General features: G+C 59.9%; 53 protein-coding genes and 1 pseudogene. 14 read left to right on the top strand and 40 right to left on the bottom strand.

Going from position 1 to position 56920, the window contains the following annotated elements; all coding sequences use genetic code 11:
* Both V7S54_RS30055 and V7S54_RS30060 read left to right on the top strand, forming a co-directional pair.
* Positions 1-105, top strand: a pseudogene (locus tag V7S54_RS30055) (hydrolase); the annotation flags it as partial.
* Positions 106-238: 133 nt separating this feature from the next.
* Positions 239-637 (top strand): DoxX family protein, encoded by a 399-nt coding sequence (locus V7S54_RS30060; protein ID WP_065377296.1) that lies wholly within the window; start codon positions 239-241, stop codon positions 635-637.
* 16 nt (positions 638-653) lie between these two features.
* Here V7S54_RS30060 and V7S54_RS30065 read toward each other — a convergent pair whose 3' ends face one another.
* From V7S54_RS30065 to V7S54_RS30080, 4 genes are all read right to left on the bottom strand, one after another.
* Complete coding sequence (locus V7S54_RS30065) at positions 654-944, bottom strand: GNAT family N-acetyltransferase (RefSeq protein ID WP_065377295.1); 291 nt, start codon at positions 942-944, stop codon at positions 654-656.
* A 378-nt stretch (positions 945-1322) separates the two neighbouring features.
* Positions 1323-2426: an NADH:flavin oxidoreductase/NADH oxidase gene (locus V7S54_RS30070; RefSeq protein WP_065377294.1), complete on the bottom strand. Its 1104-nt coding sequence runs from the start codon at positions 2424-2426 to the stop codon at positions 1323-1325.
* A gap of 210 nt (positions 2427-2636) precedes the next feature.
* Entirely contained in the window at positions 2637-2924 is a 288-nt protein-coding gene (locus tag V7S54_RS30075; RefSeq protein ID WP_065377293.1) for a XapX domain-containing protein, read from the bottom strand.
* A 147-nt stretch (positions 2925-3071) separates the two neighbouring features.
* The gene (locus V7S54_RS30080; protein WP_065377292.1) at positions 3072-4004 is read right to left on the bottom strand and encodes a VOC family protein; all 933 of its coding nucleotides are present in this window, start codon (positions 4002-4004) and stop codon (positions 3072-3074) included.
* A 118-nt stretch (positions 4005-4122) separates the two neighbouring features.
* On the opposite strand from V7S54_RS30080, the gene V7S54_RS30085 reads away from it, so the two are divergent.
* The 6 genes from V7S54_RS30085 to V7S54_RS30110 all read left to right on the top strand — a co-directional run bounded on the left by V7S54_RS30085 (position 4123) and on the right by V7S54_RS30110 (position 10459).
* A complete protein-coding gene (locus V7S54_RS30085) occupies positions 4123-5022 on the top strand; it encodes a LysR family transcriptional regulator (RefSeq protein WP_065377291.1) in 900 nt (299 codons plus the stop codon).
* A gap of 294 nt (positions 5023-5316) precedes the next feature.
* Complete coding sequence (locus V7S54_RS30090) at positions 5317-6264, top strand: hypothetical protein (RefSeq protein ID WP_141679596.1); 948 nt, start codon at positions 5317-5319, stop codon at positions 6262-6264.
* Positions 6261-7148, top strand: a complete 888-nt coding sequence (locus V7S54_RS30095) for a HesA/MoeB/ThiF family protein (RefSeq protein WP_065377290.1) — start codon at positions 6261-6263, stop codon at positions 7146-7148. Before V7S54_RS30090 ends, V7S54_RS30095 begins: the two co-directional genes overlap by 4 nt.
* On the top strand, positions 7145-8344 hold the full coding sequence (locus tag V7S54_RS30100) for a hypothetical protein (RefSeq protein ID WP_336409646.1): 1200 nt from the start codon (positions 7145-7147) through the stop codon (positions 8342-8344). Before V7S54_RS30095 ends, V7S54_RS30100 begins: the two co-directional genes overlap by 4 nt.
* A complete protein-coding gene (locus V7S54_RS30105) occupies positions 8337-9443 on the top strand; it encodes a GNAT family N-acetyltransferase (RefSeq protein WP_336409647.1) in 1107 nt (368 codons plus the stop codon). Before V7S54_RS30100 ends, V7S54_RS30105 begins: the two co-directional genes overlap by 8 nt.
* Entirely contained in the window at positions 9440-10459 is a 1020-nt protein-coding gene (locus V7S54_RS30110; RefSeq protein WP_336409648.1) for a hypothetical protein, read from the top strand. The genes V7S54_RS30105 and V7S54_RS30110 overlap by 4 nt, the downstream gene beginning before the upstream one ends.
* A 23-nt stretch (positions 10460-10482) precedes the next feature.
* Here V7S54_RS30110 and V7S54_RS30115 read toward each other — a convergent pair whose 3' ends face one another.
* The 3 genes from V7S54_RS30115 to V7S54_RS30125 form a co-directional block, all read right to left on the bottom strand.
* On the bottom strand, positions 10483-13881 hold the full coding sequence (locus tag V7S54_RS30115) for an acyl-[ACP]--phospholipid O-acyltransferase (RefSeq protein ID WP_336409649.1): 3399 nt from the start codon (positions 13879-13881) through the stop codon (positions 10483-10485).
* A 92-nt stretch (positions 13882-13973) separates the two neighbouring features.
* Positions 13974-14252 (bottom strand): YiaA/YiaB family inner membrane protein, encoded by a 279-nt coding sequence (locus V7S54_RS30120; RefSeq protein WP_065377285.1) that lies wholly within the window; start codon positions 14250-14252, stop codon positions 13974-13976.
* Between the two features lie 28 nt (positions 14253-14280).
* A complete protein-coding gene (locus tag V7S54_RS30125; protein WP_336409650.1) occupies positions 14281-14967 on the bottom strand; it encodes a PspA/IM30 family protein in 687 nt (228 codons plus the stop codon).
* 101 nt (positions 14968-15068) lie between these two features.
* On the opposite strand from V7S54_RS30125, the gene V7S54_RS30130 reads away from it, so the two are divergent.
* On the top strand, positions 15069-15665 hold the full coding sequence (locus V7S54_RS30130) for a TetR/AcrR family transcriptional regulator (RefSeq protein ID WP_065377302.1): 597 nt from the start codon (positions 15069-15071) through the stop codon (positions 15663-15665).
* Between the two features lie 564 nt (positions 15666-16229).
* On the opposite strand, the gene V7S54_RS30135 is transcribed toward V7S54_RS30130, so the two are convergent.
* The 11 genes from V7S54_RS30135 to V7S54_RS30185 all read right to left on the bottom strand — a co-directional run bounded on the left by V7S54_RS30135 (position 16230) and on the right by V7S54_RS30185 (position 26805).
* The gene (locus V7S54_RS30135; RefSeq protein WP_065377283.1) at positions 16230-16511 is read right to left on the bottom strand and encodes a MurR/RpiR family transcriptional regulator; all 282 of its coding nucleotides are present in this window, start codon (positions 16509-16511) and stop codon (positions 16230-16232) included.
* A 135-nt stretch (positions 16512-16646) separates the two neighbouring features.
* On the bottom strand, positions 16647-17459 hold the full coding sequence (locus tag V7S54_RS30140; RefSeq protein ID WP_336409651.1) for a TIM barrel protein: 813 nt from the start codon (positions 17457-17459) through the stop codon (positions 16647-16649).
* 71 nt (positions 17460-17530) lie between these two features.
* Positions 17531-18460 (bottom strand): TIM barrel protein, encoded by a 930-nt coding sequence (locus V7S54_RS30145; RefSeq protein ID WP_336409652.1) that lies wholly within the window; start codon positions 18458-18460, stop codon positions 17531-17533.
* Positions 18461-18507: 47 nt separating this feature from the next.
* Positions 18508-19449 (bottom strand): sugar phosphate isomerase/epimerase family protein, encoded by a 942-nt coding sequence (locus tag V7S54_RS30150; RefSeq protein WP_336409653.1) that lies wholly within the window; start codon positions 19447-19449, stop codon positions 18508-18510.
* Between the two features lie 57 nt (positions 19450-19506).
* Positions 19507-20679 (bottom strand): Gfo/Idh/MocA family protein, encoded by a 1173-nt coding sequence (locus V7S54_RS30155; protein ID WP_065377280.1) that lies wholly within the window; start codon positions 20677-20679, stop codon positions 19507-19509.
* 30 nt (positions 20680-20709) lie between these two features.
* Positions 20710-21735, bottom strand: coding sequence for a Gfo/Idh/MocA family oxidoreductase (locus V7S54_RS30160; protein ID WP_336409654.1), 1026 nt, complete (start codon positions 21733-21735; stop codon positions 20710-20712).
* Positions 21732-22637 (bottom strand): sugar phosphate isomerase/epimerase family protein, encoded by a 906-nt coding sequence (locus V7S54_RS30165; protein ID WP_065377278.1) that lies wholly within the window; start codon positions 22635-22637, stop codon positions 21732-21734. The genes V7S54_RS30160 and V7S54_RS30165 overlap by 4 nt, the downstream gene beginning before the upstream one ends.
* A 99-nt stretch (positions 22638-22736) precedes the next feature.
* Entirely contained in the window at positions 22737-23561 is an 825-nt protein-coding gene (locus V7S54_RS30170; RefSeq protein ID WP_336409655.1) for an ATP-binding cassette domain-containing protein, read from the bottom strand.
* Between the two features lie 9 nt (positions 23562-23570).
* A complete protein-coding gene (locus V7S54_RS30175) occupies positions 23571-24569 on the bottom strand; it encodes an ABC transporter permease (RefSeq protein ID WP_336409656.1) in 999 nt (332 codons plus the stop codon).
* Positions 24570-24579: 10 nt separating this feature from the next.
* Positions 24580-25626, bottom strand: a complete 1047-nt coding sequence (locus tag V7S54_RS30180; RefSeq protein ID WP_083203874.1) for an ABC transporter permease — start codon at positions 25624-25626, stop codon at positions 24580-24582.
* Between the two features lie 204 nt (positions 25627-25830).
* A complete protein-coding gene (locus tag V7S54_RS30185; RefSeq protein ID WP_065377275.1) occupies positions 25831-26805 on the bottom strand; it encodes a sugar ABC transporter substrate-binding protein in 975 nt (324 codons plus the stop codon).
* Positions 26806-26963: 158 nt separating this feature from the next.
* On the opposite strand from V7S54_RS30185, the gene V7S54_RS30190 reads away from it, so the two are divergent.
* Positions 26964-27998: a LacI family DNA-binding transcriptional regulator gene (locus V7S54_RS30190; protein WP_065377274.1), complete on the top strand. Its 1035-nt coding sequence runs from the start codon at positions 26964-26966 to the stop codon at positions 27996-27998.
* A 230-nt stretch (positions 27999-28228) separates the two neighbouring features.
* Here the strand turns inward: V7S54_RS30190 and kduD are convergent, their stop codons facing one another.
* The 7 genes from kduD to V7S54_RS30225 form a co-directional block, all read right to left on the bottom strand.
* Positions 28229-28993, bottom strand: coding sequence for a 2-dehydro-3-deoxy-D-gluconate 5-dehydrogenase KduD (gene kduD, locus V7S54_RS30195; RefSeq protein ID WP_336409657.1), 765 nt, complete (start codon positions 28991-28993; stop codon positions 28229-28231).
* A complete protein-coding gene (gene kduI / locus V7S54_RS30200) occupies positions 28990-29826 on the bottom strand; it encodes a 5-dehydro-4-deoxy-D-glucuronate isomerase (protein WP_336409658.1) in 837 nt (278 codons plus the stop codon). Before kduI ends, kduD begins: the two co-directional genes overlap by 4 nt.
* Before the next feature lie 38 nt (positions 29827-29864).
* Positions 29865-31730, bottom strand: coding sequence for a DUF2264 domain-containing protein (locus tag V7S54_RS30205; RefSeq protein ID WP_336409659.1), 1866 nt, complete (start codon positions 31728-31730; stop codon positions 29865-29867).
* Positions 31731-31806: 76 nt separating this feature from the next.
* On the bottom strand, positions 31807-33090 hold the full coding sequence (locus tag V7S54_RS30210) for an ABC transporter substrate-binding protein (protein ID WP_336409660.1): 1284 nt from the start codon (positions 33088-33090) through the stop codon (positions 31807-31809).
* A gap of 46 nt (positions 33091-33136) precedes the next feature.
* Positions 33137-34216 carry an ABC transporter ATP-binding protein gene (locus V7S54_RS30215; RefSeq protein WP_336409661.1) on the bottom strand — a complete coding sequence of 360 codons (1080 nt, stop codon included), beginning with the start codon at positions 34214-34216 and terminating at the stop codon, positions 33137-33139.
* 34 nt (positions 34217-34250) lie between these two features.
* Complete coding sequence (locus V7S54_RS30220; RefSeq protein WP_442892632.1) at positions 34251-35144, bottom strand: carbohydrate ABC transporter permease; 894 nt, start codon at positions 35142-35144, stop codon at positions 34251-34253.
* Complete coding sequence (locus V7S54_RS30225; RefSeq protein WP_336409662.1) at positions 35137-36063, bottom strand: carbohydrate ABC transporter permease; 927 nt, start codon at positions 36061-36063, stop codon at positions 35137-35139. Before V7S54_RS30225 ends, V7S54_RS30220 begins: the two co-directional genes overlap by 8 nt.
* Positions 36064-36206: 143 nt before the next feature.
* Between V7S54_RS30225 and V7S54_RS30230 the strand changes: the two genes are divergently transcribed.
* From V7S54_RS30230 to V7S54_RS30240, 3 genes are all read left to right on the top strand, one after another.
* Positions 36207-37397, top strand: coding sequence for a glucoronyl hydrolase (locus V7S54_RS30230; protein WP_336409663.1), 1191 nt, complete (start codon positions 36207-36209; stop codon positions 37395-37397).
* A gap of 67 nt (positions 37398-37464) precedes the next feature.
* Positions 37465-38520: a LacI family DNA-binding transcriptional regulator gene (locus tag V7S54_RS30235; protein WP_336409664.1), complete on the top strand. Its 1056-nt coding sequence runs from the start codon at positions 37465-37467 to the stop codon at positions 38518-38520.
* The gene (locus tag V7S54_RS30240; RefSeq protein ID WP_336409665.1) at positions 38510-38698 is read left to right on the top strand and encodes a hypothetical protein; all 189 of its coding nucleotides are present in this window, start codon (positions 38510-38512) and stop codon (positions 38696-38698) included. Before V7S54_RS30235 ends, V7S54_RS30240 begins: the two co-directional genes overlap by 11 nt.
* Positions 38699-38907: 209 nt before the next feature.
* Here V7S54_RS30240 and V7S54_RS30245 read toward each other — a convergent pair whose 3' ends face one another.
* The 6 genes from V7S54_RS30245 to V7S54_RS30270 all read right to left on the bottom strand — a co-directional run bounded on the left by V7S54_RS30245 (position 38908) and on the right by V7S54_RS30270 (position 44811).
* Complete coding sequence (locus V7S54_RS30245; protein WP_336409666.1) at positions 38908-39585, bottom strand: dioxygenase family protein; 678 nt, start codon at positions 39583-39585, stop codon at positions 38908-38910.
* A gap of 350 nt (positions 39586-39935) precedes the next feature.
* Positions 39936-40358, bottom strand: a complete 423-nt coding sequence (locus tag V7S54_RS30250; RefSeq protein ID WP_336409695.1) for a hypothetical protein — start codon at positions 40356-40358, stop codon at positions 39936-39938.
* Positions 40359-40888: 530 nt separating this feature from the next.
* Positions 40889-42049 (bottom strand): DegT/DnrJ/EryC1/StrS family aminotransferase, encoded by a 1161-nt coding sequence (locus V7S54_RS30255; protein ID WP_336409696.1) that lies wholly within the window; start codon positions 42047-42049, stop codon positions 40889-40891.
* A gap of 32 nt (positions 42050-42081) precedes the next feature.
* A complete protein-coding gene (locus V7S54_RS30260; RefSeq protein WP_336409667.1) occupies positions 42082-42804 on the bottom strand; it encodes a PIG-L deacetylase family protein in 723 nt (240 codons plus the stop codon).
* The gene (locus tag V7S54_RS30265) at positions 42801-43493 is read right to left on the bottom strand and encodes a sugar transferase (RefSeq protein WP_234793224.1); all 693 of its coding nucleotides are present in this window, start codon (positions 43491-43493) and stop codon (positions 42801-42803) included. Before V7S54_RS30265 ends, V7S54_RS30260 begins: the two co-directional genes overlap by 4 nt.
* A 70-nt stretch (positions 43494-43563) precedes the next feature.
* The gene (locus tag V7S54_RS30270) at positions 43564-44811 is read right to left on the bottom strand and encodes a polysaccharide biosynthesis/export family protein (protein ID WP_065377222.1); all 1248 of its coding nucleotides are present in this window, start codon (positions 44809-44811) and stop codon (positions 43564-43566) included.
* Positions 44812-45046: 235 nt separating this feature from the next.
* Here V7S54_RS30270 and V7S54_RS30275 point away from each other — a divergent pair, with 235 nt between their 5' ends.
* Positions 45047-46387: a lipopolysaccharide biosynthesis protein gene (locus tag V7S54_RS30275; RefSeq protein WP_442892633.1), complete on the top strand. Its 1341-nt coding sequence runs from the start codon at positions 45047-45049 to the stop codon at positions 46385-46387.
* 15 nt (positions 46388-46402) lie between these two features.
* Here the strand turns inward: V7S54_RS30275 and V7S54_RS30280 are convergent, their stop codons facing one another.
* From V7S54_RS30280 to V7S54_RS30320, 9 genes are all read right to left on the bottom strand, one after another.
* Complete coding sequence (locus tag V7S54_RS30280) at positions 46403-47821, bottom strand: pectate lyase family protein (RefSeq protein ID WP_336409668.1); 1419 nt, start codon at positions 47819-47821, stop codon at positions 46403-46405.
* A gap of 249 nt (positions 47822-48070) precedes the next feature.
* Positions 48071-49045, bottom strand: a complete 975-nt coding sequence (locus V7S54_RS30285; protein ID WP_336409669.1) for a sulfotransferase — start codon at positions 49043-49045, stop codon at positions 48071-48073.
* Complete coding sequence (locus V7S54_RS30290) at positions 49023-50168, bottom strand: glycosyltransferase family 4 protein (protein WP_336409670.1); 1146 nt, start codon at positions 50166-50168, stop codon at positions 49023-49025. Before V7S54_RS30290 ends, V7S54_RS30285 begins: the two co-directional genes overlap by 23 nt.
* A 137-nt stretch (positions 50169-50305) precedes the next feature.
* Complete coding sequence (locus tag V7S54_RS30295) at positions 50306-52138, bottom strand: carbamoyltransferase family protein (protein ID WP_336409671.1); 1833 nt, start codon at positions 52136-52138, stop codon at positions 50306-50308.
* 14 nt (positions 52139-52152) lie between these two features.
* Entirely contained in the window at positions 52153-52302 is a 150-nt protein-coding gene (locus V7S54_RS30300; protein ID WP_234793223.1) for a DUF5989 family protein, read from the bottom strand.
* Positions 52303-52347: 45 nt separating this feature from the next.
* Entirely contained in the window at positions 52348-52779 is a 432-nt protein-coding gene (locus tag V7S54_RS30305; protein ID WP_336409672.1) for a hypothetical protein, read from the bottom strand.
* A 144-nt stretch (positions 52780-52923) separates the two neighbouring features.
* Positions 52924-54255 (bottom strand): GDSL-type esterase/lipase family protein, encoded by a 1332-nt coding sequence (locus V7S54_RS30310; RefSeq protein WP_336409673.1) that lies wholly within the window; start codon positions 54253-54255, stop codon positions 52924-52926.
* Positions 54256-54319: 64 nt separating this feature from the next.
* Positions 54320-55006 (bottom strand): response regulator transcription factor, encoded by a 687-nt coding sequence (locus V7S54_RS30315; RefSeq protein ID WP_336409674.1) that lies wholly within the window; start codon positions 55004-55006, stop codon positions 54320-54322.
* Positions 54967-56745, bottom strand: a complete 1779-nt coding sequence (locus tag V7S54_RS30320) for a sensor histidine kinase (protein WP_065377214.1) — start codon at positions 56743-56745, stop codon at positions 54967-54969. Before V7S54_RS30320 ends, V7S54_RS30315 begins: the two co-directional genes overlap by 40 nt.
* Between the last annotated feature and the right edge of the window lie 175 nt (positions 56746-56920).

The following is a 56920-nucleotide window of genomic DNA, read 5'->3' on the forward strand; positions in this document are numbered from 1 at the left end:
TCCGGCGCCTACGGCATGGGCATCGATTACGCCGTCACCATGGTTCACAAGGGTGACGAACGCGTCCGCCACGGCAAGACGATCGGCCCCAACCCGGCGAAATAGAGGAGCGATTTGCCCACCGCGCAACACCCCAGACCCACGATACGACCGGCTTTGCACGAAGCCGGTCGATATTTTGAATGTTTCGGATCACGTCCACATTGACCTCGCCGGGTCGCTTGCGAAGGAAACATGCATGCACACTTTGTCCAACCAGCTGGCCCCTTATCTGCTCAGCCTTTTGCGCATCGTCTCCGCCCTCGTCCTCTTTAGCTACGGAACGCAGAAGGTCGTCGGTTTTCCCGCAAGTGACGGCGGCGGACCGCCCGTCGGCTCCCTGCCCTGGATTGCCGGATTATTCGAACTCGTCCTCGGCTTCACGCTGTTGGTCGGCTTCAAGAGCCGGCTTTCCGCCTTCATTCTGTCCGGCGTCATGGCGTCGGCCTATTTTCTGCGCCATGCGCCGCAGGGCTTCTATCCGGCTCAGAACGGCGGTACGGCCGCCATCATCTTCTGTTTCGTGTTCCTCTACCTCGCTGCCGCAGGTGGCGGACCCGTCGGTCTTGATGCGGCGCGCGGTGACGCCAAGCTTTGACGGTCGGTCGCGCCGGTCAACCGTCGACGACGTCGCCATAGTCCAGATGGCGGGCGTACCAGGCGGCCACGAAGGGGCAACGGATGACGACCTTCCGATTGCTCGCTCTCACAAGGTCGAAAACGCCGGTCACCAGCCGCGACCCGATCCCGCGGCCGGACAATTCCTCAGGAACCTCCGTATGGATCAACACTAGACGCCCATCCTCCTGACGGTAGTAGACGGCGGCGATGCGCCCGTCGACCGCCAGTTCGAAGCGGCGCAACTCCGGGCGCTCGATAACCACATTGTTTTCGGATTGGTTCATGGGACGCTTTCCCTTCTCCGGCCGGGCTTCAAACGGCCTGTTGCAGAAACTGATGGATAGGAGGCGACGATCCGTTTGCGCTCCTGCCGTTTTCGCCGGACAAATCAAGCTTCTTGTCCAGGCGCACCGATACCTAAGTGTAGTTACGTGGCACACCGCGCAGGTCTACCTTTCAACCATCGCCTCGCTTCAGAGGGCAGACAGCATCTTCCAGTCCCGGCTTCGGTATCCCCTCCCCGAAGCCTCGGGCCGCCCCGGCCCGCTGAGACCGTCTCCTGCCGCAGGAGACGGTCTTCTTTCTGCGTTGCGGTCAGCGTCGGAAAGAACCAGGGCGCGATCCGAAGTCGGTGTGGCGGGCGGGCCGACCCCTACGTCTGCCTAGCGGTCGAAGAGATGACGGAGCTGTCGGGGTTGCGACCGCAGATACTGATCGGGCGCCCACACCCGCTCGCCGAAATGCGCGGCGGCATGCCAGGGCCAGCGGGGGTCGTAGAGAATGGCGCGGGCAATCGCGATGAGGTCGGCATCGCCCGTCGTCAGGATTGCTTCGGCCTGTTCGAACTCGGTAATGAGGCCAACGGCGATGACCGGTATCGCCACATTCTCTTTGACGGCGCGCGCAAAGGGTACCTGATAGCTCGGGCCGATCGCAATTTTCTGGTGGGACGCAAGGCCGCCCGACGAGACATGAATGGCCGAGCAGCCACGCGCTTCAAGCGCCTGGCAAAAGGTGATGGTTTGCTCGAGATCCCAGCCGTTCTGCGCCCAGTCGGTCGCCGAGACCCGCATCGTCACCGGCCGGTCCGCCGGAAATGCCGCGCGAACGGCCTCGAAGACTTCAAGGGGGAAGCGCATGCGGTTTTCCAGCGTTCCGCCATAGTCGTCCGTGCGGCGGTTGGAGAGGAGCGACAGGAACTGATGCAGGAGATAGCCGTGGGCTCCATGAATCTGGACAGCGTCCAGCCCGAGAGCGGCGGCGCGCCTTGTGGCATCGGCGAAGGCCGAGCGGACCTGCGCAAGGCCGGCGCGATCGAGTGCCACCGGATGGTCATAGTCATCGTGGAAAGGGACAGGGCTCGGTGCGACGGTTTTCCAGCCGCCTTCGTCCTTCGGGTTGATCTGGCGCCCGCCTTTCCATGGGACTTCGCTGGAAGCTTTCCGTCCGGCATGACCGAGCTGGATGGCGATGGGCATGTCGGACCACCGTCGCACCCCGTCCAGAACGCGGCCCATCGCGCGCTCGCAGGCATCGGAATAAAGCCCGACATCGCCATAGGAAATACGGCCCTCCGGCAGGACTGCGGTCGCCTCGATGGTGAGCACAGCCGCACCCGACAGGGCCAGATTACCGAGATGGATAAGATGCCAGTCAGTCATCTGCCCGTCCGTGGCCGAATATTGGCACATTGGCGCGATGACGATGCGGTTTCGCAGATTAAGCGATCCCATTTCTAAGGGCGAGAAAAGCCTGGTTCCGCTCATGATCGTTCTCCAGAGGTCGACAGGGCCAGTCGGATCGGCCCTGCCAATGTTTCGCCGTTTGGCAGCGAGGTTGCAATCTCTCGGAGTCGAAGGGGCTTCAGAACTTGCCGTTCCGGCTCTGCCATTTCGATTGGGCAGGAATGGCCTCGATCGGATCCCTGTGTTCGACGATCTTGCCGTGCCGGACGCGGAAAGGCTCTCGGCGCGGGCTCAGCTATCAGACTTGATCCGAACCTGCTGGGCTGCGGCGACATCGCTCCGGTTTTCTCCCTTCGGCATGTGACCGAACATGTGGGGCTTGATCTGGTTGATCCAGGAAATCACCGCCGGCTCCTTGCCCCACAGAGTTTTGGCAAAAGGAACGATCTGTTCGCCGACGAGAATTCCAAGAAGACCGACCAGGGCGATAACCGGCGGTGCCGGCGAGCGGACATTGAGGAGGCTGTAGACAATGCCGACGAGGAGTCCGGCGCCGAGTGACAGGAGATAGAGTTTCATGACGGTGATCCTTGATTGGTTTAGCTGCCACTCCGAGCGGTTTGACCCAGAGTGGCTTTGCCTATCGCGTCGCTGGCCGGGGTTCGGGCCGATGCGTTTTCCACGGTGGACGCGCTGCTTGCGAATGGCACCGATCAGGCGCCGGTCCTATGCAGCAAGCGGAACCAGATTTGCCTCGATCTTGTTGCGGAAAGGCTCGTATCGGTTCGGCAGCTTCAGCGCCTCGCCGAGATGAGCGGTATCCTCGTCGCGATCGAAGCCGGGTTCGTTCGTTGCGATCTCGAACAGAATCCCGCCCGGTGTCCGGAAGTAGATCGCCCAGAAATAGTCGCGATCGATGACGGGGGTTATCTGGTAGCCGGTGTCCATCAGTGCCTTGCGCACTTCGAGCTGCTTTTCGCGGTTCTCGACCGCGAAGGCGATGTGATGGACCGAACCTGCCCCCTGGCGGGCAAACGGTGTCTTCGGGAGCGCCGCCAGGTCGATCGTGTCTGCACCGTTGCCGCCGGGAATGATGAACCGCGTGACGTCCCCTTCGATTTCAGAACGCTCATAGCCCATGAAACGGAGGAGTTCTTCAGTCGCCGCCGTGTCGTGGAGGTTGAAGCGCGCGCCGCTGAAGCCGCGGATGGCGTTGGCTTCGGAAATGCCCTCAGCAAGCCAGGGAGCGCGGACGTCGTCGGCCGCTTCGACCAGGGCCAGGCCGTCACCATCGGGGCCCGTGAAACGCAGGCGATTGGCGCCAAAGACCGTGTCGGTTTGAATACCACCCACACCTTGCGCAATAAGACGGTCTTTCCAGAAGGCCAGCGCCCCCTTTGGAATGGAGAACTGGGTTTCGCCGACTTCGCCGACGCCCGGCCGCCCGATCATCATGTGCGGGAACGGAAAGTACGTCATGACAGTACCTGGCGTACCGTTCTCATCGCCATAATAAAGGTGATACACACTCGGATCATCGAAATTGACCGTCTTCTTCACGCGGCGAAGGCCAAGCGTGTCGGTGAAAAATCTGTTGTTCTGCTGCGCATCCGACGCCATGGAGGTGACGTGATGCAGTCCCTTGATATCCTTGATCATGGCCCGTGCCTTTCTTCGTTGAGGGTATTCGTCGATGCGAAGAGATGTACTCGGGTTGATTACGTCGCAGAATTGCAATATTTCTTTCGAGTGAGTTGCGATTTTTGAAACAATAGAGATGAACGATCACAAAGCCCTGAAAATCTTCCTGATGGCCGCCGAGAAGCGCAACTTCGCTCAGGTTGCCCGCGAGCTCGATATGACCCCCGCTGCGGTCACGCGGGCCATTGCCGCGCTTGAAGATGATCTCGGCGTCCAGTTGTTTGTTCGCACGACCCGCCAGGTATCGCTGACGACGGACGGCGCCGTCTTTGCCGCCCAGATTCAACCGGCGGTCGAGGCGCTCGAAAACGCGCGGCGCGATGTCAAGAACGCCCACAAGGCTGACCAGGGACGCTTAAGGATCAGCGCGCCGACTTGGCTCGGCAAGACGGTGCTGCCGCCGATCCTTTCCGGCTTCCGGGAGCTCTACCCGAAGATGTGCTTCGAGATCTCGCTGTCGGACGGTTTGATAGACATCGTAGATGACGACTACGATCTCGCGATCCGCATTTCGTCGGCCCCTTCGGACAAGTTTACGATATGGCGCAAGATCAAGGTGGTGCCGAGGATTCTGGTGGCCGCGCCAGGCAGTCGGTTCGCTGAGATGGAACACCCGAGTGAACTGACTCCGGACGATTGTCTCGCCTATAGCGGCGAAAGCCGACGTGAGAACTGGCTGCTTTCGGACGGAGGCTCGAGCATCACCATCGTCGCCGGAAGGGCATTCAGCGCCAACAACGGCGAGGTCCTTGCCAACATGGCCGCAGACGGCGCGGGCGTGGCGATGCTGCCGGGCTTCGATATCGCCGAGCATATTCGCAGCGGCCGGCTCGTCCACGTCCTGCGTGGCTGGTCGCCACCGGACCTTTGGTTGACACTCTACTACCCGCCCTACCAGGCCCTACCGCCCCGCATCGCGACGTTCTCGAAATTCTTCGAGGAACAACTGACCGCTCATATGGTCATGCTCGACTAGAGCATCGCGCTCCTAAGCGGAATCGCTCGAAGCGCAAAGATGCTCTAGAATCAAAGTACTGGAGCGTACTTTTGTGCGTTCACTTGAACGCACGGCGCTTGTCTTATGACGATCTGCGCTTCTTGTGAGAAAAAGGGCGCCGGCAAGGGCAGCCACGCCATTATTGCCTGACACCAAAACGCTGGCGCTTGCTCTCAGCCCAAAATTAAACCAAATGTTTGCTCTCTCCCGCGAAGATGCGACCCAAGCTTGCACAAACCTCCATTCTAGAATTGAAGCTGCCGGGCCGGGCCATTGTACAATCTGATATCGGTCGTGCTGAAGAAGCGCCTCGACCTCTCATTCAAGACTTCACCAGATTTCCGCGCGCGGATCGTGGAAGCTCCCGGGCTGTGGATGAGCGAGCGGGAAGTCGCCAGACTGCGGCACGATCTGCGCAAGGTCGCGCAGCGATCGGTTGCCGATGGAGAGCTGGACTACGGCGTCTTCTCCGAGCGTGAAGACGCCCTGGCCCGGACGATCGTGACGGTCGTCTATCGGGTTTCCGACGGTGAGCCGGTCGCCTTCAACGCCTTGCCGGTCATCCAGGTCTCTCTCTCCGGCAAACCCGTCGACGTTCTCCACCTGGGGCTGGTGATGATCGATCCCGCAGTTCGCAGCCAGGGGCTTTCCTGGGTGCTCTACGGCCTCACCTGCTTTCTTCTTTTCCTGCGCAACCAGCTTCGTCCGCTCTGGATTTCAAATGTCACCCAGGTCCCGGCCGTTGCCGGTATGGTCGCCGAGACCTTCAGCGGCGTCTTCCCTGCGCCCACGCGCGGCGCGCGCCGATCGTTGCATCAGCAACTGATCGCCACGGCGATCATGGGCTCCCATCGTCATGTCTTCGGCGTTGGTCCTGATGCCGGTTTCGACGGCGATCGCTTCGTGATCACCAACGCCTATACGGGCGGTTCCGACAACCTGAAAAAGACCTTCGAGGCGGCGCCGAAGCACCGCAAGGCTGAGTACAACGACTTCTGCGCCGCCGAACTCGACTACGATCGCGGCGACGATCTGCTTCAAATCGGACAGCTCGACCTCAACGCGGCGCAGCGTTACCTCATGGAAAGCGTGCCGCGCAACGCGCTCGGTCGTCTTGCCGTCGCAAGTTTCGTCATCCTCGTCCAAAGGCTGGCTCTGCCGGTTTTGCATTGGGCGGACAGCCGTCGGCAGTGGGGCATATTGAGGCCTTCAAACCAATGAGCCGCGTCTTCTCCTATGAGGCCTTCACCACGCGCAACATCGGCTTCGTCACAGAGGCGGAGCAACGACGCTTGAGACTGGCGACCGTCTTCGTCTGCGGAACCGGCGGCATGGGCGGCGCCTGCATCCAGGCGCTGGCGCGGGCCGGCATCGGTCGTCTCATCCTCGCCGATATCGACCGCTTCGAGCTGTCGAACCTCAATCGCCAGGTCTTCTGTTTTGCTGACACTATTGGCACGCCCAAGGCGGAAGCGACCCGAGACCTCTGCCTAAAGATCAATCCCGACTTGGACGTGACCGTCTTCGGCCCGGATTGGACCGATTATGCCGAGACGCTCATTGCCGACGCGGACGTCGTCATCAACGGGACGGACGATCTCGGCGCCAGCCTCCTGCTCTATCGCGTCTCGCGAAACCTCGGCCGGACGGTGATCGACGCCTATGCGTCTCCCTTGCCCTCCGTCTACGTGACGCGACCGCAAGATCCGATGCCGGAAGAGCGGCTCGGCTATCCGACCGCCGGAACCGCCTGGAACGCGCTTACGGCCGACCAGCGTGCGGAAGCTTTCCTGCGCGAGGCGGAATACGTGATGGTCCATTCGTCGTCACGCCACCATGTCGATCTTTCGCTCGCCGGCGAAGTGATTGCCGGCACCCGCAGTCGCATGTCCTTCGCGCCAATGGTGATCTCCACCGGCACATTGATGGCCTACGAGGCGATCCACGTGGTCCTCGGTCGTCCACAGTCCGCCGATTGCCGCGGCTGGTTCTTCAACCTCCACGCCGGGCGCATCGAACGGCCCCGCAATGCGATCGTCGCGGCGTTGCTGCGTCCACTGGTACGTCGCTACCTCAAGCGCCTTGCGGCTCCGGCAGCGCCATGAACACGCCGCTCGTTGCCGATAGTTTCGTTTCGCTGGCAGCACTTGGCGGCCTCCTTGTGCTGATCGGCACCATCCGTAGCTTCGATACGGAAAGCCCGCTGAACCGCCGCTTCCTCTTTGGATTGCAGGTGCTGGCGGCATTGATGGCGAGCCGGGTGCTCGCCTGGTGGACGGACCTCTTCATCTTCAAAGCCGCAACGATCATAACTGCGGGCCTCGTTCCGCTCTCGACAGTTCTCCTCGCCGAGGGCCTGTTGCGCCGCCATGCACCGAGGACGACGAAATGGATCGCAGCCGGGGGTGCGGCCGCCTTCATTGCGCTCGCGTTCCTTCCCGCATCGATCGCCGAGCCGTGGCGTGTCACGCTGCTGTTCCTCTATCAGTTGGTCACCTTCGCTCTCGCCGGGCATATGACGGTAACGCGCGACCGGGCGAGCCTGTCGAAGGCGGAGAACCAGGCGGTTGACCGCGTGGCCCTCTCGCTGCTTCTGATCCTGCCGCTCCTCGTCACCGATTTCCGCTCGGCCTACATCGACCAGCCGGTGCGGCTCGGCGGGGTCGCGATCCTGTTCCTGTGCTGGCTGCTGATCAGCCTTGGCCAGCGCGCGGTCATGCATCGTGACACGGTCGTCTCCTTCGCCATCCTGCTTTCGGTTGCCCTGCTTGCAGCGCTTGTCATCGGCTTCGAAAACGAGCTCGAACCCGCGGCGCTGGTGCGGGCGGCCAGCGTCATTCTCAGCGCCGCCTTGCTTGGCGTGATCTGGAAAGACAGCCTCAGCCTGCGCACGGAGCAAAGGCGCCAGAGCTTGATCCGGCATCTGGCCGAGGACCGCATCGACGACACGCTCGGCTTCCTCAAGGAATTACAGAACCATCCGTTGGTGGATGGCGCACTTCTGCTTGGCGAGAATGAACTTTCCGACCTCGACTTGCCGGTGATCAAGGCGCTCTTTGCTGGGCGGCCGTTGATGCGCGCTGCCGAAACGGGCAGCCTTTCCCAAGTGGACGCCGAGCAGCTTGCCTGGCTGCTCGAAAAATACGAGGCGACCCATGTCATGCTGGTGTCGAACCGGCCGTTCCGGCTGATTGCGCTCAATATGCCCTCCGTCACCGCCACACCGGGCGCCGAGACGGAGTTGAAGGTCGTCCAGCGCATGGCCATGCTGATCTCCGAGAGGAACCCGCTCCATGATTGAGATCCGCGACGGGGATATCGACGCCTTCTTCACCGCACCCTTTCAGATCTACGGTGCACGCGCGCCCTACGTCTCGCCGATGCTCAGCGACCTCAAGCGCTTCCTTTCAGCTGAAAAGAACCCTCTCTTCGACACGGCAGAAGACTTCGCCATCTTCACGGCCCATGAAGACGGCGCCGTGCGCGGGCGCATAACAGCCCACGTGCACCGCGCATCGAACGCGAAGTTTGGCCTTGATCGCGGCTATTTCGGTTACTTCGACTGTGCCGACGACGAGCGCGTCGCCGCCGCCCTGTTGGAGCGGGCAGAGGATTGGGCGCGCGCGAAGGGTTTTGGGGAAATCCTCGGAAACTTCAACCTGACTGCCATGCAGCAGGTCGGCATCATGACCGGCGGTTTCGAAAATGCGCCCTATACGGATCAGGTCTGGGGGCCACCGCATCTGCCCCGCCTGCTGGAAAAACGGGGATACGCCCCCTGCTTCCCGATGACCACCTTCGAAATCGACGTCCGCACCGTGGCTATCGATGGCCTGCTCGCCAGCGCACAGATGCGTGCGCTTTTCGACGACGGCTTCCGCTTTTCACCGATCCGGCGAGCAACGCTCGAACGGAGGCTGGAAGACTCCCGGCTGATCCTCAACGAGAGTTTTGCCGACAATCCGATGTTCGTGCCCGTCAGCCGCGCGGAATACGAATTTCAGGCCAAGGAAATGAAGTGGATCATGGATCCACGCATCTCGGCGGTTGCCGAGAAAGACGGCACGCCAGCCAGCGCGGTGATCGCCGTTCCCGACGTCAACCCGATGCTGAAGGCGATGGGCTCGCGACTGAGGTTGAGCGCGCCCTGGCATCTGCTCAAGCACCGCCTCCAGCGCCGGCGCGCCGTGGTCATATTCCAGGGCGTGAAACCGGAGCATCAGGGACGTGGTCTCAATCCACTCCTGCTCGCCCATGTGCTCAAAGAAATGCGCCGCGCCGGCTACGAGACTGCCGGCGGCACCTGGATCGCGGACGTCAATGCGGCGAGCCTGAGGCAGGCGGAAAAAGCCGGCGCAAGGCCTCTGCATCGTCTGCATCTCTTCGGAAAGACATTATGAGCCGCATCGACGTCGCCACGCTCGCCGATCTGGCGGAGGAGGCCAATCTCGCTCCCTCCGTCCACAATACCCAGCCGGCCCGCTGGATGCTGGACGAAGACGGATGCATTCTGCTTGCTGCCGACCTCTCCCGGCACCTCGGCATCGGCGATCCGACCGGTCGCGATATGGGGCTTTCCTGTGGAGCGGCGCTTGAGGGCATGGTGATGGCGCTCGCCGCGGGCGGGATCGGTGTGGCCATCGAAGATCTCTGGGCCGACAACATCCTCGACTGGAGGCCCGGCTACCGATTGGCCGCGCGACTGACCCTTGCGGGCGACACAAAGCCGCACGAACTTGCCGGCTGGATCACCAGGCGCTTTACATGGCGTGCTCGCTTTTTGCCCGCGGCGCCGGAAGAGATCACCAGGCTTGAGCACTGGGTGGCTGAGTCGGACGATGTAAAACTCGCCAGCGGCCACGAGGATCTCGCCTTCTTCGCAGCGGTTAACGACCGCGCAAGCCTGTCGATCATGCGCGAGCGCGCGTTCCGCGATGAACTCGTGGCGTGGATGCGGCTTTCTCCCACCCATCCGACCTATGCCTTGGACGGGCTCAATCTTGCCGCGCTTCAGATGGGGCGGCTGGAGGGCGCGCTGGCGGAGCATGTGCTCGCTTCACCGATTTTCGACATTGCCGACCGGCTGGGCCTCGGCAGAACTCTCGTTGCCGAAGCGGGAAAGACGATGACCGCTGCGGCTTGCCTCCTGTTCCATCGGCCGGAAGGCGAGAGCCCAATCGTCTCCGGACAAGCCTTCTATCGTTTCTGGCTGGGGTTCACGCGTCTCGGCTTCGCAGGTTGGCCTATGGCGGTGCTGGCCGATCTGCCCGAAGCTGCAGAGGCGCTGCAGCAGCGCTTCCCATTGCCGCCCGGCCACCGGCTGATCAATGTGCTGCGTGTGGGCCCAGCGCCGTCCACCGTTCCGAAATTTCGCCTTCCGGCACGGGATCTCGTGCTGGATGGAAAGCCGGCCTGAGGTCGGCTTTCCGGTTTTCTATCTCAGGCAGCGTCCACGGTCCTTGCAGTCTCGGCGAGAAGTCTCTGAGCACTGACGAAGTCCACCTTTCCAGTTCCAAGCACAGGCACGGCGCCCACCCTCACATCCGCGGGAACCATCATGTCCATCGCCCCCTTTTCCTTGGCGAAGCGAAGGAATGCGGCACGTGTCGCACCCGGAGCATCGGTGAGCATGACCAGGCGCTCGCCCTTTTTGGCATCAGGCAGCGACACGACGACCGTCAGATGACCCGGCCACAATTCTCCTGCCAGCGCCTCCACGGCGCCGAGCGAAACCATCTCGCCGCCGATCTTGGCAAACCGTTTGGCGCGACCCCGGATGACGATGAAACCATCCTCGTCGACGGTGACGATATCACCGGTGTCATGCCAGCCGTCCGGCGTCAGCTCGATCACGCCGGGAGCTTCGACGCGGAGATATCCGGCCATGACGTTTGCGCCGCGGATGAACAGCCGTCCGCCCTCCAGGACGCCGGGCACGGCTTCGAGCCTGTACTCCATGCCCGGCATGATCTTGCCGACGCTGCCGGCTTTGTTGAACATCGGCGTGTTCAGCGCGATCACTGGCGCGGCCTCGGTCACGCCGTAACCCTCGAGGATGCGGACACCGAACTTCTCCATGTAGAGCGCTCGGGTTGCGGCCCTGACCGGCTCGGCGCCGGCGAAGCAGTAGCGGATCGAGCGGAAGTCATAGGGATGGGCCGTCCGCGCATAACCGTTCAGGAAGGTGTCGGTGCCGAAGATGATCGTTGCGTTGGAAGCGTAGATCAGTTCCGGGATGATCCGGTAGTGCAGCGGCGACGGATAGAAATAAACGGGCACGCCGGAGATGAGTGGCAGCACAGTACCAGCGGTGAGCCCGAAGGAATGGAACACCGGCAGGATGTTGAACACCTTGTCGCCCGAGTGGAAATCGATGCGGGACGCGGCTTGAGCCGCATTGGAGAGGATGTTTCGGTGTGTCAGCACGACGCCCTTCGGCGTTCCCTCCGAGCCGGAGGTGTAGAGAATGACGGCCGGTTCGTCGGCCGTGCGTCGGACAAGCGGCCGCGCCTTTTGCAGGAGACCTCGCAGCTTGTCGGCAAGGCCGATCGTCTGGCGCAGATCATCGAGCCAGACGATTTCCACCGTCTTCGACAACTCCTCGACGACGGGGCCAAGTTTCGCTTGGGTAACGAAGGCACGCGACGTCAGCACGTAGCGGACCTCCGCGGCCTTGCACGCCGAAATGATGTTGGCCGCGCCCGCCGTGAAGTTCAGCATTGCCGGCACCTTGCCTGCAGACATTACGCCAAGGATGGTTGCGACCGCACCGTTGGCGTTGGGCAGGAGAACGCCAAGCGCCTTTTCGTCCGGGAAGAGCGCCTTGAACTTCGCGCCAAGCACGGCCGCACCCGTCAGCAGCTTGCCATAGGACAGGGAACCGGTAACGGGGTCCTGCACAGCGAGCCGGTTGAACCCACGCTCCTTGGCCGTCTTGATCACCTTTTCCAGCACGGTGGTGTTGGTATCCGTGGTGCGGAACATCAGCATCGACATGACCTGGTAGAGAGCCGCACCCGCGGCCATGCGGCGCTTGCGACCTTTCAGCTCTTCCGGAACAGAGAGGCGAACGGGCTCCAGAATGGTGACCTTCACCTTCGGAAACAGGCGGCGGCGAACGTGCAAGGAACTGAGGCGCGAGAAGTAGCTCTTCTCCAGCCCGTCGATACGGACCGGCACGACCATGGAGCCGGTCTTGTCGGCCACCATCGCGGCGCCGTCATAGACCTTCATCAGCGCGCCGGTGACCGTGATGCGGCCCTCGGGGAAGATCACGAGCGGTTCGCCATTGTTGACCGTCTTGATGAGCGTGCGTGTTGCCATCGGCTTTGAGGGATCGAGCGGCAGGAAATTGCACATCTTGAGGAACGGCTTCACCCACCAGGCCTTAGCGATCGTGTAGTCGACAGCGAAGGTCGGTTCCTCGTCGGTGAGCGCCAGCGCCAGCGCGCCATCAAGAAAGGAAACATGGTTGAGCGCGATGATCGGCGCGCGACCCGCCTTTTTCAGGTTGTCGAGGCCTTCCACTTCCAGCCGCAGGAAGGCGCGGAAGAGGATGGAGACGAAATCACGGAAAGCATTGGTCGGCAGCGTGCGCAGCATGACCCAGGCCGCCACGGCATTGGCGAGTGCAAGGCCGGCGAAAAGTACTGATGTCGACACGCCGGACGCCTGCAAGACGGCGACAAGGCCGCCACCGGCGGTGATGAAGGCTGCGGACAGCACGTTCGACGCACCGATGACGCGCGATCGCTGGTCCTCTTGCGCCCAGGCCTGAAGGGCCGCGAGTGTGGGTACGGCCAGGAAGGCGCCGGCAATTGCCATGCCGGCAAGATCGATGGCGATCCGCACCGTATAGGGACCGTCGAAGAAAGCAGAGAGCGTCTCGGTCGGAGCAACCGCGCCGGCATGCCCCACGCACCAGGCGAGATCGAGGCCGAAGAGCGCCATGATCAGGGTACCGACGGGCGCCGGCAGGAGCACGATACGTCCTGCGGACATCCAGGCGGCGATCGCCGAGCCAACGCCGACCGCTACGGCGAAAACGGCGAGATAGGCGGTGATCGCAGTCTCGTCGCCGCCAAGATAGATCTTCACCATGGGTGGCAGCAGCGACAGCACGATAGCGCCCGCCAGCCAGAACCAGGCGGCCATCAGCGCCGTGCGCCAGAGCCGCCGATCGCCGCGCAGCGAAGCAACGAGCCGGCCGGTGGCGCGCAGGACGTTGCGATCGACGACGATGTCCGGAGCCTTGGCGCCAAGGCGGGGAATGTAGCGGCTCGAAAGCCAGCAGGCGAGTGCAAGGCCGAGCATCATGGGACCAAACAGCCAGGGGTCGACGCCATCGGCTGCGGCAAGCCCCGCGACGACAGTGCCGCTGAGGATGGCGATGAACGTCGCCCCTTCGATCCAGGCGTTGGCGCGCGGCAGCTCCTTGCGCTCCAGGTGGTCGGGCAGGATGCCGTATTTGACGGGCCCGAAGAGCGCGGAGATGGCGCCGAACAGGAAGAGCGCAACCAGCAGCACGGCGATGGAGGAGAATGCAATACCGAGGACCGCAACGGCCGCGGCAGCGAGCTCCCAACGCTTCAGTCTCTCAGCGACGACCGCCTTGTCGAACTTGTCGGCAATTTGGCCACCGAGTGCGGAAAAGAGCAGGAACGGCGCCATGAAGACGGCGCCGGCCAGCGTAACGAGTGATCCGGCGTCATTTGCCGCCACGGTGGCGAGGATGAGGAAGACGAGCGTGTTCTTGAGGAAATTATCGTTGAACGCCGACAGGAACTGCGTCCAGAAGAGTGGCGCAAACCGCCGAGAAGTCATGAGATTGTTTTTCACGGAACGTCTCCCCTTTTTTTGAGCGTTCTAGATGAAAGTCGTTTCACTCTCGTTCACAGGTTGTGCTTTGTGGCGACAGCGCTAACGATCGATTAAACGTCATCGGCCTTGATGCCGAGCAGCAGCTTCTCGGTCTTTGCATCATCGATCCTGCGGATGAGCTTTTCGGCTTCCAGGTTGTCGCGCAGCGTCTTGGTGACGTTTACCGCCGTCTGCAGGAGCATCAGGATGCCCATGGCGAGATACCCTTTTCCCCAAAGATCGATCGGCATCATGTAAAGGCCGATCACCACCATGAAGGCGGCCACGCCGAAGCTCACATAGGAGAAGGAGGTCCAGGCAGAGGAGTGTTTCATCAGGCTGTCGTTCATCGTCGTTTTCCTTTGAGAGATAGTGGGTTCAAAGAGTAGGGTTTGCCTTGGCACGCAGGCGCTCGAGCACGTCTTCAGCGCTCGTCACGAGCGGGCGCCCGCAACCGGCCGCGGCCAGTTTCTCTGCAAGCGCGGTCGGATCGGGCCGCTCTTCCAGCTCAATCAGCGCTTCGGCCGTCAACTCAGCCTCGCGCTGGCGCGTTTCGAGCCGCGCAAGTGTTGCCTCGGCATCGCTGAGCGTAGCTAGATCGTTGCCAGGCACGTCACGGGAAAGGCGCCGCGTCCGGTCACGTGCCTCGGCCAGGCGCTCGCCGCGACGCAGCGCAGCCAGGCGCGTTTCGCTCTGCCGCACCGCTTGCCTCAACCGATCTATTCCATCTGTAAACTCCGCCTGAACCTGACGTGCGTTCTGCAGTTCGGTTTCGAGCCGAGCGATCGAGGCTGCAGCCTCGGTAGCCAGATCCTCCCGCCCCTTTTCAAGCGCTGCGATAGCGCGCGTTTCGAGATCATCGATGCGGGCGGAGAGCCTCTCGGCATTTTCCTTTTCCAGGCGATTTTGCGCGATCGCCAGAGCGACCGCCCGACGTGCGCTTTCGACGCCGCGCGCGGTGTCACGGATCTGCTGGGCAAGAATCGGTAGCGCATGCCGATCGCCGAAGGCCTCCTCCGCCTCGTGGGCGCGACCTCGTATCAGCGTTACGATTTGTTTGAACATTTCCTCACCTCCATGTATGAACAATGTTCAATAATCTTTTCTCACAAAGATGAACGATGTTCAAGTTATAAAATGAACAACGTTCAAAAATGAGGTTAATGGTGGTCGGACAACGTCAGACGAAGAAGGAAGACCTGAAGGCAAGGCTGATTGTCGCCTGCACGGAGCTCATTCGCGAACAGGGGCTGAAAAACCTGCGCGCTCGGGACATTGCCGAACGCGCCGGCGCGGCGCTCGGCGGTCTTTACACGGTCTTCGATGATCTCGACGGGCTGATTCTCCGCGTCAACTCGGGGACGCTGAAACAGTTGGAGAACACTCTCAACGCCGCGATTTCGCCGTCAGCGGCCATTGAGGAGACTTTCCTCAGCCTGTCTCTGGCATACCTGCGCTTCGCGCTATCAGAGCGAAACCTGTGGTCCGCGCTTTTCGAACATAGGATGCCGGAGGGCGTTTCCGTTCCGGAGTGGCACCTTGCCGAACACGCCTTCCTGATCGGGCTCATCGCAGCACCACTCGCGCGGCATATGCCTGATGCTTCTCGCCAAGATGTGGCAATTCGTGCCCGGACGTTCTTCGCGGCCGTTCATGGCGTGATCTCTCTCAGCCTAGAAGGACGGTTCGTCGGCATAACCCCCGAGGTGCTCGAACGCGAGATTACAGTGCTCGCAGGAATTCTTGCCAGGAGCCGGAGCTGACGTGTTCATAGTTGACCACGGTATTCAGCCCGGGGCTTGATCCAGGTGAAATAACAGCCGTTCGCCGCCGTCAGGGGGTGACGAGGCTAATGAGCTCTTAGGTTTAACGGAAACCCGGGGGCGGCGACGTCGTGACTGGACGCGGTTCAAGGTTTTTCAGGATGCGGTAGCGCCCGGTTTCACGAAGCACGCGCACCATATCCTCTTCGCTGAGCGCGGCTGGAGGACGTCGCTTCGCTGGCGAACCAACCGCCTTCTGATTTGTCGCATCGTTCGCGACGAACAGATCGAACTGCTGCGTCGTTCGTTTGACTCGGAACCACCATCGATCGACTCACCGGCTGCAATACCGGCGCATTCTGCTACAAGCCATCCATCTGAACAATTCAGGAGGAATCACGGAACGGGCGAAATCCTCACCTCTCCTTCATCGCGCCGGACGAGACCTCGGCGAGCGGTACCACGACGGTTCCAAAGCGTTATTCGCGATCTCGCTCCCAGGCCTTAACAAGGTGTATGGTCCTTGCAAATCCGCTAGTGTCGCTAAACAGAGAACGCCTTGCCCTAGATGGGCGATACGCTCCTTAGATGCTGTCGAAAGAACGTTTTGAGATCGCGAAAATTGTCGAAGCCGAGGACAGTCGCAAGGCGTGTAACCGTCGTCGGTGAAACCGAACAAGCGGTTGCGACTGAACGGGCGCTGCCGAAAGCGACGAGATCAGGCTTTGCCAGTGCCATCCGGGCGACCCGTTCAAGCTGTTTTGGAAGCGTAACATCCTTGGATGCGAACATAGCCCTAAGCTCGGTCACATCACCAGGGCGTCTTGTTGCCTCATTCGTTTTCATGCCGCTTCTCCATTGCCTACCACCGCCACCGCGCGGCCGATCCACTGCGACCCGCTATCTCAACGACACGGGCGCCCCCGCGACGAACTGCTAAGAAGCGAGTTGCGCCGTGCCCACCACCGCCTACCCGCTCCTTCACATACGAGCCGCATAGGAGTCGATGAACTCAAATGAGCGCGCGATTTCCGCTGCCAGCCGGGGGCTTTCTCGAACGAGCGGATCGGTGCACTCGAAAGAGAACGCGCCGCCATATCCTGCCTCCAGAAACGCATTGATCTGCCGACACGTACCACCGCGATCCTGGTCGTCGACGAGCACGCGGTGCGCATCGAGGCGCTCGTCAAGCGGCGATGTGGGATCCGAAATCCCTGAGATGTGTACCAGGGCCGTATAGTCGGGGAAAATTGGCCCGCCACCGGCGATCGCGTGCTGGAATGTGTCGTGCACCATTTTGAATTTGCCGGGACCGCCGACCGCCTCAATCGCTTCCACGAGTTCGGCCTTGTTCTTGAGCGACGAAGCGGAGAACCCGATCGGCTCAATCAGAGCGAGGACTCGACGCCCTTGCAACATTGGAAGAATTTCACGCATGACTTGCCGGAGCACCGATTGACGCACTCCGTTTTCAGTTCCTACTCCGTCAACTCTTGGAATGAGGCTGATCGTCTGCGCGCCACTTTTCTCCGCGGTGTCGATGAGATCCTGAACGCAAGTCGCACGCGCGTCAGACCAATCGTTGAACGGATAGACCTCGCTCAAGCCGAGAAGCTGCAGCCCTCTTGCGCGCGCCATATCACCGGCCACAGCCGGTGCAAACCCGTCGAAGAAGGGGCGCCCCAGATCGTTGCGGGCCTCGACGCCCACGCAGCCAAGATCCTTCGCCATGTCGAGAAAACACTCGTAGGAAAGGCTTGAGGCAGTCTTCTGATTGAGTGCCCGGCGTATCATCTTACCTCTCGTTCCCTGATCCGTTGAACTCTTGTGTTGGGCTGAACTCGCCGACCCGGACTTTCGCTGTGTTAGAAACCAGTTTGCGCCAGGAACGCGCGGCTGGCGGCCAGGTCGTTCAGGATGCCGCCGGTGTTGCGCGGATCACGCTCCTGTTCGATGGTGATGTAGCCGCCGTAGCCAAGTTCACTCAGAAGCGTTCGGATAGCCGGATAGTCGATAGAACCGCGCCCGATCGGGCACATGACGCCCTTGGCGCAGGCGTCGAAGAAGCGAATGCGCTCGTTCATCACAGCCCGGTAAACCTTGGCGTCGATGTCCTTGAAGTGAAGGTAATCGACGCGATCCCAGTACCTCCGCAAGGTGGAAACGGGGTCCATGGCGGAATAGGTGAGGTGCCCGGTGTCAAGGCAGAGGCCCGCAAGGTCGGCAGGGATGTCAGCCACGATCCGCTCCAATTCATCGGCAAACTCGATGTAGCCGCCCGCGTGGGGATGGATAGTGACGCGCACGCCGTATTTGTCGCGCGCAAGTGCCGCTATGGCGCGGATATTGTCGACCATTCCATTCCAGGCGTTCTCGTTGAGGCGCGGAGCGAGGTCTGTATGGCCAGCGGCACAGTCGCGCTCGTCATGCCCCCAGTCCATCACGGTCAGGTAGGGTGCAGAGTATCGCTGACCCGCATGGGTTTCAGGTTTGGGCAGTCGCGTGATCAGTGTGCAGATCTCGTCAGTCTGACGCAGGAGGTTGTCTCGTTTCTCCGGAGAGACCAGATCGTCAAAGATCGTACCCGCGACGATCTTCAGATGGTGCCGATCGAGCGCTTCAGTTACGAGCTCGAGATCGAGTGGCAGGTAGCCATAGGGGCCGAGCTCCAACCCGCCGAAGCCAGCGGTTTTCGCCTCCACCAGAACCTTTTCCCAATCGGGCAGATGGGGATTTTTCACATCATCGACGCCCCAGCAACAGGGCGCCGTGGTGATTGTAATTGGATTGGTCATCTCGTCCTCGCGAAAAGCCGGGCCGCGACACGCGGCCGGAGCGGCGACTATCGGCTGATCGTTGCTTGTAATGCGTCGATGGAGGACTGGATGCCGGCTTCCGTCGACATGGTGAAATCTTCCATCTCGAGGCTCACCCAGCCGTTATAGCCAACCATGCGGACCACCGAGAAGAACTCCTTCCACCACTGCAGATCGCGACCCGCGCCGACAGCAACATAGTTCCAGCTGCGGTTAGCGACGTCGGTGACGTCCTTCAGTTCGAGAAGACCGTTCACGTCCGCGAGGCCACGCTCGATACGGGTATCCTTGCCGTGGCAGTGATGGATTGCAGGACCCAGCGCGCGAGCGGAAGCGATCGGATCAGCGCCCATCCACATCAGATGCGAGGGGTCGAGATTCATGCCGACCGTCGGGCCCACTTCGTTGCGCAGCCGAAACAAGGTCTCGGGGTTCCACACGAGCATGGCCGAGAAGTTCTCAAGCGCGTACTTCTCGACACCGACCTCCTTGGCGAGCCTCACCAGATCATGCCAGAGGGGGAAGGCGCGATCTTCCCACTGGTACCGGTCGCGTTCCGGCATCTCATCCGGCCAGCTCTTGGTGTAGACCAGCCAGTTCGGGACCATGTCACCGGGTGCCGCTTCGGGAAGGCCAGACATCGTCACGATGGTCTTGATGCCGATTTCACCGGCGAGGCGGATCGTGTCCTCCATCTCCTTGCGATGGAGCTTGCCCATTTCGCTCGGGTCAAGCGGATTGGCGGAGCAATTGAGCGCGGCAATCTGGAGGCCGCGCGCTTCAATTTCTTTGAGCTTGGACCTGCGCAAGCCCTTGTCCTCGAGCAACTCGCCGGCGCGGAAATGGGGCGCCCGCGACCAACCGCCGCCAGTCATCTCGATACCCTCGACGCCGAGCTTGACGCACTTGTCGAGCATGTCGATGAAAGAGAGATCGCCCATTACATCGGTGCAGATTGATAGTTTCATCTTCCTGTCCTTCAGAAAAAGAGGGGGCGCCTGACAGCGCCCCAGGCCGGGAGGAACTTAGTGAAAATCAACCCAAGCGGATCCAGCATCCGCCGAGCGAACGCAGTTCTCGAGCCAGCGCACGCCTTCGGTGCCGGCCTTGATGCCCGGGTAGTGATGGTTCTTGAGAAACGCCTCATCGCCGCGATGCTTCGCGTCGATCGCCTGGGCGATCCAGAGGTAGATGTTCGCCCAGCTGTCGCCGAGGCCCTCGGTATGCAGAGCACCCATTCGGTCGACAGCCAAGCTTTCCTCTTCGAGATATGGCATGCCGTGGTGCAAGGTGCGGTTCGGTTCACCCTGGATTTCGTAGATCAGCTGGTCGGGATGGGCATCGGACCATTCGATCGAGGCCTTGGAACCCACGAAGCGATAACGTTGCGAGCCCATGTTGCCGGCGTTGACCGACGACACCCAAAGGCGGCCACGGGCACCGTTGTCGTAGTGCATGAGTACGGTCGCGTGGTCTTCGAGCGGCGCACGGGTGGGGATGAAGGCCTTGCGGTCGCAGAGTAGCTTTTCGATCTTCAGGTGCGGCAGCACGACCTCCGAGAGGTAGTAGAGGTGCGTGCCGATATCGCCGAGAACGAAGGTCGGTCCAGCAGTCCTGGGGTTCGTCCGCCATTTGACGGCCTCGCCAGCGCCGACGTCGTCGCCGGCGTTGAAGCCATGGGTATATTGCATGTCGATGATACGGATGTCGCCGAGCAGGCCCTTCTTGACCATGGCCGCCATCTGGTGAACGAGCGGGTGGCCCGTGAATCCGTAAGTCACACCAACGATCAGGCCTTTTTCCGCGGCGAGCTTTTCGATTTCCTCGCACTCGGCGACGGTGAAAAACAGCGGCTTTTCGCAGATCACATGGAGGCCCGCCTCCAGGCACGCCTTGGTGATCTCATAATGGGTGAAGTTGGGCGTCGCGATCGACACGACCTCGACACCGTCAGACCGCTTCGCTTCCTTGGCGATCAGTTCCTTGTAGTCCGCATAGCATCGCTCCGCGTCGACGCCGAGCCTCGTTCCAAAATCACGGCCACGCTCCGCGTCGAGATCGAAGGCGCCGCACACAAGCCTGTAGGTACCATCACGCAAGGCCCCTGTGCGATGCTTGTAGCCCACCTGACCGGTTCGCCCACCGCCAACCATCCCCCAGCGCAGGGGGCGGGTAATGGTTCTTTCTCCGTTGATCATCCAATCATCTTTCCTGAAGTGGTCGCCGGCTCACTCCGCCGCCATTGCGGTCGGAGGTCCGTAAAGACCTGGTTTCGCTATCATGTCGATTTGTTCAAAGCTGGCGCTGGCCACGGCGCGCAGGGCCGCATCGGCCACAAGCGTGGCAGCGTAGCCGTCCCAAGTGGATGGACCGGTTGCGGTGCCGTTCGAGGCAGCCACAATCCACTCCCGGAATTCCTGATCATATGCCTCGATGAAACGCTCGCGCCAATCGGCAGGGATTGCCTGACGGATCCCGTTCAAGTCTGAAATCAGGGTCGACGGGCGGTTCGGCAAGGCGGCCACACCCGTCTCGCAGCTCACCTCGCCGCGAATGTCATAGCCGTAGGCAATGTTCACCGAGATCTCGACGTCGACCAACGCGCCAGACGCCATGTGCAACAGCACCAGCACCGGGTCTCTAAGGTCCTTCCCCCGGCGTGAGCGGCGTGGCACCCGCACCTCGACACCCACAATTTCGTCGGTCAGGAGCCACCGCGAGATATCGGCATCATGGACGAGCGTATCGTTAAGCGGCATCTCCGACGTGTAGAGCCCTTCGGGCACAGCAGCGTTGCGGTGCACCGAATGAAACATCAATGGAGTGCCGAACGTGCCCGTATCCAGCGTCGCCTTCAGCCGACGGTAGTCGGCATCGAAGCGGCGCATAAAGCCAACCTGTACCAGGCGCCTTCCGAAGGCCACTTCCGCTTCCATCACCTTCAAGGCGGCCGCTGCGGATGTGACGAGCGGCTTCTCGCAAAAGACGGGCTTGCCGGCAGCGATGCAGCCGAGAAGCTGTTCCTCGTGCGCCGGTCCCCACGAGCAGATGACCACAGCCTCGACCGTGCTTGAGCGGATGAGTTCGCCCGCCGTCGCAAACACCGTCGCACCTTCCGGCGCGACCGCTTCCGCACGAGCAGCATCGATGTCGCTTACCGCCACAACATCGACGTCGGAAAGCACCGTGGTCAGGCGGCGGAGATGATCCTGGCCGATCATTCCCGTGCCTATGACACCGACTTTGAGGGTCATTTCGCCCCCCAGTACTTGTCGATGTAGCGCTGCATCTCGGAGCGCATGAACTTGCCGGAATGATCCGCCTTGTCTTCCCAGGCAAAGACGCAAGCGGTCATGATGCCGTCAAAGCCGACCTCGGCCAGCGTCGCGAAGAAGTCGTCCCATGGAACCTCTCCCTGCCCGATGTTGAGGTGCTGATGCACCCTTGCCTGTGTGCCCGGCGGGTTGAGGATGTAGCGCAGGCCTGACGAGGCCTTGTGGTTGAAGGTATCTCCGACGTGGACATGGGCCAGCACGTCGGCTGCCTCGCGCAGCATGGCCTTGGTGTCGTCACCGAAATAGAAGGTGTGCGGCGCGCAGTAGAGGAACTTGACGTTCTTCGAATTGACCGTGCGGATGATGTCGAGCGCAGGCTGCAGCGTTTCGCACCAGTCCTCGGGATGCGGCTCGACGTGAAGCATGATGCCTTCGCGTTCAAAGACCGGCACAAGCTCTTCCATCGACCGCCACCAGGCGTCCTCGCAAGCCTCGATCATCGAGCCCGTGTGGCAGCAGTAGCAAGAGCCCTTGTCGGGATGCGGGCCGCGGCCAAATTCGGAGTTCATGGTGTCGACGCCAAGTTCGACACAGATCTCGATCGCACGCTTCCAGTGCTTCACCGCAGCCTGGCGTTCGGCCTCATCGTTCGAGGCCCAACGGTACATCGGCAGCAGCGAGGCGATGCCGACATTCGCATCGGAAAGCGCCTTCTTGAACGACTTCACCCTGTCCGGGAATACACGCGGTGCCTTGAACCATTCGAGAAAGTCGCCGCGTGGCGAAAGCTCGATCCAATCGTAGCCGAGTTCCTTGACCTTCATAGGCAACTCCTCAAGCGAGAGATGCCGATGCATGAACGGGTCGAGTGCAATTTTCATTTTGACCTCCAGATTCTGGACGCACTTCCTCCTTCTTCGACGGCGGTCGCCTTCGAAGCCCGGGGATTTGCGTTATTGCGTTTGTGATGCCGTCAGTGGTTATTCGGCGGGAGGCGGCGGCTGCCCGGCGTGCGAATCCATGTAGCTTTCAATTTGTGCCTCCAGGCCAGCCATGGTTTCTCCGCCCGCCATCAAGTCGGTGATCTCCTCCCGGGTTTTCTCACCCCTGCGGAAATCTGCCGCGATTGCTCCGCGGATGAGCACTGCGAAGTGATCCCCCACGGCCATCGCATGCATGACCTGATGGGTAATGAAGACGACCGCCAGGCCCCGCCGCTTCGCTTCGTTCACGATCCGCAACACATGGGCTGCCTGTTTCACGCCGAGTGCCGCGGTCGGTTCGTCCAGGATCAGAACACGAGCACCGAAATGCACGGCGCGAGCAATCGCAAGTGATTGACGTTCTCCGCCGGAGAGGCCGCCAACCAGACGATCGCCGTCGTCAATTCGGGTGATGCCGAAGTCCTGCACCGCCTTGACGGCAATCTCGTTGGCCTTCCTCCGGTCATAGATCTGGAACGGCCCCCATCCCTTTGTGGGCTCGACGCCGACGAAGAAGGAGCGACCGATCGACATCAGCGGAAAGGTTCCACCGAACTGATGCACGGTCGAGATGCCCTTTTCCTGGGCATCGCGCGGCCCGCTGAATTCGACCGGCTGACCATCCATGAGAATGCTGCCGCGCGTCGGCTTGTGCACGCCAGCCAGCGTCTTGATGAGCGTCGATTTTCCGGCACCATTGTCGCCGAGCAGGCAGAGCACTTCGCCGGCGCGCACCTTCAGCGAGATGTCGTGCAGCACGTCGATCGGGCCGAAGCTCTTGTCGACATTTCGAAGTTCGAGGATCGCAATATTGTCAGACATGTTGAACGCTCACTTCTTTTTCTTCGACACGACGCTGAGCGCCATCTGCCGGAAGGTGTTGTTCATCAGGACGGCGGCCATGAGCATCACACCAATGATGAGATTGGACCAATTGCGGTCGATATCGGTGAAATAGATGCCCTGGTTGACGACGGCGAAGGTCAGCGCCCCCAGGAAGATACCGGCGATAGAACCGAAGCCGCCGGTGAGCAGCACACCTCCCACGACGATCGAAACGATCGTGTTGAAGATGTAGTTCATGCCGCCTGACACCTGCGCCGAATTGAACAGGATCGCTCCGCACATGCCGACGAAGGTCGCGGCCGTGCTCGACAGGACGAAGAGCGCGATCTTCAGCCTGTTGGTCGGGATTCCAGCATTGCGCGCGCTGGTTTCATCGCCTCCCATCGCAAAGATCCAGTTTCCGTAACGCGTCGCATGAACCACGAACCCGAAAACAAGCGTCAACGCGAACCACCATAGGATGATCACCTGGAATTTGCCGAGAATGAGCTGACCGAAAATCATCTTGGCCCAACCCGGCGCCTCGAGTGGAACCGAGGCGCCGCCCGTGAGAATAACGGATCCTGCAAGAACGAGACCCTGCACGGCAACCAATGTGCCGAGCGTGATAATCAGCGAGGGCACGCTGGTGCGCACGGCCAGGAAACCGTTGACGAGCCCGACCAGGACGCCGAAGGCCAGCGCGCCTGCCATGCCTACCGCGATGGGCAACTCGTAGTAACCCGACAGAATGGCGATCGACATCGAACCCGCCGGGATCATCGCGCCAATCGAGATGTCCAGCTCGCCAGCGATCATCAAAAGGCCGACGGGAAGTGCGACAATTCCGAGGTTGGCGGCGAAGTTGACCCAACTTGCCGCGCCGAATAGCGCGCCGAGGCTCACGCCCCCGAACGCGACGTAGAAGGTGATCACCGCGAAGAAACTCAATACGGCGCCGAACTCCGGGCGGCGTACAAATTGTCCGATCGAAAGACTGTACATTTTCCCGTCCTCACTTCTTCTTCGATGCGTAGGACATCGCCAGCAGTCTGAACTTGTCGTTCATCATCACCGCGAGCAGCAGCAGCGCGCCGATGATGACGCTGCCAAGGTTCGGATCGATCCCGGTGAAATAGATGCCCTGGTTCACAATCGCGAAGGTCAGCGTACCCAAGACAATGCCAACCACCGACCCCGCACCTCCGGTCAGAAGCACTCCGCCAATGACGACGCACATGATCGAGTTGAAGATGAACGATTGTCCCGCGAGAACCTGCGCACTTTGGTAGACGAGCACCTGGCTGACGCCGACGAAAGCGGCGCAGAAGCCCGACAGCATGTAAAGTGCGGTGGTCAATCGGGCCGTAGGGATGCCGGCATTGCGCGCCGATACCTTGTCGCCACCCAAGGCAAAGATCCAATTGCCGACGGGCGAGATGTGCAGCAGATAGAAAAACGCCGCCACGAACAGGATCCACCAGAAGATCGTCACTTGGAACATGCCGCCGATGAAGTCGCCGAGCATCGCCTTGGCGGTTGCGCTTGGTACCAGCGACACGCCGGTACTGCCGGCGATGAGGACGGTGAAGCCCAGGGTCAGGCCCATGACACCAAACATGGTGCCGATGGTGACGATCAAGGATGGCACTGCGGTTTTGTTGACCACGTAACCATTGAAGAACCCGACAAGCAGTCCCACACACAGGCCGGCCGAAATCCCCACGATCTCGGGAAGGCCGTAGTGACCAATGGCAATGGCAACCGTCAGCGATGACGCCGGGATGACGGCGCCGATCGACAGATCCATTTCCCCCGCGATCATCAGGAGGCCAACCGGAAGCGCAACGATGCCGATCTCGGCCGCGACGTTGAGCCAGCTCGCACTACCGGCGGCAGACAGAAATGCCTGACCTCCCAGCATGGCAAAGAAGGCAAATACTGCAATCAGGCCCAGAAGCGACCCCGCTTCGGGGCGACGCGAAAGCTGACCGACGGTCGCTTTGATATTTTGGCCACCTGAAGGAGCCAAAGAGGCATGGACACTATTGGTCGTGTTCATTTGATACCACCAACGAAGCCGAGTGACCGGTAAGGTACGGCACGATTGGAAGACTGAAGCAGCCTGCCCGAGCGGCAGGCAGCTTCGCGACACCAGAGCGCCGCGCGTTCATATGAACGCACAAAGGACGCTCTAGCACTTTGATTCTAGAGCATCTTTCTGCCCACAGTGATTCCACTTGAGGGCAGGATGCTCTAGCGGGGCTCAGCGCGCACCGGCTTTCACACCGGCCAAAGTAGCCTCGACGTTCTCCTTGTCGATCACGCCGGGCCCCGTCAGGATCTCTCGGGTCGGGACGCTAAGTCCATAGTTTACCTTGCCATTCAGGATCGAGACCGCGAGGTAACCTTGCAGATAGCCCTGCTGATCGATCGCGCAAAGCTGGGTGCCGCTCTTGATGTTGTTCAGGATCGTTTCGTCCATGTTCATGCCACAGACCTGCACCTGCCCCTGCTTGCCGGCTTGGGCCACACCGTTGACGGCGGAGTTCGTGTCGACATTGCCAATCGTAAACACGGCCTTGATGTCCGGATTTTGCAGCAAGTGCGCCTTGAGCGCCTGGGCAACCGCGGTCGCCGAACCGAAAGAGGTTGCCGGCAACGGCAAGGCCGCGCCGACACCGCCACCTTCTGTGACCCCGTCGATCATGCCCTTGCAGAACGCTTCGATGTTCGCCGCACCTGGCAGCGTGTTGAGGCATACGGCGTTTTTCAGATCGTGCTTGGCGAAATAGGTGCCCGCGGCCTTGCCGGACAAGTAGTCGTTGGAGCCGACATAGTTCATGGCGCCGAGGCGGTCGGCCGCCTCGATACCGCCCGCGTTATAGATGACCAGTGGAATGCCAGCATCGACAACGGCCTTGAACGCCGGATCCATCGCTTCCGGCACCCAGTTTGGCCCGACGATCGCATCGGCACCCTGGTCGATGGCCTGACGGATCAGTTCCGCCGCGTCGACACCAAGGTTGTCGTAGTTCTGCGGCCCTAGCCAGGTTACCGATCCGCCTTGCGCCTCCACCACCTTGCCGGCGTCCTCGGCGCCACGCTTGACGATCGACCAGAACGGATCATCGGGCTTGCCGCCCACAACGAAGATGTTGGCGGCCATAACAGCCGTTGCGGCACAGGTAATGATAGCGGCAGCCGAAACGGTTGCCGCGAGACGGCGAATTCTATTCATCTCAGTCTCCTCCCTTGGCCCGCCCCCTGGCGTGACCCGTGAAGAGAAACATATCTCCTGCTTGAAACTTCAGGAATGACAAATCATACTGAACATTCAAAAAGTATCATCTTGTGTCATTCACAAAGATACACTTCGCGAGCATCGAGGGAAACATCATGCGTCGACCGACCATTGCCGACCTTGCACAAGAGGCGGGCGTCTCCATCTCCACGGTCAACAGGATTCTTGGTGGCGGCGGCGCGGTCAAAGGCACCACGATGCAGCTTGTCCAGGCGGCCGCAGAGCGTATTGGCTTTTACGGCGCCGGAGCCATCGAAGACCGCCTGCGAAAGACAACGCCGAAATATCGACTTGGCTTCCTGCTCCAGCAATCAAACAGGGATCTCTATCAGCTCTTTGGCAAAAAGATCGCCGAGGCGTGTCATGCAAGACGTGACGAGGTGGTCGAGCCTGTCATCGATTTCGTGGATCTGTTGACGCCAGAAAACATTGCAGGTCGGCTGAAGGCGCTCGGCGAGACCTGCGATGCCGTCGCCGTTATCGCCGCAGATCATCCCGTCATCGCCCAGGCCATCCGCGAACTGCACGACAAGCGCAAACCGGTCACAGCCTACATTACCGACCAATCCGCCAGGGAAAGGGCCGCCTATGTCGGGGCCGACAACTGGAAGATGGGGCGAACGGCGGCCTGGCTTATCGGGCACATGACGCACGGGCCTGGGCGCATTGCCGTCTTCATCGGCAACCATCGTTACCAATGCCAGGACGTTTCCGATGCAAGCTTCCGCTCCTATATGCGAGAACACGCGCCCCATCTGACGATTGAAGACAGTCGCCCGACCCATGAGGAATCGAGCGAGGCATATCAGATGGTCAAGGAGCTTTTGGCGACAACAGATGACTTCGTCGGCATCCTGATTGTCGGGGGTGGAATTTCCGGGGTCCTGAGAGCTCTGAGAGAAGCGCCCGAAGAGCGGCGCAAGAACATCCGCGTGGTGTGCCGTGATATCGGGCCGGAGACACGAAAAGGTTTGTCCGAAGGGCTGATCACGGCAGCCCTTTGCCATCCCTTGGAGAAGACGTCCGCAACTTTGGTGCAGACCATGGTTGAGACGATCACCCAAGGCGCGCCGGGCAGCACGATCCATCGAACCGTTGCTTTTGACATCGTGACGCCTGAGAACATGTGAGATGAAAGTCACCAAGCTCACGGCGATGAGCCAGCTTGCGAGCGAAAAGGTCGACTTTCTCTCAACAACGAACAGCCCACAGCAACACGCTTTGGACGGTGAGGAAGCGCCTTCACTCTTGCCTGGGAAACGCTCGGTCGGCCGAGATCATCAGTTGCGGTCGAAACATTGTGGGATCTTCGAAGCGCTTCGTGCTCGCGTCACTGAACGGCCCGCCAACGCATCTCCGTTCATCGCGCCAACCATCCTCCATCAACCGGGATGACGGCACCATGCATGTAGCGTGACGCCGGCGTCAGCAGGAAGACGGCAGCCTCGCCGATATCGTCCGGGGTGCCCCAGCGGCCTGCCGGAATGCGGTCAAGGATCGCGGCGCTGCGATCGACGTCAGCGCGCAATGCCTCAGTATTGTTTGACACGATGTAACCGGGTGCGATCGCGTTGACGTTGATGCCCTGACTTGCCCATTCGTTTGCAAGGATGCGGGTGATGCCCAGCACCCCATGCTTTGAGGCGGTGTAGGAGGCGACACGAATACCCCCCTGGAAGGACAGCAGAGAGCCAATGTTGACGATCCGCCCTGCCCGCTCCTCGGCAAGAAGTCTGCGCGCATAGGCCTGGCTCAGGATAAAGGTTGCCTTCAAATTCAGGTCGATCACCTCGTCCCAGTCCGCCTCGGAGAGTTCGACCGAGGCGGCCCGGCGGATGATCCCGGCATTGTTGACCACTCCGTCCAGCGTGCCGCATTTCTCCCAGACGCGATCGATCAACTGCTTGACCGCATCGCCATCGGCGAGATCGCAAGCAAACGGCACAGCCCTGCCGCCCGCTGCTTCGACCTTTTCGACCGTCTCCGCCATGGACGAGCGCCCGACCGCGACCACCTCGCCGCCGGCCCGGCCGATCGAAACTGCAATACCTTGGCCTATCCCGGTGTTGGCGCCGGTGACCAGCACGCGCTTTCCCTCCAGGCTGAAGGCGGAAAGATCACTCATCGCAGCGTCTCCATCGGCACCGGGTCGGCGTCGGTGTAATCGACGTTGTCGCCCGCCATCGCCCAGATGAAGGCATAGTTGGAGGTGCCGCAACCGGAATGGATCGACCACACTGGCGACAGCACCGCCTCTTCATTCGCCATCACGATATGGCGCGTCTCGGAGGGTTCGCCGAGGAAATGGAAAACCCGCGCCGGCTCCGGAAGATCAAAGTAGAGATACACTTCCATGCGCCGGTCATGGATATGCGCCGGCATGGTGTTCCACACCGAGCCTTTCTTCAGTTCCGTCATGCCGACGACCAGCTGGCAGGTCTCGATCCCGTTGGTGAACTGGAAGATCGAGCGTTCGTTCGACGTCTCCAGGCTGCCGAGATCGAGGCGCTTCGCGCCAGCGATCGTCAACAGCGCCGTCGGGAAGGCTCGATGCGCCGGCGCCGACAGCAAATAGAACTTCGCCGGGTTCGCGCGATCGTCGGAAACGAGAACCACGTCCTCGCCCATGCCGACATAGATCATGTCGCGCGCACCGAGACTGTGGCTCTTGCCGGAGACGACGACACGCCCCGGCCCGCCGATGTTGACGGCAATCAGCTCGCGACGTTCGAGAAACGTCTTCGTCCCCATCGGCTTGATGGCTTCAAGCGTCAATTCTGTCTCAACCGGCATCGCCCCGCCAACCACCATGCGGTCGTAATGGGTATAGGTGAGGTTGACGCGATCGCTCTCGAAGAGGCCGGCGATGTGGAAGTTGTGGCGCAGTTCATCCGTCCCCATCGCCGCTGCGGCGAGCGGGTCGATGGCGTGTCGGGACGAGAAATCGGGGAGTGTCATATCAGGTCTTTCGGTCGTTACGGGAGGATCGGTTGATGTCAAAGCGGCACGCCGCGCATCAGCGTTACGGTGGTTCCCCGCTCCGACAGGAGCCTTCGGAGCTCCTTGACATCCGGCGCGGCGGGCAAGCGGGAAAGTTTCCCTTCGCCGCCTGCCGGATCGCCCTGCGCAAGGACCGCCACCGCCAGGGTGCTGACGCCGGCAGGAACAGTGCCGAGCAATTGAGGAACCACGGTCTTTGCGGATACCAGATTGGTATTCGGCGCCGCGATGTGGCAGCGCCCCTTGCGAGGGACCGACGAGCCGATATCGATCATGGCCGACAGGTCCGTCGCCGTGGAAACGACGGCGCGACCAGCATCCTGTTTACGAACTTCGCCGGCATCACGTCCGAGAGCAAAGCCGCCTTCGATGGTCTCAAGCGGCCGCGGCGTGTCGATGCGATGGAGCCGGACGTGGAACTCACCATCCCAGTAGAGCCAGGTCTCGACCGAGACATCGGCAAAGGGCCGCCAGCGCGCATAGAGAACATTGTCGGCGATCAGGGCCTCTTCGTTGGTTTCGCGCACACGAAAGTGCACGCCGTCGTCGCTGAAGCCGATCATCGATTCGAGCACGGAATTGTGGAACCGCCAGAGATCGTTCTCGATGCTGAAGCCATAACGCGCCGAATAGGCGAACTTGGCGTATTTCTCCGGCGCGAAGCGGATGAAGGTGTTCTCGGCGCTTGTGTGCTGGCCACTGGAGAGCGCAATGGCATCACCCGGCGGATTGGTAATCAGGAAGCCGATATGACGCTGGGCAGAGACGGCCGGTCGCTCGGGGCAGATAGCCTCGTCGCTCGCCCAGAACGGATGGTCCTCCGGCAGCATCAGCGGAAGGAAGGCCTTCAGCGCCCAGTAGGGCGATTGCGCGGAGTTGTAGGGTTCCGACATGATCAGGTTGGGATAGGCATAGCCGACGGGCATCACGCCGTCGCGCGCGGCAAAGGGCTGTTTTGCCCACCAGCGCAGATGGCGCAGGAAATATCCCTTCTGCTCGCCGACGGGGATCGTCTCATCGCCGACGAGCGCCATGGCGCCGAAGAGGCCGGCGATGGCAAAGCGATAGGTCATCGAGCGGCCGAAGCAAAGCGCCGGCCCGTCATCGGCGAACCAGCGGGCCACGTCGCCGGCGATCAACCGGGCGCGCTCACGATATCTGTTCGTCCAGTCGGCGCCATCGAGTGCCGCCAGGATCAAGCCATAGAAGTGGAAGGCGAAGGGAATGTAGTGATCGGCGCGCCGCGTATCGCCATCGTGATACCAGCCATCGCCGAGATAGAAGCCGTCGAGTTCGCGCCGGTACTTCTCGTCGAGCCGCCGGTCATAGTCGACGCCGACGTGGCTCAGCCCCATGCCGACGAGCAGCCGGAAGAATTTCCAGTTGTTGTCGCTGTATTCGCAGGCATGACCTTTCAGCAGGTAGGCGGCGACATTGCGGCGTTCGGCCTCAGACAGGGGCGCCCAGAGCCTGTCTGGCACGAGTCGTAGCGCGAAACCGATCGCGGCCAGTTCCACCAGGCGCTGGCTGCAGTCGAAGCATTCGCCCCAATATTCCTGGTGTGCCGGATCGCAGCCATTGGCGAGACCGCGGGCGATCGGCGCCCAGTCGATCCACGTCGCACCGCCGACCTCAGCCGGCGCCAGCCCCCAGAGCAGCCGCGAATAGCCCTCCATGTCGGCGGATTCCTGGTCGAAATGCGCAGCGTGAGCATCCAGCCGGATGCGTGCGCCCCCAGGAGAGCGGTACTTCTCGACCGGCTCTACCAGCGCCCTGAGCGCGGTCTCGACGTCGGCGCGGCTTTTCAGCGGATTGGCTGCCCAGGGCTTGAACAGGCTAGAGGGAAAGATCGTGTCGGTCATGCTTAAGGCTTCCGTTCAGAGGTTGCCGCGCGGGAACGGTGACTTCCCGCGCAGCTCGGCAAAATGGAGCGGATGCTCAGGCCTTGAGGATGCGGTCGGCCGCCGAGATGAGTTCGCTGCCCGCATCGGTCGGCGACAACTGGCCGAAAGCGACCTTGTCGGCGAGCGGCCGGAAGACGCGCTCGTCCAGTTCACCGGCGCCAAGAGGCACGGCCGGCGGGTAGGTGCCGACGCGGTCTGCGATGCTGTTGACATAATCGACGGTCTTCTTCGCGGTCGCGTCGATCGACGGGAGAACGGCCGCCTGCACGTCGGTGTTCACGGGCACGCCTCGCTCGACCTGAAGAATCTTCCCGGCCTCCAGATCGTTGACGAAGAAGTCGATGAACTGCGCCGCAAGTTCCGGGTTCTTCGCCGTGCTGGCGATCGACCAATGCAGACCGGGACGATAGAAAAGACCGGAAGGGCCGCCGGCAGAACTGACCGGCAGCGACGTGATGTCGAGCGTGCTCTTGGAGATCTTCTGGAAGGCCGGCAGCTGGTTGGAAAAGGCAATGGCCATGACCGCGTTGCCGGTTGCAAGCGGGTTGCTGTCGACAAGCACCTTGTCCAGCGCCTGAACCTCGGCCGACACGCAGCCGCCGTTCTTGGTGAGGCTTTCCCAATAACCGAACCAATCAGCGGCGTCGCTTGCCTCGTAGCCGAGCTTTCCGGCCTCGGTGTAGAGCTTCTTGCCGCGCTGATGCAGAAACGCCTCGAAGGCGAAGATGTAACGCGAGGCGTTTCCAACCGCCCAGACGTTCTTCTTGCCCATCGCCTTAGTGAGGTCGATACAGAGCTTGGCAAAGTCGTCCCAGGTGGTCTTTGCCGAAGGTGCTGCAAGCCCGGCCTTCGCCACGGCGTCCGCGTCGTAGATCAACGCGAAGGCGTTCAGCGACAGCGGCATGCCGGTGACCTTGCCGTCGACCGTTCCGAGATCAAGCACGCCCGGCACCAGTTTTTCGGTGCGGATCACCTTGCCGAGATAGTCGTTGAGCGGCAGGTTGGTGGCCCGACGGCTGTAGTCGGCAAAGCGGCTCGGCTCGAGCTGGAAAATGTCAGGCGCATTCCCGCCGGCGATCATCGTTGTGAGCTTTGCCCAGTAGTCACTGCCACCCACCTCACCGACGATCTTCACGCCGGAGTGCGCCGCCTCGAAAAGCTTGGCCGCGCCCAGCGTGCGCTCGGCGCGGCTGGGTGTGCCCCACCAGTAGAGGCGCATGGATTCCTCCGCGAAGGCGCGGAAGGCCGGCATTGTTGCGAGCGTGGCGCCGGCACCGAACAGCGCGGCGTTGCGCAAGAAATGGCGTCTGTTGATCATGTTCTCCTCCTCCATGATATGTTTTGAGATCCCCTTTTTGAGACGCTTAGCCGATGCGATCGCCGGCTTCGTCGAACAGGTGGCAGTTTTCTGCAGCAATCCTGACCGTGAGCGCGGAGCCCGCACTGATCGCGCGTTGGCCGTCGAGAGCGACCGTCAGCGACTGCCCGTCGGCAAGCCGGCCGTAGACGATGGTCTGTCCACCGAGATGCTCGACATGCACAACCGTCAGCGTGCCGAGTTCGAGCCCGCCGGCCCCATCGATTCCAATGTGTTCGGGCCGTAAGCCCAGGCTCAGCTTCGCGCCGGCCGCGACACGCTCATCGATCGGCAGCCGCGCTTGCTGGCCGGCAATGTGGACCGAAACGCCGCCATCGCGGACGTCGCCAGCGACGACGTCGAGAAAATTCATCTTGGGCGAGCCGATAAAGCCGGCGACGAACCGGTTGGCGGGCCGGTTGTAGATTTCGAGCGGCGTGCCGTGCTGCTCTATGACACCGGCGCGCAGGACGACAATGCGATCGGCAAGCGTCATCGCCTCCACCTGGTCATGGGTGACGTAGATCATCGTCGCCCCGATGTCCCTGTGCAGCTTGGCAATCTCGACGCGCGTCTGGACCCTCAGCTCCGCGTCGAGGTTGGAGAGCGGCTCGTCGAACAGGAAGATCTTCGGGTCGCGCACGATCGCCCGGCCGATCGCGACACGCTGGCGTTGGCCGCCAGAAAGTTGTTTCGGCTTGCGATCGAGCAGATGGGTAATCTGCAGGATGTCGGCCGCCTTGCGCACACGTTTGTCGATCTCCGGCTTCGGCATCTTTGCTGTTTCAAGGCCGAAAGACATGTTCTTGTACACACTCATGTGCGGGTAGAGCGCATAGGACTGGAAGACCATGGCGATGCCGCGCTGGCTTGCCGCCTTTTCGTTCATGCGCTCGCCGCCGATCGAGAGCTCACCACCGCTGATCGGCTCGAGGCCAGCGATCATGCGCAAGAGGGTCGACTTGCCGCAGCCCGAAGGACCGACGAAGACCACGAACTCTCCGGAGCCGATCGCCAGGTCGACGCCGCGGATGATGTCGAGATTGCCAAAGCTCTTCTTGATCTTGTTCAAAGCCAGCGTCGTCATCGTTTTCGTCCCTATCTCTCATATTCCGTTTGTGTCAGCGCTTCATGCCGGTTGTCGCGATGCCTTCGATCAGCAGTCGCTGGAACAGGATGAAGAGAATGAAGATTGGCAGCACCGTCAGCGTCGACATGGCGAACAGCGAGCCCCAATCGGACGTCCCGGTGGAGTCGACGAAGGTGCGAAGGCCAAGTTGGGCGGTGTATTTCTCGATGTCATTCAGGTAGATCAGCGGCGCAAAGAAATCGTCCCAGGTCCAGATGAACGAGAACACCGCTGCCGTCGCCAGGACGGGCGTGGAGAGCGGCAGAATCACTTTCAGGAAGATGCGCAGCGGCCCGCAGCCATCCATGATCGCCGCCTCGTCGAGTTCACGCGGGATGCCCCGGAAGAACTGCACCATCAGAAAGATGAAGAATGCGTCGATCGCCAGGAATTTCGGCACCACGAGTGGCAGGATGGAGTTCACCCAGCCGAGCTTGAGGAACAGGACATATTGCGGGATCAGCACCGCATGCTGCGGCATCATCAAGGTGCCGAGCATCAGCGTGAACCAGAAGCCGCGTCCCTTGAAACGCAGGCGCGTGAAGGCATAGGCCGCCATCGAGCAGGAAAAGAGATTGCCGACGACGACCAGCAGCGAAATCACCAGCGAATTGAAGAACATCCAGCCAAAGCTGACGCTGAGGCCGCTCCAGCCGCGACGATAGGCATCGACCGTGGGATCGGTCGGGATCAGCCCTGTCGAGGTGAAGATCTCGCTGTCCGGCTTGAAGGAGCTCGCGACCATCCACAGCAGCGGATAGAGCAGCAGGAAGCTGACCGCGACCAGCAGCGCGTAAAGCAGAGCCCGCTTCCACGGCGATACGCTGGGTTCGGCGGCGTCGGCGCGCGATGCGATGGTGTTCGTCGAAAGGGCAGCATCAGTCATCGTAGTGTACCCAGTACCTGGCCGTCAGGAATGACATGGCGGTGAAGAAGGCGATGATGAGCACCAGGACCCAGGCCAGCGCCGAGGCATAACCGAAGCGGAAGTTGGTGAAGGCCTCCTGGTAGAGGTAGAGCGTATAGAACAGCGTGGAGTCGATCGGTCCGCCGGTCCCGTCACTGATGACAAAGGCCGAGGTGAAGGCCTTGAAGGCGTCAATCGTCAGGATCACGGCATTGAAGAAAATCACCGGCGTCAGCAGCGGCAGGGTGATCTTGAAGAACTGCCGCGTCTTGCCCGCGCCATCGATGCTGGCCGCCTCGTACATGTCCTGCGGGATCTGCCGCAGGCCAGCCAGAAAAATGATCATCGATGACCCGAACTGCCATACGGCCAGGAGAACGAGCGTATAGAGCGATGTCGAAGGATTCGAGATCCAGCTTGGCCCTTCGAAGCCGAATAGCGCGTTGAGCGCCTGATTGAGCAGACCATCTCCGGCGAAAACCTGCCGCCACAGCACAGCCACGGCGACGCTGCCGCCGACCAGCGACGGCAGGTAGAAGATCGCGCGAAAGAACGACAGACCTTCAAGCCCCCTGTTCAGTGCCACCGCCACGGCCAGAGCAAAGATGAGCTTCAACGGCACCGACAGAAGCACGAACGTGAAGGTCACATTCATTGCGGTCCAGAAGCGCGGATCGTCGGTGGCGATACGCACATAGTTTTCCGGGCCAACCCAATTGGCGGCACCAAGACCGCTGTAGTCGGTCAGGGACAAATAGAATGATGCGATCGCCGGGCCGAGCGTCAGCAGAAAAAAGCCGACAAGCCACGGCGTCAGAAAGCCGTAACCGGCTAAACTGTCCCCGAACCTGAACCGGCCGCCCGCAGCCGGCCTCTCCGTTGTCCCCAGTGTGGACATTGTACGTTCTCCAACCATGCCCGGCTCCTCCCGAGCATCCAACACCTATCGTCAGAAACTTTTCCAGTCAACAAAAAGTTTCGTAGTTGACGAAATTATCGTAATCATGCGAAAACTTCACGAAACCAACGTGAGGCCTATCAATGCGCATAGAACGAAACAGCTACTTCAACGCGGTCGAGATGATTGGCCAACGTCCCAATCGCGAGCGCCACCAGCAGGCTCTGGAGCGCTGCACTGCCAAACTACTCCAGACCATGCCGGCCATCGGGTTGCGCAATCCGAAGATCGGACTGCCGGACCAGACGTGGAGCTTCTGCGGCCCCTATGACTGGGTCGTAAGCTTTCAAGCCGGCCAGCTCTGGCTTGCGCTGCAGCTGACCGGCGACCCACGCTTCTTGAACGCCGCCCGCGCTCGCCGTTCCGTGTTTCGTGACATCTTGCGCCTTCGCGATGCCCAGGACCACGATCTCGGCTTCCAGTTTTCGCTGAGCTGCGTTGCCGAGTGGCTTCTGACGGGAGACCGGGAAGCACGCGATCTCGCTCTTGAGGCAGCGGCAAGGCTGCTCGAGCGCTACCGGCCGGATGGACAATACATTCAGGCCTGGAATGCCCGCTCGATCCACGGCGGCATACGCTCCGAATTCGTCAATGGGCGCGTCATCGTCGATACGATGCAAAACCTCGCACTGCTGCACTGGGCGCATGGCGAGACCGGTCGCTACGATTTTGCCGAAGCCGCCAACGGCCACGCCGCAACGACGTTGAAGCACCTGGTTCGTGCTGACGATACGAGCTTCCATACGTTTCTGTTCGACCCGGCGAGCGGCAAGCCGCTGCGCGGAGAGACCCACCAGGGCTATGCGGACGATTCCTGCTGGTCGCGCGGTCAGGCCTGGCTGATCCATGGCTATGCGCAATGCGCTGCGACGACAGGGAACCCGGCTTTCGTCGACGCGGCCAGGCGCCTGGCGGCGAAGGCAGAAGTTCTGATGGGCGACGACGACGTTCCTGTCTGGGACTATTCGGTGCCCGATGCCAAGACCGCGCCGCGGGATAGCTCGGCCGGCGCGATCATGGCCGCCGGCGTTTTCATCCTCGCTGGGCTTTGCGAACCCGAGGAGGCGTCGCGCTGGTACGCTTTCGGCGATCGCCTGATCGGCGGCCTGCTCGACAATTGCGACCTCACCCGCGATCCCAAGGCGGAAGGCTTGCTCGCCCATGGGGCGGCCCATGCCAGTGCCGGCTATTCCGACGCCATGCTGCCCTATGGCGACTATTATTTCATGGAGGCACTGATGCGTTCGCTTGGGCACACGCGCTTCTTCTGGTAGTGGACGATCATGACCATGCAGCCGCGATCAATCTCGCCCACTCCGGCCAGATAGGACCCTCGTCGATATGGATGACGAATCGAACGCCCCGACACTCAAGGATATCGCCGATGCCGCGGGCGTTTCGGTCGCATCCGTATCGAAGGTGCTCAACAATCGCGGCGGCGTTGGCGACGAAAGCCGGCGCAAGATTCTCGATCATGCCGAGCGGCTGGGCTACCAGGTTCGGGCCGCCCGCTCGCTGATCCGCGCCGGCGTCGAGAGCACGGTGCTGGTGATGCCGGCGCAGTTCTATGCGAGTTCGGCCTTCTACGAGGACGTCATTCAAGGCGTCCTCTCGGAGGCCAGTACAAGCTCGCTTAGGATCGATGTCAGGCTCGTCTCGCTCGACGCGGAGATCGCAATCGGGGAAATCACCGACATCCTGCGCGACATCCGGCCTGGCGCCCTCGTCCTGCTCGGTATGGACCATCCCGCCATGATCGACAGGATTGTCGACAGCGGCATCCCGGCCATCATCATCAACGGCATGGACCGGACGATGCGGCTTTCCTGCGTGCTGCCAGACAACTGGTCTGCCGGTTGGCTTGCCGCGCAAAGGCTGCTCGCGGCCGGCCACCGCGAAATCGTGCACGTGACAATACCCCATCGTCTGTCGCTAAGGCGACGGCTCGAAGGTTTCCGCGTCGCTCTGGAAGAAGCCGGCATCGGCTTCGACGAAAACAGGCATCTCTTCGATCTCGGTGGCATGGGCCTGCAGGAGCCCGATACGACTCCAGCGATAAAGCAGGCGCTGCAGCAGGGACGCTTCACCGACACGACCGCATTCTTTTGCAGCACAGATCTGATCGCGATCAACGTCATGCAGGCTCTCGAAGCCGGCAGCCATTCGGTTCCGGATGACTTCTCGATCATCGGTGTCGATGATATCGCGATCGCCCGGCACAGCCGCCCACCGCTAACGACGATGCGGATCGACCGGGGCGAGCTCGGCCGCGCCGGCATCCAGCTCCTGCTGGAGCGGATCAACGATCCGGAAATCAATGTGCGCCGGGTCAATCTCGGCGTCCGCCTGGTGGAGCGCGCCTCTGTTGCTGCGCCAAGGAAGCAGCATGAATGTTAATCTCTATGCCGGATTCGCCGAAGCCATGCGCGCCAATCGCGAAGGGCGTGAGCCATCTGCAATCGGGCGCGATATTCCGACTGCCTACGATGGACTGAAGGGAGTCGCTTTCGTGGACGCCGTTGTCGACAGTTCGATCGCGTTGGACCAGCCCTGGCTCACACCGGTGGCCGTCTGAAAATCGTCCAGCTTTGTGAGTTCTCCTCGTCGCACCGCTTTCGTGCGTCCGGCCGCGTATCCCGTCTTCGATCTTGGAGATTTCGGCAATGCGTAGGGCCTCGCTGGCAACGAGTGCCGGACCCGTGGCAGCCGGATGCGACCGCACGGCTGCTGCGGCAGCGGCCAACGAGGTGAGCCACCCCGGAAGGACTGGATGCAAAGCGCCAGTTACGCCACTATGAAATCGTAGCGGCCGATTTTTCCGTCGCTCGTCGCCCTAATATCGAGCAACAAGGCTGCGTTGAATATGCGGTCACGTTCATTGTCCGGCTCACCGGCAAAATACAGCTGCGTCGTCAGCACCTTCCCACCGGGCCGTTGGACTTTCACGTGGTAATGCCGGGTGCGCCCAGGATAGATCCCTGGCACGATCGTCTCGAACCACCATTTGCCTTCTGCATCGGTGAATTGATGTCCGCGGAGTTTGTATCCGCTATTGTCGTAGGTGCCGATCTCATTGGCATGCCATAACTCGATCAACGCTTTTGCTACGGGCTGGCAGTCCTTGGTTAGTACGTAACCAGCAAGCGTCATCCTTTCACCGCCCGGTGCATCGCTCGCGAAGTCCTGTTTTTCAGGGCTGCCCGGCGTGAAATACGGGCCCTCGGTCTGCGCGGGCGTTAGATCGTCGTCCTCATCGCAACTGGCCGTAAGCGGCAGCTCCGCAGGAGGGCCGGCTGCATGGCCGAGTTTCGGCAGCACAATCGGCGTGGCGACGAAGCTGATAAGGAATTGTCGCCGGGTCGGCATGGCGTTGTATCTCCAAACATGGAAACCAAGATCGTCGCGGCTCCATTGGGCAGAAGTGGGGCGGCCGCTAGCAGAATTCTCGACCGACAACTTCATCAGGCGAGGGCTGCTGCTGGAGCGCCCGCGGCAGCTGGAAATGCTCCGGCAAGGGCTGCTCAGGGCAGGCTTGCCGCCGGGAACATTGGCACGCGAAAATCAGTCGCCTCTCGAACTCGCAACGTGTTTTGAAACTTGGCGGTCCCTCACCTGCCAAGAACAAAAATGCGTACCCTTCACGTTTGGAACCAACCACCGAGCGAAATCGGAACTGTCCAAACAGGCGAGGGACGATAGTGAAACCTACACCGCCCTACCTCGAAAAGCGGCCATGGTGCTACGTGATGCGCGCGAAGTCTGATCCACGTCGAACAAGGATGGCGCAACCGGCTTTGTGCGCCTGCCCTCACCTAATGCAAGAATGAATCTATCCGTTTTCTATCGTTTGCCGTCGCGCGACGGTTGATGATGGTGCGTCCACGGGCATCCTTCATGATGTAGCGGCCATTCGCAATCTCTTCGGTAATGCCGCCTTCGTGGCGAACGCCGACATCCTGCCCATTGGCCTTTGCGTTCCCACGACTGGAGCTGTTGGACTTCGAATTCCCACCGCTGTTGCCGCCAGCATTCCCACCTCCGCTGCCGCCACCATTCCCGCCACCGTTTCCGCCATTTCCATTTCCGCCCCCGCCTCCATTACCATTGTTGGCGAAGGCGGCCGTTTTGACGACCGCAAGCCCGGCGCTCGACGTTTCGAGGCTGTAGGGCAAAGAGATGGCGAGGGTGCAGACTGCCGGCCAGAATGCTGCCAGGATCATCCGACGCGTGATCATCGTGATCATAATGTCTCCACGGCTTTTCGTACGCAAAACGCACTTAGCGCGGCGGGCAACGAACTGACTTTGCCCCTGACTGAGACCGCACAGTCAACTCGCTCCAGCCAAAAAAAACGGCTCCCTGAGGAGCCGGTGAGGTAATCAAGGGGGCCAGGGGTCAGGGTCGATCTGGCCCCGGTTGTCTGCATTTAAAAAGCATGCCAGGGCTAGAACTTCATCAATTGTCGCTCCGGCGTGCGGGCTTTTAGAGAGGTAGGGTGGCGCTAAAGGTTCCTCTATGGGACTTCAGTCCCATTCCTCGCCGCAAAGGTCTTACTTTGGTTGTTGCGAGTTCCGGTCGCCAGGTTTCCCGTTTCAGCTATGGCATATCGGTCCGTCACCGCCATGGCCGACTAGCGGCTTCACAGCAGTCCGCCGGACGGCCCTGGTGCCCGTGGCCCGGTTCACATGGAAGAGAATTTCAGCATTTTCGGGCAAGAGCGGGATGCTGTCGTCAGGGTATCTTTCGCTCACTACGAAAAGCCCATTTATCGGCTCGCAGTTTTGACGACTTGCCGAACGATTTCGGCCGTTGACCTCATTGACTGCTGATCGAAACTGGGATCGACCAGGAAGGCAAGGCTCGTTTCTCCAAGCACGCGGGCGACGGGGAGGCATTGCGGCGGCACCATGCCAAGATCGATGAATGCCCGTTCCCGGTAAATCTCAGGGCAACTCCCGCTGAAACAGGGAATGCCCTGACCATTAATTTCGGCGACGATGCGATCCCGACCCCATCCTTCGCGCAGCATCTCCGGCCTGACGAAACAGTAGAAACGATACCAAGCGTGGACGACATCCGGCGGCGGCAGAGGTGTGCGAAGCGCCGGCAGATCCTTAGTGGCTTCGTGAAGGACCGCCGCGTTCGCTGCCCGGATGTCGTGGCTGCGTGCAAGGGCTGCGAGTTGGGCGGTCCCAAGCACGGCCTGTATGGACGTCATCCGCCAGTTGGTACCGATTGACTGGTGTAGCCAGCGGAACCCGGGCGGGTGATCCGTGTTGAACACAGCATCCAGGCTTTTGCCATGGTCCTTGCGGCTCCAAGCCCTTCGCCACATATCCTCGTCGTTCAGGGCGATCAGTCCGCCCTCGCCTCCTGTGGTAATGATCTTGTCTTGGCAAAACGAGAATGCTGCGATCTCGCCGAAGGTCCCCACGGGGGAGCCAGCTATCGACGCTCCATGCGCCTGAGCGCAGTCCTCGATAACCCAGAGACCATTGTCGGCAGCCAGCGCATTGATGGCGTGCATGTCGCACGGCCAGCCGGCGAGGTGCACCGCGATGATGCCTTTGGTTCTCTTCGATAGGCACGGGGCGATGGTGTCTGCGGTTATGTTCTGGCTTTCCTCATCTACGTCGGCGAACACTGCCCTGCCCCCGGCCATGACCACGCAGGACGCCGAAGCGATGAAGCTTCTTGGGGTTACGATGACCTCGTCGCCAGGCTGCAGACCGATCGCGTGCAGCGCTAGTTCCAGTGCGACGGTTCCGTTTGCGACCGCGATCGCATGGCGCATTCCGAGATAACGTTCGTAGGCCTGTTCGAAGGCGCGAACATGCGAGCCGGTCCAGGCGTTGACCTCGCCGCTTCGCAATACTGTGCAGACGTCTGCGATTTGCTGTTCATCGTAGATAGGCCATCCGCGCATCTTTGACCCCTGCGTCCGCGTCATCTTGGCGTCTATGGAAGCACCCAGCGGACGAGGACGAACGCTTCTGCCGCTTCACTCATCACGGTTGCCCCTCGCAGTTGCGCCAGTGCCGACAGCGTCCTTGCTGACCGCTCGTGCGGCGGCGGGCGGATTTGTGACGCAAAGCACGCCAAGGCTTCGAGCTTCCTGTCGATTTGACGCGAAATGTCGACGAAGATGTTCGGTGTGAAGGCGGGAGTCAGGTAGGGCGCATTCCAGTTGGTCTCGGACAGCGTTTCATAGGCCAGGATACGAAGGGGAAAGCTTTCCTGGTGCGGCCGGCTCGCCACCAGCGCCGACAAGAAAGTCAGCTGGTGATCTTTATGGATATCGCCTGGAAACGGGAGAAGGATGGTTTCGGGTGACAGGGAGCGAGCCAAACCCGAAAGCGCACTGTTGACGGCCGAATGCGCGGCAAGATCGAGACCGGCCGCCTCAAAGCCAAGCCAGAAGGTTTCTTCCACCCCAAGCAGCGTATGAGCCTGTTTAGCTTCCGACCGGACTGTCGCGACGCTTTCTGCGGAAAAGGCGGGCGGGCGCCCCTCAGTCACGATCGCCACAAAAACACGTTCGCCCTCCGCGGCCAGACGCGCAATCGTTCCCCCTGCACCTAGCACCTCATCGTCGGGGTGAGGTGCGATCACCAGGGTTCGACCGAACGAGAGCGGAGTAGGCTGTGTCGGACCCTTGCTTGCTTCATCGCGCGTGCTCATCGACGGCCTGCTTCCCCGGCTCCAGGCGGTATGGCGGCACCGTATCGCTCGGCAAGATGACGCCGTGCCTCCTTAAGGTGCTTATCGTTCCGCTTTTCGCCGGAGATCAAGGTCAGCGCGGTCAGGAAAAGGATGCGGGTATCCAGCCTCAGGCCGACATGATCGACATACCAGACGTCGAGTGCGAGTTTTTCTTCGTTCGACAGTCGAGTATTGCCGTTGACCTGCGCCCAGCCGGTGATGCCCGGCAGTACCCGGCAACGCACCCGTCCGAGTTCGCCGAACTCTGCAACGGTGGTAAGACCAAGCGGGCGCGGTCCGACGAAGGCCATGTCGCCTCGCGCGACGGAAAGGAACTGAGGCAGTTCGTCAAGGCGGACCCGACGCAAGAACCGCGTTAACATCGTTTCGCGCAAATGGTCGGGCAGAAGTTGCCCGATTGCGTCACGCTCTTCGCCCATAGTGCGGAACTTGACGATTGAAAAGGGTTTTGCCCCGATGCCGGCGCGCAACTGCCGGAAAAGAAGCGGACGACCGAGAGCAAAGAACACGAATGCCGCCGTCGCCAGCATCAGCGGAATGCATAAGACGAACAGCGCACCAGCGACAATTGCACCGACAATCCTGCCGTTTTCGGCGAGCCCAGCTGTAGGCTCCATCTCGCATGTGTATTGGCCATCCCGTCTCAATCTGCTCTCCGTCAAAAACAACGTCGGTACGCCGCCGGGGCAACGATGCCACGCGAACGTCCTTCCGCACCTACATCCCCGTTATCGCCACCACCAGAACGTCTCCCGGCAGCATTTCCGTCAGCGTCGAAGCCTCGATACTCACCGGTTTGGCGTCGACGGGATTGCGGCGGATCTCGTAGGAGTAAGTGATCTTGGTCTTGTTTGCCTCGTCCGCGGTCGCTGCCGCCATAAGAAGGATTTGTTCCTGGGCCGCCTGCCGACTGGCAATGAGCTTCTTGATCTCCACCTCGCGCTCCTGCAGTTGCATGAGTATTTCCTTCTCGCGATCGGCTCCGAGTTTGGCGAGCTGCAGCTTCATCTCGCTCAGTTCGCGCCGCGAACGGGCGAGTGTGGCGAAAGTCTCGAGCAACTGAGACTTTTCGTTCGACGCATTGTTTTTCGCTCTCGAAAGATCGCTTTCGGTGTTGAGTTCGCGCTTGCGAAGCGAACTGACCCGCTCAAGATCCTTTTCGTTGTTCTCAACCACTTCCTTTTGCTGCGCCACCAGCTGAACGAGAATGTCGATCGCCCCTTCCCCCTGGACGATACCCTCAGACAGGATGGATGCCTGTGACTTGCTGGCGGCAAGGTCAGCGCTTAGGATCTTCTCCTCAACCTCGATAACCCCGTTGAGAGGAAGGTCGTCGACGAAATCCTTGGCGACATCGGGCACGTCTTTCAGGTCGATCTTCGCACTATGCTTGAGCTGGGCGACGAGGCGGGCAGCATAGACTGCCTCGTAAACAATTTGGGCGTCCGCTCCCTCGATTTCGCCGCGCAACCTGGCGCGCGCGACGATCCTGTCGGACGGATTGACGGAAGCAATCTGCGTGCCGCCAGCAAGCCCCACGGCCTGCTCTACGGTCAGTCCGCTGTAGAAAGGAAAGGAACCGGGGCTGCGCACTTCTCCCAGAACGAAGATTGGACGGAAGGTAGAGATATTGAGCGAAAGCTTCGGATCGATCAGGATTTCGCGGGACTTGTATTCGGACCGGAGTTTGTCGAGAGCAGCCGTCACCGTCAGCCCACCGATCTTGACCGAACCGATCAAAGGGAATTGAGCATCCCCGTCGCTGGAGATCGTCACCGTGACGGGGAGTTCCGCATCGTCGAGAAAGTCGAAGGTCAGGATGTCGCCGGGCGCCAGCCGGTACTCGGCTGCAAGCCCTTCCCAGGCCGTCAGGCCAAGAAAAAGCAAAAGGATCGCCGCGAGCAGATACTTCGATATGCGTCTCGTTAGGCTTCGGCTGCGGAAAGAATTTATGATTGCCGCCATGCGATCGCGCCTCTCGAAAGAAAAGACAACGCTCGGAAATCGTATTGCTCGCAGACTATATTCCGCGGCTCGCGGGACAGTCAAAGGAATTTGGTTGAAAATCCGGGATAGCAGTAACATTATAATACGGGCAAACGGGGGAATATTACTAATCCTTTCTTGCGCGAGCGGATTACTCCTAAAGCATTAATCAGATACATTATCGTTCGTCGGGAAATCCTTCTGGAAGAGGTGCGTGACGATCCGTAAGAAACTGCGAGGCGCCAGGAAGGCGTTCGACGAAATCGTCAAGCGGGAAAAAAGCCTGAGGGACAGGCTGGCGGCGGTCGCCCATTTAATGGCCGGCAACTTTCTCGGCTCGATCGTCGGGCTCGCCAGTTTCGCATTGACGGCGCGCGCCCTCGGGCCGACGGACTATGGCGTTCTCGCCTTGTGTTTCGCATTCACCAGGGCTGTTGAGCGGCTTGTCAGCTTCCAGTCCTGGCAGCCACTCATCAAGTTCGGAGCTGAGGCGAAAGAGGGAGGACGCGATGACGATCTGCGTGCGATCCTGAAGTTCGGGCTCGTCCTGGATGTTGCAGCGGCCATCGCCGGTTGGTTGATCGCCATCCTTCTGGTCCTCCTCGCCGCGCCCCTGATCGGCGTATCGGAGGGTACGAGGGGGCTGGTTTTGATGTATTGCTTCGTGTTGCCGTTTCAGATTTCCGGCATGCCAACCGCGGTCCTCAGGCTTTTCGGCAAATTCACGTCGCTTGCCTATGGCCAGGTGATCTCGAGCTTCTTGCGCGTCCTCCTGTGTTTTCTCGGCTACATCAGCGACGCGGGGATCTTCGAATTTGCGCTGATCTGGATAGCGGCACAGGTGCTGAGCTCGATTTCGCTCGTCACCTTCTCCCTCGTTGCCCTCAGGCACGAGGGGCTGCTAGACGGATTGGCATCAGCCTCGATGGCACAACTGGGCACACGTTTTCCCGGTCTGTGGAAATTCGCGATTTCGGCCAACCTTTCGCTCACCATTCGAGCCAGCGCCAATGAACTTGACACGCTGCTGGTTGGCTACCTCGCCGATCCGGCCTCCGCTGGGCTGTTTCATATCGCCAAACGCATCGGTCGCCTGGCTCAGCAGGCCGGCGTCGAGGTTCAGACAGTGCTCTATCCCGAACTCGCCCGCGGGTGGGTCACCGGCGCGCGCTCTGCATTTCGCCGCGCGGTTTCCCAGACACAGTGGCTGCTTCTGGCATTCGGCGTTGCGATGAGCGCCGGTTTCTATGTTGCGATCGAACCGTTGCTGAAGTGGACCGCCGGACCGGAATTTGTCGGAGCCGCGCCGCTTGTCGTAGTGCAGTCCGTTGCAGTGACCATGAACTTGGTCGGTGCCGTTTTCCGTTCCGCATTGCTGGCGATGGGAGAGGAGCAAAGGATACTTTCGAGCGTTCTCATCTCGGTCGTCGGCTTCTACGCCACGGCATTGATCTTCATTCCGCAAATCGGCGCCATGGGCGCCAACGTCGCCCATATCGTCATGTCTTCCGTGTGGCTGGCAATGATGTATGCCGCCTATCGCCGGCACGTCTAGTCAAGCAAAACGTGTTCAGTTGCTCGGATAACGTCCGACGAGGCGTTCGTCTGAGAGCCACTGCATGAAATCGTCGAAGTTCGACCAACCGTTGCCGTCACCATCGGCCCACGGGTCGTTGCGCGCCGCAACGGCGCCGAACTGCGGCTCGACCGCGTCGGCCATGCCATCGAGGTCGGGATCGAGATACGGTTGGCCGTTGGAAATCTCCGGCAGAGCGCCGGGCGCCCTGATCATCTTGCCGCCGCCCTTTTGCCCGAGGGGGCCGATTTCGGCGGCCACTCTTATGTCAACAGCATCACGCGGAAAGGCGCCCGCGTTTGCCGTTACCGACGCATAAATCGCCTCAGCCGGTTCTGGATCGGTGATCGCCAACGGACAGGGTGGCTTATCAACGACGAAGCCGAGCGTATCGGGCGCAACGACGACAATCGTTTTCTTGCCAAAGCCCCAAGTGACGTTGCCGCTTTGGTAGATTTTCGGCTTGTCAACGCTGGCCGCATCGTTCCAGTTTATCGCGTAGGTCAGATCGTTCGTGCTTGGGCCGGCCTTAAAATAGTTGCCGACGTAGGAGATCGGCGTTCCGCCGGAGAACTGCGAGAATATCTCGCCCCATTCGGATGCGGCGTTGAAGAAAACATTGTTGACGATCTCGATGCAGGACCCCCCATAGTGGTTATTATCAGGGTTCCTGTCACGATTGGAAACGCAGGCGTTCCTCCAGAAGCTGATGTTTTGCGGGCCCCGTGGATCCGAACCGAGAAGCGCGCATTTGCTGTGTTTGTTGAGGCCCTCTGCAAATAGCGAGTTCGCAACGGTAAGATCCGTGGTGCTGGCGTAGACGTTGAAATTTTCGTCCGTTGCCCACGATGTCGATACGTGATCCACATAAACCAGCCGGCTGTTTTCGATCGTCATTCCGTCGACATTTGGTACTGAGTTGGCGAACTGCGGACGCATCCGGAGATGACGGATGATGACGTTCATCGATCCCTTGACGACGAACGGTGTGTGTCGTCCCTCACTGTTTGTCTGATCGATGGTCAGCAGGATGCCTCCACCCGGCGCTGTCTGACCGAGAATGGAGAGATTCGCATTTTGCTCCCGCACCACCAACGAGCTTTTCAGCCTGATCGTACCACCGACCCGGAAAATGCAATTGCGCGGACTGCTGAGATCAATACAGGCCCGCAAACTGCCTGGGCCGGCGTCGTTGAGATTGGTGACCGGAATGATCGCGCCTCCTCTCCCCCCGGATGCAAGCTTTCCATAGCCCTCAGCGTGAGGAAATGCCGCTTGGTCCTCGGCCAATGTCGGGCCTATCGAGGATGCCAGCGCCGCCAAACAGGTGACCGCGAGCGACCACCCTGAAATAGAAGGCCGGCGAAACAACAAACTATCCGAACTCGAAACCGCCTTCGCCAAGTTTGTCATGTGAAATCTCCTGCTCGGGCTCCACATCCGTTCGCCGGGGGAAGAAAGCTGGACGAACGACGTTGGTTTTAACGCATGTCATCGAAAGGCACTAGCCGCCGCCAATCACGCTATCGCAGCGTGGGAGGTATCCGGACGGACCGAACGCTTCTTTTAAAGTTACAAAGATTCCGCTGAGCACTGATGCGGCGCAAACGGCCAGCTAGCGACGGGTGCCGCCAGACGAGGGCGATGGACCGCCTATTGTGATCAGGTCATATATCCGAATATTCTCAGATCCAAGCCGGTTAACTCGATAACGCGGTTATTGCTGTCTCGATAATGGCCGGCAACGAATGCGCGTATGTTTCGGTCGATATTACTGTGCAGTCTATCGTCGAATGATTGCGGGGTTAGGCGCGCGAAGATGGGCTGCATCCGCGCAAAACGCCGCGCGAAGTGCGGGATTCGAACTATCCCGCCACGGCTGAGTTCGTTGTTGCTCATGAGACGGTTTGCAAGGCGCTGAACGACCTGCATCGTAGCCGGACGCCTGCTGTTGGTAACGACCTTTGGGACCGAGGTGGGAGGCGGCATCTCCATGAACTCGGTGATCCGGCACACGAAACCTTCCAAGTCGCGCACCATCATCTCGAAAGGTAGGACTAGGACGCGGCCAAAGAGTTCCTGATAATGCCGGATCAGTCGGTCGAACTCGTAGACTTCGAGACGGAACCCAGGCATGCGTCCCAATTGTGGTTCAGGCGTCTCGAGAAAGCGATCAAGCGAGAGATCCCCGCCGTCAGTGATGTACTGACTGTACATTGATCTGATGAGCGAGATCTGCTCTCGCACTACAATCAAAATTCGTGCCGCGGGAAACGTGCGCACAAGCCGATCCGCAATCAGCATGCGGTCGTAACTGCCGCTCGGCGGATATCCGGACAATCGTTCATGGCTAAGGACGAAGCGGAGGCTTTTGTCGCGCGCAGCCTCGATATAGGGCAGGTAAAGGCGTCGACATATAGTGTGGTCGAAACTAAAATTGTCGGGGAATGCGATGTCTTTTACAATGCGCGCCCTCGACCCGCCTATGTTGCTGGAGTAACCATTGATAGGTTGGAAGCAATGGTCCTGCAGATAGGTCGATCCGGTCTTGTGATAGCCGATATGGATAAGGATGTCGGCGAAATCTGCGTCGGCCGACGTCATTTTTGCGCTATCATTCACCCGATTGAAGTTCATCGCACCCCTCCTGAGCGGATGCCTTTGGGCTTGGCCGGTTGGTAGCAGTCGCCTCCCTGATACAGGTGTCCCATTTTGCCATAATGATTTCGGTCGAGAAACGGAGGATTGTTTGATAGCCGGCTTCCGCAAATCTTCCGCGTAGGCGATCGTCTGACATCAGAACCTTCAATGCGGCCGCTAAACGGTCGACGTCATCGACGGGAACAAGGAAGCCGGAGATCCCGTCCTCAATGATCTCCGCCGGACCAAAGTCGCACCGAGTAGAGATAACCGCCAGTCCCCCGGCCATCGCCTCCATCAAGACGTTTGGAAATCCTTCATAACGCGAACTGAGAACGAAGAGGGCGGCATCGTCAATCCAGGACCCGGCTTTTGCCGTCACACCGGCAAGTGAGATTCTGTCTTGCAAATGCCGAGCTCGGATTCTCTCTTGCAATTGGCGCCGGTCCGGCCCCTCCCCGTAAATCGCCAGGCGCCATTCGGGGACCTCCGCACATACTTTGGCAAACGCATCAATAAGCGTATCAAAGCCTTTCTGATCCACCAGCCGACCCACTGCCACGACCCGTAAGGCGCTACGGTTAGGTTCAGGCCCAGCGTGTCGGTCGCAAGGATTGCCGATGACGACCGCCTTTGCCCGCAGCGGTGCGGGTAGAGTTTTGGAGATAGCCTCTGTTTGCATGATTAAGCGTTGCGCTTGCCGCAAAACCAAGGGTTCGATCAATCTCCAGAGGAAATGCTTGGGTTGAGCACCAGGGTTGTTGCGCTCCGAAACGAGCACTGGAATGCCTAGTCCGCGTGTAGCAAGGAGGGAGACAATGTTGATTTTCGTCAAAAAGGAGAGCACGACGTCGGGGCGAAGCTTTCGAAGTTCTGCGCGGAGCCGCAAAATCCGATTCACAGTTTTGAAGGAGCTCCTTGTCAACGGGCCCTCCCGGGTGTCCGGCAAGCGATGGACCACTACACCGCTGGGCAACGAAAAATAGCTGTCATCTTCATCGGAGCTGAAAGCGAAAACATGCACTTCATCGCCGCGCTGATGGCGGTCCTTCACGATAAGGCTGACGACCCGTTCGGTTCCTCCCGCGCCCAGGCCTGCTTCAACGAAAGCAAGTCGCATGCTTCCTCACAATCGCACAGTGCCACAGTTTGGTTCGCGCAGCAGGGATGATTGAGTCAATTTCAAGAATAAAAGAGGCCTTTGTCTAGTTCCATTCTGGTGTCAGTGCACAGGGCGCGGGGTAGCTTAGAATTTACCTAGTCAAGTTCAAAATGCTCCTTGTAATCCTGCTTGAGGCGATCGGGCTGATCTTCCTTTCGCAAGACACAGTTGCCAACGACAAGGCGTTCTATCTCGGTGCCCATGAAGCAATGGAACGCGTCTTCCGGAGTACAGACGATCGGTTCGCCGCGCACATTGAAGCTCGTGTTGACCAGAACCGGGCAACCGGTGCGGGCCTTGAATGCAGTTAGCAATTCCCAATAGCGCGGATTGGTCTCTCTATGCACGGATTGGATTCGGGCCGAGTAATCGACGTGAGTAACAGCTGGAATCTGCGATCGTGAGACGTTCAGACGATCGATACCGAACAACTCCTCTTCATCAGTGTTCGGATGATGTCTTCGACTTTCCAATACATCGCCAACAAGTAACATATAGGGACTGTCAACATCGAGATCGAACCAGTCCGACATATCCTCGCGCCTTACAGAGGGCGCGAACGGACGAAAACTCTCGCGATATTTAACCTTGAGATTGAGCGTTTTCTGCATGGTAGGCGACCGTGGATCGCCCAATATCGATCGCGCCCCGAGCGCACGGGGGCCGAATTCCATTCGTCCCTGCATCCATCCCACAGCCTTCTCCTCAACGAGAGCATCGACGGTGCTTTCGGCAACCTCCATGTCTGAAAGAACGGTGTAGACGGCTCCCTTGGCGGAAAGGCGCTGTTCGATCTCCTTTTGGTCAAAGGCGGGGCCAAGGTAGGCACCGGCCATGCTGTCATGACCGTTGACCCTGCGATCATTGCGGAGGAAGCCGTGCCAAACAGCAAGGGCCGCGCCAAGCGCACCTCCGGCATCGCCCGCTGCCGGTTGGATCCAAATGTTGTCGAACATGCCCGCCTTAAGGAGCTTGCCATTGGCGACGCAGTTCAGCGCTACACCACCGGCAAGGCACAGGTTTCTTTCGCCTGTTTCATGCTGTGCAAAGCGTGCGAGCTTCAAAACCACCTCCTCGGTCACCGCCTGAACGGACGCGGCCAAATCCATTTCGCGTTGAGTCAAGGCGGATTCCGGCTTTCGAGGTTCGGCTCCAAAGAGACGATGAAAGGCCTTAGAGGTCATGGTAAGGCCGGTGCAGTAGTCGAAATACTGCTGATCCAGGCGAAACGAGCCATCCTCTTTGAGATCGATGAGGTTATCTAGAATGGTCTGAGCGAAACGCGGCCGACCGTAAGGTGCTAGCCCCATAACCTTGTACTCGCCCGAATTTACCTTAAATCCCGTATAATAAGTGAACGCAGAATAGAGCAGGCCGAGAGAATGGGGGAAGTGGATCTCCTTGAAAAGGGTGAGGTGACTATCGACACCATGTCCTACTGAGGTCGTGCACCACTCGCCCACGCCGTCCATTGTCAACACCGCCGCACTCGAAAAAGGTGACGGAAAGTAACAGCTGGCTGCGTGCGACATATGGTGCTCGGTGAATAGAAGCGATCCCCGCCACTCTTTCGTGCCAGCCAGTTTCCCCAGCTTCTGCTGGAGAATTTTCTTCTGAAACAGTTTTTCCTTAATCCAGATCGGCAGCGCGGTCTTGAACGAGCGAAAGCCTCTTGGAATTGTTGTGAGATAGGTTTCAAGCAATCGTTCGAACTTCAAGAACGGCTTTTCATAAAAGACAACATGATCGATTTCGCTCATGCTGCAGCCTGCCTCGGTTAGGCAGTACTTAATCGCGTTCGTTGGAAAGGCGGGATCGTGCTTCCTACGGGTGAAGCGTTCTTCCTGCGCGGCAGCGACGATCCGTCCGTCCTCGACCAAGGCGGCCGCACTATCATGATAGAAGGCCGAAATGCCGAGAACTCGCACTCCCCCTCTCCGCGTCAGAACAAGGTGTAGATAAAGGGAGCAACTGCTGTGCCCTGGGTCAGAACCACAAGAGTTCCAAAGAGAGTGACCATGACAAGGACGGGAAGCAGCCAGAATTTCTTACGGACGCTCATGTATAAGAAGAGCTCGCGAACCATGTCCATGTGTTGGTCCCTCATCGCGTTCGATCACAGCCGGCGACTGCGTTCCTAAAACTGATTTCGCATTGTGGACGGATCCGGCTCCTCTAAAGGATCGTTGACCCAATAGGTGGCTGCCGTCCGGTCAAATTTCAGTGCGAGAGGATCGTGACCTCGCATTCTCAGGAAGAACCCGATTGGCACGAACGTCGTCACATAAATGAAGAGCATCACAATGGGATTGGCGACCTTGAACAGGAGCAGGCCGAGCTTGCTCCACATCTCGTTGGGAATTGCGAGAGAGGCCGGGTAGATTAAAGCCAGCAAGATCAGAAGACCACCCACACTGGCAAAGCCGAGCATAACAGGTGTCATTGTTCCGGTGATTATCCATCTCGCCGCAACAAGGCAAAGGAGAATACCGCCCACCGTGTAACCGAAATTACGATTCGATGGCTTTTCCGGAATATCCTCGAACAGTTGCTCGTGCAAATCGCTCACTGTCTCTCACCTACAGAGTACGGATTTGACGGTAAGGTGCGTAGCGCGATTATTGTTTCTTTGCTCCAGCCAAGGATTCAATAGGTCGGCACAACGATGGTCAATATACCATTGGATATAGACAGCGAACGCGTTGTTGCGAAGCTATCTGATATTCGTTGCCGTCCTGGACAGCCTGTCGACGGTTTCCAGGTGTCGGCTGATGACATCAGCGGCAAAGGCTGCCCCGTCGCGATTGAAATGGCTGTCCGGGGCATACAGGCGTGCGGGATCAGGCTGCCCCTCCAGTGCACGACGCAGGTCAATGAACTCGATTTCTTCGGCCGCCGCGGCATCGGTCACGATTGTCCGAAGCTGATCGAAGACGCGGTCCGCAGAGAATGGGCCGATGAAACGGTCGACCCTCGGTACATATACAATAGCGAATTTTCCGCCCCATCCGGCGGTTAGTGTCTTAGCTCGACGCAAGGCCACTCTGAACTCCGGCATTGCACGTGCAGCCTTCGGGTAAATTAATCCGAGCCGCGTGAAGGTCTGCTGCAGGGCGATGAAGTTTCGAAGCATCGCCGTTCGTGTCAGTATATCGATGAAATTGACCGGCTTGCTGTTGTTCCGATTCAAGATGGCTCTGGCTTCTTGCAACGCTTGCTGCGCGGTTGACTGCGTTCCGAAGTGGGCGGTTGGCGAAAGCGCATGACGCAGCCAAGGTTTGTGAAGCTCGGTCTCGAAGTTCTCCCAGTCATTGCCCTCGAAGAAAACCATCAGCACGTGGCGTGGCCGCAAGAGCGGCCCAAAGCGGCCCAGCGTGGCGAGTTCGAGCAAGGGGCCGTTACCCCGAATTCCCGCCCCTGCCGTAGAAAATCCGCTCAGCCTTAGACGCGACGCAATATCCTGGCCGGGTGGCAGGCAGAATCCCTCCACAAAGGAATCGCCCAACAGCATCAGGTCCACCCGCTTATCGTAAACCTCGTCCGGATTGTTGAAGCCATAGCGATCCGCAGTGTACTTTATGATTTGATTGTCAGGGGTACACAGGACCACGTTGCTATTCGGGAAGCCCGACAAAAGAGCTGTCGATAGCTCTTCTGTTCCCAAAAAACGGTTCAGACTGCCGAGAGCAAAGCCGCGAACGATAGTCTTGTCCTGTTCAACGGTTTCCGCCTGCGCGGAATTGAGTTGGCCGAGCATCGCCAGCCGCACCGAAATCGATTGGAAGGTGAGAAACGCCTCGAACGCGAAAAGGGCCGCGAGAACGCTCAGACCGTAAACGCCAACTGCGATGGCAAAGGGCGGTTTCGCAAACAAACCCGTTGCTAGGAAGGCTACGCCCAACAGGCCGGGGATGGCCACGTAGCGAATGAAAAGCGGGAGTTCCGAGGCAAAATCCCGAAAATTCAAAAGCGCATATGCCGGGCTCATCAGGAGGTAAACTGCAATGAGCGCGCAGATTAAAATGCCAAGTTTTCGCTTGATCACAATGTTTCTGCTTTCTCGCCTTTGTGCTTCAAAGGACGCCTAGCAACCTCGCGCGTCAGTCTTCCTAAAATCGGTTCTCATTCGCGGACCATTCCCGTTTCGCTAGGTTTGCGAGCTCCACGCGCGTTGAAATACCAAGTTTGGCGTAAATGCTGTGAAGGTGCAGTTTGACCGTGCCGGGCGAGATTCCAAGCTCGTCTCCTATCGCTCTGCTCCGCAAGCCATCCGCAGCGAGACGCGAGACCTCAACTTCACGCGGCGTCAATGCCTGCAGAAGGGAGCTGAATTGGCGACCGCGTTCGTGAAGCCTATCCAGCGCAGACCCCAGATTATCCATAAAATATGTGCCCCCGGCGGCAACGGTCCGCAGGCAGCTAAGAAACACCGTCGGCGCCTGCTCTTTCAGCACAATGCCATTCACGCGATATTGCATTGCAATGGCAAGATCTTCATCCCTGATATCCGCAGTGAGCACGACAATTGGCAGGTCCGGCCTACGGTTGCGGATGTACTGGATGAAATCGAGCCCGCTCATTCCGGGCATTCGCAAATCTACGACGACGAGATCGACCATCTCCCCATCGATTACCTCGATTGCGTGGAATGCACTTCGACAGGTCGAGACAACCCGGAAGTCTCCCTCGGTCTCGATCATGCGGCGCAACCCGTCCAGAACGATCAGGTGATCATCGACAATGACGACTCGTAGGCTCATTGGTGCACCGGCAATCTGATCAGTATACGTGTCCATTGCGCGACCCTGTCGATCGAAAGCTCTCCACCACGTGCAGCGGCGCGTTCGCGAAGGCTGCGCGGTCCGGTCTTCGTATTCTTCAATTCCGCATGATCAAACCGTCGTTCAAAGCCGAAGCCTGATCCATCATCATCCACCGTTAGCAATATCGTCCCGGCATCCAGTTGCAGACTGATTTCAAGCGTTCGCGCGCCACCGTGTCGCACCGCATTGGCAGTCGCTTCGGAAGCCATGCGAATTAACTCGTAGACCATCGTGGCGGGAAGACGAAGATCCACAGGGATTAGAGAGAAGCGAATTTCAATCGACCATTGCTTCCGCAAACGCCGAGCCAATGCCTCGAATTGCAGCGCTAGATGAGACTCGGCAAAGTTGCGATACCCTTGACCCGGTTCGAGCGCGCGGATGAAAGAGCGAAGTTCGCGTTGCTCATCGGCAAGCATGGCTTGGATGGCCGTGACATGCCCGTCGATCTGTTGATGCTCCCCGAGAGTGAACGAACGCAGAGACTGGAGTTGCAACGCCGTTCCAGCCAAAGCTTGAAGCACTCCGTCGTGAAGATCGCGCCCAATCTTGATACGTTCCTCGACAGCCGCCGCATCACTAAGTCTGCGCATCAGGATAACGTGCTCGAACAGCGCTTTGATGCGGTCGGCAATGACCTCTGCAATCGCTACATCGTCAAGCGAAAGTGACGGTGGATCCAAGAGAAAGATCCGTGCCTCAAGATCACCCACACGAAATTGCGCCGAGACAGCAGAACCTATCGAAAAATCACGCGAGAGAGCGGCGGAAATGGGCGGGACTTCGTCAACCCATTCGTCGAAATATCCCTCCCCCCTATGGATGAGGATTTGAGGCTGGGCGGCGTCGGCGATCAGAAAATTCGCGCGCTGCAATGGTTCCGCAACCCATGGCCAATAGGCGTCCGGCGGCAATTGCGAAACACTGCAAGCGCCATGCTCGCGAACTGCTACATAGGTCCATGGCTCGTCTGAATCGCTCCAGATCAGCATCGCCCGCGGCAGGCGCATTACGCGCGCAGCATATTCAAGAGCGGCGGCAGCGGGCCAGTCGGGCCCTTCGGGTGTCGCGGGGGTTTTCTCCACGAGGCGCAGCATCTCGGCGCGAACCACTTCCTGGTGAGCTCCGAGCCACACCAGAAGAACGCCGGCGACCGTCACGAAGAGTATGTGTGAGACATCCGTGGTCACGTCAGCAGCAGCTTCAAACCCTACGACGTAAACAGGGACGACCATGCAGATGAGTCCCGTCCAAAACGCACCTCGCCAACCCCAATGCAGCGTTGCGCTGAGAAGAAGAAAGGGCATGAATATGAAGAATGGGCTGGAGGCGCCGCCCGTCAATAGCATGAATACAACAAAGGTAACGACGTCCACCACATGGCGTATCAGCGTCCCACTTACCCGCGAGATCTTGCTTCTCCAAACATGGATCGCGCACAGGATCGCGTATGTGAGATAAGCCGACAGGAGTGGAAACACAAACTCGGCCGGACGCGGGTGATGCATTGCGGCAAGCCAGGCTATGGAAATGCTGCCGATCGCTGACATGATACGGCCAATAGCGATGACTTTATCGGCGCGGGCACGGTGTGTGTTGATCCAAGTTGTTCGACCGTTCGCGGCATCCGCGTAGTGGGGGCTACCAAGAGGGCGAAGTGGCGAGACAAGATAGCCGGCCGGGAAGAGATTTCGCCAGTTTTTCACGCGCATGGCCCGTCTCCAGCGATGACCGAGCCAGGCTGTTTTATCCCCGCTCGTAAACGGCGCTCAGAATTAACCTATTGATTGCCAATTACTCTGTACGACGACCGGCGATTAATTTCATTCAGGCAATGGGCGGCTGCTTCTCACCTGAAACGTCAATTACTGAAGCATAACATACTGA

The sequence above is a fragment of the Ensifer sp. CCNWLY38 genome (assembly GCF_037120565.1).
In the GTDB taxonomy this organism is placed as follows: Bacteria; Pseudomonadota; Alphaproteobacteria; order Rhizobiales; family Rhizobiaceae; genus Ensifer; species Ensifer adhaerens_H.

Bases quoted from the DNA above. Each gene is read 5' to 3' on its own strand.
- V7S54_RS30240 (WP_336409665.1), top strand. From the start codon at position 38,510: ATGAATGTTAATCTCTATGCCGGATTCGCCGAAGCCATGCGCGCCAAT.
- V7S54_RS30180 (WP_083203874.1), bottom strand. From the start codon at position 25,626: ATGAACACGACCAATAGTGTCCATGCCTCTTTGGCTCCTTCAGGTGGC.
- V7S54_RS30085 (WP_065377291.1), top strand. From the start codon at position 4,123: ATGAACGATCACAAAGCCCTGAAAATCTTCCTGATGGCCGCCGAGAAG.
- V7S54_RS30150 (WP_336409653.1), bottom strand. From the start codon at position 19,449: ATGAAACTATCAATCTGCACCGATGTAATGGGCGATCTCTCTTTCATC.
- V7S54_RS30100 (WP_336409646.1), top strand. From the start codon at position 7,145: ATGAACACGCCGCTCGTTGCCGATAGTTTCGTTTCGCTGGCAGCACTT.
- V7S54_RS30160 (WP_336409654.1), bottom strand. From the start codon at position 21,735: ATGACCCTCAAAGTCGGTGTCATAGGCACGGGAATGATCGGCCAGGAT.
- V7S54_RS30315 (WP_336409674.1), bottom strand. From the start codon at position 55,006: ATGGACACGTATACTGATCAGATTGCCGGTGCACCAATGAGCCTACGA.
- V7S54_RS30280 (WP_336409668.1), bottom strand. From the start codon at position 47,821: ATGACAAACTTGGCGAAGGCGGTTTCGAGTTCGGATAGTTTGTTGTTT.
- V7S54_RS30190 (WP_065377274.1), top strand. From the start codon at position 26,964: ATGCGTCGACCGACCATTGCCGACCTTGCACAAGAGGCGGGCGTCTCC.
- V7S54_RS30060 (WP_065377296.1), top strand. From the start codon at position 239: ATGCACACTTTGTCCAACCAGCTGGCCCCTTATCTGCTCAGCCTTTTG.
- V7S54_RS30105 (WP_336409647.1), top strand. From the start codon at position 8,337: ATGATTGAGATCCGCGACGGGGATATCGACGCCTTCTTCACCGCACCC.
- V7S54_RS30210 (WP_336409660.1), bottom strand. From the start codon at position 33,090: ATGATCAACAGACGCCATTTCTTGCGCAACGCCGCGCTGTTCGGTGCC.
- V7S54_RS30080 (WP_065377292.1), bottom strand. From the start codon at position 4,004: ATGATCAAGGATATCAAGGGACTGCATCACGTCACCTCCATGGCGTCG.
- V7S54_RS30285 (WP_336409669.1), bottom strand. From the start codon at position 49,045: ATGAACTTCAATCGGGTGAATGATAGCGCAAAAATGACGTCGGCCGAC.
- V7S54_RS30140 (WP_336409651.1), bottom strand. From the start codon at position 17,459: ATGATACGCCGGGCACTCAATCAGAAGACTGCCTCAAGCCTTTCCTAC.
- V7S54_RS30245 (WP_336409666.1), bottom strand. From the start codon at position 39,585: ATGAAGTTGTCGGTCGAGAATTCTGCTAGCGGCCGCCCCACTTCTGCC.
- V7S54_RS30065 (WP_065377295.1), bottom strand. From the start codon at position 944: ATGAACCAATCCGAAAACAATGTGGTTATCGAGCGCCCGGAGTTGCGC.
- V7S54_RS30320 (WP_065377214.1), bottom strand. From the start codon at position 56,745: ATGCGCGTGAAAAACTGGCGAAATCTCTTCCCGGCCGGCTATCTTGTC.
- V7S54_RS30250 (WP_336409695.1), bottom strand. From the start codon at position 40,358: ATGATCACGCGTCGGATGATCCTGGCAGCATTCTGGCCGGCAGTCTGC.
- V7S54_RS30110 (WP_336409648.1), top strand. From the start codon at position 9,440: ATGAGCCGCATCGACGTCGCCACGCTCGCCGATCTGGCGGAGGAGGCC.
- V7S54_RS30185 (WP_065377275.1), bottom strand. From the start codon at position 26,805: ATGAATAGAATTCGCCGTCTCGCGGCAACCGTTTCGGCTGCCGCTATC.
- V7S54_RS30075 (WP_065377293.1), bottom strand. From the start codon at position 2,924: ATGAAACTCTATCTCCTGTCACTCGGCGCCGGACTCCTCGTCGGCATT.
- V7S54_RS30145 (WP_336409652.1), bottom strand. From the start codon at position 18,460: ATGACCAATCCAATTACAATCACCACGGCGCCCTGTTGCTGGGGCGTC.
- V7S54_RS30170 (WP_336409655.1), bottom strand. From the start codon at position 23,561: ATGTCTGACAATATTGCGATCCTCGAACTTCGAAATGTCGACAAGAGC.
- V7S54_RS30225 (WP_336409662.1), bottom strand. From the start codon at position 36,063: ATGTCCACACTGGGGACAACGGAGAGGCCGGCTGCGGGCGGCCGGTTC.
- kduD (WP_336409657.1), bottom strand. From the start codon at position 28,993: ATGAGTGATCTTTCCGCCTTCAGCCTGGAGGGAAAGCGCGTGCTGGTC.
- V7S54_RS30220 (WP_442892632.1), bottom strand. From the start codon at position 35,144: ATGACTGATGCTGCCCTTTCGACGAACACCATCGCATCGCGCGCCGAC.
- V7S54_RS30230 (WP_336409663.1), top strand. From the start codon at position 36,207: ATGCGCATAGAACGAAACAGCTACTTCAACGCGGTCGAGATGATTGGC.
- V7S54_RS30120 (WP_065377285.1), bottom strand. From the start codon at position 14,252: ATGAACGACAGCCTGATGAAACACTCCTCTGCCTGGACCTCCTTCTCC.
- V7S54_RS30205 (WP_336409659.1), bottom strand. From the start codon at position 31,730: ATGACCGACACGATCTTTCCCTCTAGCCTGTTCAAGCCCTGGGCAGCC.
- V7S54_RS30255 (WP_336409696.1), bottom strand. From the start codon at position 42,049: ATGCGCGGATGGCCTATCTACGATGAACAGCAAATCGCAGACGTCTGC.
- V7S54_RS30155 (WP_065377280.1), bottom strand. From the start codon at position 20,679: ATGATCAACGGAGAAAGAACCATTACCCGCCCCCTGCGCTGGGGGATG.
- V7S54_RS30215 (WP_336409661.1), bottom strand. From the start codon at position 34,216: ATGACGACGCTGGCTTTGAACAAGATCAAGAAGAGCTTTGGCAATCTC.
- V7S54_RS30165 (WP_065377278.1), bottom strand. From the start codon at position 22,637: ATGAAAATTGCACTCGACCCGTTCATGCATCGGCATCTCTCGCTTGAG.
- V7S54_RS30135 (WP_065377283.1), bottom strand. From the start codon at position 16,511: ATGAAAACGAATGAGGCAACAAGACGCCCTGGTGATGTGACCGAGCTT.
- V7S54_RS30095 (WP_065377290.1), top strand. From the start codon at position 6,261: ATGAGCCGCGTCTTCTCCTATGAGGCCTTCACCACGCGCAACATCGGC.
- V7S54_RS30070 (WP_065377294.1), bottom strand. From the start codon at position 2,426: ATGAGCGGAACCAGGCTTTTCTCGCCCTTAGAAATGGGATCGCTTAAT.
- kduI (WP_336409658.1), bottom strand. From the start codon at position 29,826: ATGACACTCCCCGATTTCTCGTCCCGACACGCCATCGACCCGCTCGCC.
- V7S54_RS30270 (WP_065377222.1), bottom strand. From the start codon at position 44,811: ATGGCGGCAATCATAAATTCTTTCCGCAGCCGAAGCCTAACGAGACGC.
- V7S54_RS30300 (WP_234793223.1), bottom strand. From the start codon at position 52,302: ATGGACATGGTTCGCGAGCTCTTCTTATACATGAGCGTCCGTAAGAAA.
- V7S54_RS30125 (WP_336409650.1), bottom strand. From the start codon at position 14,967: ATGTTCAAACAAATCGTAACGCTGATACGAGGTCGCGCCCACGAGGCG.
- V7S54_RS30290 (WP_336409670.1), bottom strand. From the start codon at position 50,168: ATGCGACTTGCTTTCGTTGAAGCAGGCCTGGGCGCGGGAGGAACCGAA.
- V7S54_RS30235 (WP_336409664.1), top strand. From the start codon at position 37,465: ATGGATGACGAATCGAACGCCCCGACACTCAAGGATATCGCCGATGCC.
- V7S54_RS30260 (WP_336409667.1), bottom strand. From the start codon at position 42,804: ATGAGCACGCGCGATGAAGCAAGCAAGGGTCCGACACAGCCTACTCCG.
- V7S54_RS30175 (WP_336409656.1), bottom strand. From the start codon at position 24,569: ATGTACAGTCTTTCGATCGGACAATTTGTACGCCGCCCGGAGTTCGGC.